The following is a 42,470-nucleotide window of genomic DNA, read 5'->3' as shown; positions in this document are numbered from 1 at the left end:
CGGGCGGGTGCCCGGCGGGCCGGCGGCGCGGGCCGGCGGGTGGTGCCTCCGACGCGTCAGCGGCCCGTGTAGTTCGGCGCCTCGACGGTCATCTGGATGTCGTGCGGGTGGGACTCCTTGAGCCCTGCGGGCGTGATGCGGATGAACTTCCCGCGCTCCTGCAGCTGCGGCACCGTGTGCGCGCCGACGTAGAACATCGACTGGTGCAGCCCGCCGACGAGCTGGTGCGCGACCGCGGACAGGGGTCCCCGGTACGGCACCTGCCCCTCGATGCCCTCGGGCACGATCTTCTCGTCCGTCGTCACGTCGGCCTGGAAGTAGCGGTCCTTGGAGTAGGAGACGCGCCCGCGGGACGCCATCGCGCCGAGCGAGCCCATGCCGCGGTAGTGCTTGTACTGCTTGCCGTTGACGAACACGAGGTCGCCGGGCGACTCGTCGCAGCCCGCGAGCAGCGAGCCGAGCATGACGGTGTCCGCGCCGGCGACGAGCGCCTTGGCGATGTCGCCCGAGTACTGCAGGCCGCCGTCGCCGATGACCGGCACGCCCGCGGGGCGGCACACCTGCGCCGCGTCGTGGATCGCCGTCACCTGCGGGACGCCCACGCCGGCGACGACGCGCGTGGTGCAGATCGAGCCGGGGCCGACGCCGACCTTGACGGCGTCCGCACCCGCGTCGACGAGCGCCTGGGCGCCCTCGCGGGTCGCCACGTTGCCGCCGATCACCTGCACGTGCGCCGTGCCGGGGTCCGCCTTCAGGCGGCGCACCATCTCGAGCATGAGCCGGGCGTGCCCGTTGGCCGTGTCGACGACCAGCACGTCGACGCCCGCCTCGACGAGCGCGGTCGCCCGCTCCCAGGCGTCGCCGAAGAACCCGATCGCGGCGCCGACGACGAGGCGGCCGTCGGCGTCCTTGGTGGCGTACGGGTACTGCTCGGACTTCACGAAGTCCTTGACCGTGATGAGGCCCGCGAGCTTGCCCGCCGGGTCCACCAGCGGGAGCTTCTCGACCTTGTGCTTGGCGAGCAGCGCCGCGGCGTCGTCGCGGGCGATGCCCACGGGCGCGGTCACCAGCGGCATCGACGTCATGACGTCGCGGACGCGCCGCGTCTCGAACTCGCCGGCCGGCACGAACCGCAGGTCGCGGTTGGTGATGATGCCGAGCAGCCGCTCCTGGTCGTCGACCACGGGCAGGCCCGACACGCGGTAGGTGCCGCACAGCCGGTCCAGCTCGGCGAGCGTCGCGTCGGGCGAGACCGTCACCGGGTCGGTGATCATGCCCGACTCGCTGCGCTTCACGCGGTCGACGTGGTGGGCCTGGTCCGCGATGGACAGGTTGCGGTGCACGATGCCGACACCGCCCTGCCGCGCCATGGCGATCGCCATGCGCGCCTCGGTCACGGTGTCCATCGCCGCGGAGACCAGCGGCACGCGGACCGAGATCTCGCGCGTGAGCCGCGAGGTCGTGTCGACCTCGCTGGGGATCACGTCCGTCTCTCCGGGGAGGAGGAGGACGTCGTCGTAGGTGAGCCCGATGCGGGCGAACGGGTCGGCCGGGGCGCCGGGTGCCAGCTCCGTCATCGGGCCAGGATACGGCCCCGCGGGGGTCGTCCGGACCCCGGACGCCGAACCCGTGACGCACACGGACCGGCACGGACGAGGTCCGTGCCGGTCCGTGGGACGGGCTGCCGCGCGCGGCGGCGTCCGTGCAGGTCAGTCGATGATGCCGCGGCGCAGGCCGATGGCGACCGCCTGGGCGCGGTCGGACGCGCCGAGCTTGCGGAACAGGCGCCGCGCGTGCGTCTTCACCGTGTCCTCGGACAGGAACAGCTCCTGGCCGATCTGCGCGTTGGAGCGCCCGTGGCTCATGCCGACGAGCACCTCGATCTCCCGCTTGGTCAGCACGGGCGCACCCTCGACCGCGCGCGGGCCGACGGGGGCCTCGACACGGGCGGCGTGCGCCTCCTGCAGCGGGGGCACCGCGTGCGGCCCGGCGCCCGCACCGGCGCCGACGGGCGCGGGGGCACCGGTCGGGGCGGGGCTGGCCTGGACGTGCGCGGCGACGGCCGCGAGCTCGGCGCGGCCGACGTCGGGCGCGAGGAAGCCGCGGGCGCCGAGGGCGAGCGCACGGTCGAGCGCCTCCCCGTCCTCCGGGCCGGCGAGCAGCACGACCGCCGCGGCGGGCGCGACGGCGCGCAGGCGACGGATCGCCTCGGCCGGCCCCGCACCCGGCAGGTGCGCGTCGAGCAGGACCACCGTGGGGGCGATCCGCCGGGCGAGCGCGACGAGCTCGTCGGCCGTGGCCGCCGCCCGCACCGGCGCGAGGGACGGCACCCCGATCGACGTCACGACGAGCCGTTCCCTGACGGTCGCCGAGCCGTGGCACACCACGACTCCTGCCATGTGGATCCTCCTCGCGCGGGCCGGTCACCCTCACGGCGTATCGGCGTCAACGGTGCGTCACGTTAGCCCTGGACGGACCCGGTGGAACGGTCGCCGCACCGTTTCCTCCCGCTTGGCGCTCCGCGCGTGAAATGCGATCACGCGTTCGGGTGCGTCGACGTTACTGGACGGTCACCCTGGTCACAGCGATGACGACTCGCCGACCGCCGCGAGCGCCTCGTGCAGCAGCCCCACGAACGTGCGCGCCCGGTGCACGGAGCGGTCGAGCGGCACCCGGTCCGCGGCGGCGTCGCCCACCATCACGTACTGCGGCAGGTCGGGACGCTCCTGCGCGAGCCGTGCCACGACGGAGAGGTCGGGCGCCGTGCGCTCGGACACCGTGACGACCGCGCGGGCACGCGTCATGACCGCCAGCTCGCCCGCGTGCCGGGTCGAGACCGGCCCGCCCACGAGCCGGGCGTCGACGCCGCCGCCGACGAGGGCCGCCGCGAGCGCGTGCACGACGAGCGGCCGCGCCTCCCCCGGCGCGGGCAGCACGAGCACGACGGGCGCGCCGGGCAGCGGCTCCTGCGCCGTGTGCGCGCGCAGCGCGCCGAGCGCAGCCGCCGCGAGGGTCGCGTACGCGTCGACACCGGGACGCTCGACGACCGTCCGCTGGGCCAGGGCGCGCAGGGCCGGCTCGACGAGGCCGGTCCACCAGCCCGCGACGCCGTCGGGCGCCGCGACCGTGAGCAGGCCGGCGCAGCGGTCGGCCCGCCCGGCGAGCGCCGCGTCGACGACGGCGACGACGGCCGCGGCCGTGCTGGGCGTGGTGCCGGTGCGCGGCTCGACGGGCGTGCGGGGCGCACCGGCGTCGGCCTCGGCGCGGTCGTCGAGGGCGTGCGCGACGGCGTCCTCGGCCGGCGACGACGTCCCGCCCGGCAGCCGGCCCGTGACGTCGGTGCTGGTGCGGGACGCCGGTGCGGCGGGCTCCGCCGCCGAGGTCAGCGCCAGGCGCGCCGCCTCGCCGGGCGCGACGCCCTCGAGCGTGAGCCGGCGCATGACGAGGAGTCGCTCGAGGTCGCGCGCGGTGTACCGGCGGTGCGCCCCGGCGGAGTGCTCGGAGGGGCCCAGCCCGTAGCGGCGGTCCCACGTGCGCAGGGTGGCGGGCGCGACCCCGAGCCGGCGCGCCACGGCGGCGACCGTGAGGGGCGCCGTGCCGGTCGCCGTCGTGTCGACGTCGACGTCGGCGTCGGGCGTGCCGACGTCCGCCGCGGCAGACGCCGCCGTGGCCCGTGCCGCCTCGGAACGCGGGGCGTCCGAGGTCGCCGACGACGGGTCGCCCGTCATCGGGTCCAGCGGCTCGGCCATGGCGCGATTCTGCCAGTCGGCGGCGCGGTCCGGGCATGGTCGGGGCGATCGCGTCACGTGGTGCGGCGTTGGCGCGGTTCGCGACCGGAACCGCGTCACACCATCGAAACGCATCGACCCTGCGTGCATACGCATGTCTACCTGGGGAAACACCGCGAGCCGATCCGTCGCACGCTGTCGGGCGCGCGTCCAGATCGTTGCAGCCGATCGATTCAGAAGAGGGTCTTGAACAACTTCTGAAGCGGTTGTACGGTTGCGGCACAACGCAGGAACGCGCCAGCGGCTCCGGGACCTCGGTCCTCCGCCGCGGCACGACACCCAGCAGCTTCCGTCCGGGTGGCACACCACCGGGACGACGTTCGTACGAGGAGGAGCACATGGCCGAGATCTCGCGTCTGCCCGGACCGGTGATGGACCTGTGGGAGTGGCAGTTCGACGGCGCGTGCCGCGACGCCGACCAGGACCTCTTCTTCCACCCGGAGGGCGAGCGCGGCTCGGCCCGCCGCCGGCGCGCGGAGGCCGCCAAGGCCATCTGCGCCACGTGCCCCGTCATCAACGAGTGCCGCGAGCAGTCGCTGGCCGTGCGCGAGCCGTACGGCGTGTGGGGCGGCCTCTCCGAGGACGAGCGCGCCGCCGTCCTCGCCGAGCGCGCCGGCCGCCGCGTCACCGCCTGACCCGCACGACCCGCCGGCACCGCCTGACGGCACCGCCCGCCCGCACCACCTGACCGCCCCGGAGCGGGCGTCGCTCGACGAGGAGCGACGTCCGCTCCGGGGCGGACGTGCGTCCGCACCCGGCACGCCGCTCGTCACGGCCGGTCCGTCGCCGCGGTCACCGCGCACCACCCTGTCACCGCGCACCACCCTCGGGGTCGGCACGCACGAGAGCCCCCTCCCGCGGACGGGAGGGGGCTCTCGTGGTCACCGGGCTGGCGCCCGGCAGGCTCGTCGCCGGGTCAGCCGACGATCGCGAGCACGTCGCGCGCCGAGAGGATGAGGAACTCCTCGCCGGCGTACTTGACCTCGGTGCCGCCGTACTTCGAGTAGATGACCTTGTCGCCGACGGCCACGTCGAGCGGCACGCGGTTGCCCTTGTCGTCGATGCGACCCGGGCCCACCGCCAGGACCTCGCCCTCCTGGGGCTTCTCCTTGGCGCTGTCCGGGATCACGAGACCCGACGCGGTCGTCGTCTCGGCCTCGAGGGTCTTGACGACGATGCGGTCCTCGAGGGGCTTGATGGAGACCGACACAGGCGGACCTCCCCTTCGCATGAGTTGTTCGTGAGCGAATGTCTGCGCCGTACCGTCGGGCCGCCGTCGTCGCGGGTGCCGGGGCCACTGGCACGGTTGGCACACTCACAGGGAGAGTGCCAGTTCCTCACTCTAGGAACGCGTTAGCACTCGGTCAACCGGAGTGCCAGCGTGGCGTGCGGCGGGAGTGCTCGCCGCGCTCCCCGGACCGCCGTCCCGCCGCCCGCGCCGCGGCGTGGCAGGCTGGGCGCGTGGACGACGCCGCGCTGGCCAAGCTCCTGCACCCGGAGGGGTGGGCGCTGCTGCAGGCGCTGCCGCCCTACGACGAGCGCCTGGCCCTGCCGCTCGCCGAGCGGCTGCAGCGGGAGGGGCTGGACGCCGGTCTCGTCGCGGCCGCGCTCACGCAGTCGCGGCTGCGCGCGAAGGCCCGCGGCAAGCTCGGCGACTTCGCCGACGGCATGCTCTTCACGCAGGCGGGCCTCGAGCAGGCGACGCGGCTCGAGGTCGCCGCGCACCACGCCCGGCGGTTCCGCGACGCGGGCTGCACGTACGTCGCGGACCTCACCTGCGGGCTCGGCGCGGACGCCCTGGCCCTCGCCGGCGTCGGCCTGCGCGTCCTGGCCACGGACGTCGACGAGACGACCGCGGCCCTCGCGACCGTGAACCTGCGCGCGTTCCCGGAGGTGCAGGTGCGCCACGGCGACGGCCTCGCGCTCGACCTGGCCGCCGAGGGCGTCGACGGGGTGTGGGCCGACCCCGCGCGGCGCACCGGCACCGGCCGGCGCGTGTTCGACCCGCGCGCGTACGCGCCCCCGCTCGACGACGTCCTCGCCGCCCGCGGCACCGTGCCGGCGCTCGGGCTCAAGCTGGGGCCCGGCATCGCGCACCGTGACCTGCCGGTCGACGCGGAGGCCCAGTGGGTCTCGGTGGACGGCGAGGTCGTCGAGGTGGGCCTGTGGTTCGGCCCGCTCGCGCCCGACGGCCCCGGGCGCACGGCCCTCGTGCTGCGCGGCGGCACGCCGCACACGCTGCGCGGCGACCCCGACGGCGTGGACGACGCACCCCCGGTCGGGCGCGTCGGCGCCTACCTGTACGAGCCCGACGGCGCCGTGATCCGCGCCGGGCTGGTCGGCACGGTCGCCCAGCGGGTGCGCGGACGCCTCGTCGACCCCACCATCGCCTACGTGACCGCCGACGCCCTCACCCCGGACCCGCTCGCCACGGCGTACCGCGTCCTCGACGACCTGCCGTTCGGCCTCAAGCGCCTGCGCACGTACCTGCGCGAGCGGGAGGTGGGCCGGCTGACCATCAAGAAGCGCGGCACGGCCGTGGTGCCGGAGACGCTGCGCAAGCAGCTCGACCTGCGCGGCGGCGCCGAGGGGACGGTCGTGCTGACGCGCGTCGCCGGGCAGCAGCGCGTGCTCGTGGTGGAGCCGGTCTGATGGCGGCGCCCGTCACGCTGCCGTTCGCGCTGTCCGAGCGGTCGACCGTCGGCATCGAGTGGGAGGTCGCGCTCGTCGACGTCGACTCGGGCGACCTGCGGCAGGCCGCGCAGGCGATCTTCGAGGCCGTGCGCCCCGCCGACGGCACGGACCACCCGCACATCACGTCCGAGCTGCTGATGAACACGGTCGAGGTCTCGTCGGGCAAGTGCCGCACGGTCGGGGAGGCCGGCGCGGACCTGCGGCGGGCCCTGGACGAGGTCGGGGCCGCGGCCGAGCCGCTGCGCATCGAGGTCATGGGCGGCGGCACGCATCCGTTCGCGAACTGGGCGACGCAGCGCGTCACCGACAAGGAGCGGTACGCGACGCTCATCGACCGGACGCAGTGGTGGGGCCGGCAGATGCTCATCTACGGCGTGCACGTGCACGTCGGCATCGAGGACCGTGCGAAGGTCCTGCCGCTGCAGCGCGCGATGCTCACCGTGCTGCCGCACATCCAGTCACTGTCGGCGTCGTCGCCGTTCTGGGCGGGCAAGGACACCGGGTACGCGTCCAACCGGGCGCTGCTCTTCCAGCAGCTGCCCACCGCGGGGCTCCCGCCCCAGCTGCGCGCCTGGGACGAGCTCGAGCAGTACGTCGGCGACATGATGCACACCGGGGTGATCGACCAGGTCGACGAGGTCCGCTGGGACGTCCGCCCGTCCCCGCGCTTCGGCACGCTGGAGATGCGCATCGCCGACGGCGCCACCAACCTGCTCGAGGTCACGGCGATCTCGGCGCTGACGCACTGCTTCGTCGAGCACTTCTCGTCGCTGCTCGACGCCGGCCAGGAGCTGCCGGCCATGCCGCCGTGGTTCGTGCAGGAGAACAAGTGGCGCTCGGCGCGCTACGGCATGGACGCGATCGTCATCACCGACGCGGCGGGCGACGAGGAGCTCGTCACCGACTCCGTCGGCGGGTGGCTGACCACGCTCGCGCCGGTCGCGGAGCGGCTGGGCTGCGCCGAGGAGCTCGAGCAGGTGCGCGTGATCCTGCGCCGCGGGGCGTCGTACCAGCGGCAGCGCGCGGTCGCGCGGCGGCACGCGGGCGAGCTGGAGCCGGTCGTGCGCTCGCTCCTCGCCGAGATGCGCGCGGGCCGCCCGGTCTGACCCGCGGACGGGTGGTCCATCCACACCGCTCCTCACCACCACTGCGGTAGATGCGTCACGAGTGCGGTGGTTGCACCACCCGCGGTCGTGACGCATCCACCGCGCTCGACGAGGTATGGGTACGGGCGCGTCCTGGAGGTCAGCCGGCCGGGTCGGAGGCCTCAGACGAGCACCTGGGTCAGCGGCATCGTCGAGTCGACCGGCAGGTCCAGCGGGGACGCCGGCATGCCGCGGCGCACGACGGCCGAGCCCAGCGCGGCGATCATCGCGCCGTTGTCGGTGCAGTACCGGATCGGCGGGATGCGCAGCGTGATGCCGGCCTCGGCGCACCGCTGCGCGGCCATGTCGCGCAGCTGGGAGTTCGCGGAGAAGCCGCCGCCGACGACGAGCGTGTCGACGCCCTCGCGGCGGCACGCGGCGATGGTCTTGGCGGTGAGGACGTCCGCGACGGCGGCCGCGAACGAGGCGGCGACGTCGGGCAGCGGGACGTCCTCGCCGGCGTCCTGCCGGGCCTCGACCCACCGCGCCACGGCTGTCTTCAGCCCGGAGAAGGAGAAGTCGGTCGCGTGCTTCGCCTGGTCCTTGGGCGCGGTCAGGCCGCGCGGGAAGCGGATCGCCTCCGGGTCGCCCTCGCGGGCGAGGCGGTCGATGTGCGGGCCGCCCGGGTACGGCAGCCCGAGCAGGCGGCCGACCTTGTCGAACGCCTCCCCCGCGGCGTCGTCGAGCGTCGAGCCGAGCTCCGCGACGTGCACGGTGTCGTCGATGCGGAGCAGCGACGAGTGCCCGCCCGAGACGACGAGGGCGAGCACGCGCTCGGGGAACGCGCCGTCGACGAGCTCGTCGACGACCGCGTGCCCGATGACGTGGTTGACGCCGTAGAGGGGCTTGTCCAGGCCGACCGCGAGCGCCTTCGCGGCGGCCGCGCCGATCGTCAGCGGGCCGACGAGCCCGGGCCCGGCGGTGACCGCGACGGCGTCCACGTCGGCGAGGGTCACGCCCGCGGTCGACAGCGCCCGCTCGATCGTCGGCACCATCGCCTCGAGGTGCGCGCGCGAGGCGATCTCGGGGATGATCCCGCCGAACCGCGCGTGCTCGTCGACCGAGCTGGCGACGGCGTCGACCAGCAGGTCGTACCCGCGCACGAGGGCGACGCCGGTCTCGTCGCAGGACGTCTCGATCCCGAGGACGAGGGGCTCGCTCACGCGCACCAGGATAGGCGCCCGCGGGCGGCGTCCCGCACGCGCGGGCGGCACGTGCGTGGGCCGGCGTGAGGAGCCTCACGCCGCACGCCGACATCGATGCGAACGCATCGATGGTTGTGCGGACCATGACCAGCACCGATCTCGTCGACGACCTCACCGCCCTCGACCCCGACCGCTCGGGGATCGACGACCACGTCGCCGACCGGCTGTTCCGCGACGCCCGCAGCGTCGGGCGCTTCCTCGACCGCGACGTCCCCGACGCGCTCGTCCGCGAGGTCCACGACGTCGTCCGCTGGGGCCCGACGGCCCTCAACACCGTGCCGCTGCGCCTGCTCCTCGTGCGCAGCCCCGAGGCGCGCACCCGCCTCGCGGCGCACATGTCCGAGGGCAACCGCGAGCGCGTCCTCGCCGCGCCGCTGACGGTCGTGGTCGCGGCCGACCCGGCGTTCCACCGCCACATGGGGCGCCTGACGCCGCACGCCGCGCACCTCGCCGACGTCTTCGCGGCCGACCCCGAGGGCAGCGAGCGCACAGCCCGCGAGAACGCCTGGCTGCAGGCCGGCTACCTCGTCGTCGGCCTGCGCGCCGCGGGCCTCGGCGTCGGGCCGATGGGTGGCTTCGACAAGGCCGGCGTCGACGACGACCTGCTCGCCGGCACCGGGTGGCGCAGCCTCATGGTGCTCAACGTCGGCTGGCCCGAGGGCGAGGGCACCCACCACGCCCGCGCCCCGCGGCTGGAGTGGGACGAGGTCGCGCGGACGGCCTGAGCCGCACGGCGGTCGTCCCCCGCCCCGTCAGCACCCGCTCAGCGCCCGACGGCCACCGGCCGGTCCGGGTCGTGCGCCCACTGCGACCACGACCCCGGGTACAGCACGGCGTCGACGCCCAGCGTCGCCAGCGCGGCGACGTCGTGCGCGGCCGTGACGCCCGACCCGCAGTACACGCCGACGCCCGGCCGGGCGCCCGCCGCGTCCCGGTCGGCACCCGCGCCGGGACCGTCCGCCACCGGCACGCCGAGCGCCGCGAACCGGGCCGCGAGCGCGTGCGTCGGCAGGAACCGCCCGTCGGGTCCGAGGTTCCCCGCGGTCGGCGCGCTCACCGCACCGGGCACGTGCCCGGCGCGCGGGTCGACGGGCTCCACCTCGCCCGCGTAGCGCTCGGCGGCGCGGGCGTCGAGCAGCACGCCGGCGTCCGCGAGCGCCGCGGCACCGTCGGCGTCGACCGTCGGCAGCCGGTCGCCCGCGAGCACGACGTCGCCCGGCTCCGGCACGACGTCCCCCGCCTCCACCGCGTGCCCGGCCGCGGCCCACGCCGCCAGCCCACCGTCGAGAATGCGGACGTCGCGCACGCCCGCCCACCGCAGCAGCCACCACGCGCGGGCCGCCGACGTGCCGCCGACAGCGTCGTACGCCACCACGGCCTGCCCCTCGCGGAGTCCCCACCGCCGCGCCGCCTGCTCGAGGTCGGCCACCGCCGGCAGCGGGTGCCGGCCGGCCGCGGGGCTCGGCGGCGCGGCGAGCTCGGTGTCGAGGTCGACGTAGACCGCGCCGGGCACGTGCGCCGCGAGGTGCTGCTCGCGCCCGTCGGTGCGGCCCAGCGCCCACCGCACGTCGAGGACCGCGGGCGGGTCGTCGTCGGCCAGCAGCGCGGCCAGCTCGTCGACGTCGACGAGGACGGCGCGGCGCAGCGCGTCCGCGTCGTCCGGCGTGCGGGCGGGGGTCGGGGCGTCGGTCATCGCGTCCTCCTCGTCGGGTGCGGCAGCGCCGCGGCTCAGGGCGCGCGCAGGTCCCGGCGCATCGTCCAGGCGTCGGCGTTCTCGGGCTGGTAGTACCCGCGGCGCCGGCCGAGCCGCGTGAAGCCCAGGCTCTCGTACAGGTGGATCGCCGGGTCGTTGTCGACCCGGACCTCGAGGAGCGCCGCCTCCGCGCCGGTCGCGCGGGCGGCGTCGAGCAGGTGGACGAGCATCGTCCGGGCGATGCCGCGGCCCTGGTGGGCGGCGTCCGTGCCGACCGTCATGACCTGGACGTCGTACCCGTCGAACCACGTGCCCGCGTACCCGACGAGCCGGCCGTCGGGCAGCACGGCGCCGACGTACGTGCGCCCGGGCCCCCGGAGCTCCTCGCGCAGCGACTCGCGGGACCATGCCCCCGCCCCGAACAGCTCGCCCTCCAGGCGGACGAGGTCGGGCAGGTCGTCGACGGTGAGAGGCCGCACCGTGACGGCGCCGCCCGCCGCCGCCTCCGGCACGGCCTCCGTCACGTCAGGACCCGCTTGCGCGCCGTCGGGGGCTGCGCGTCAGGGCGGCGCAGGTAGAGCGGCTCGGCCGGCAGGTCCTGCCCGGCCGCCGCCCGCTGCTGCGCGAGACGGACGAGGTGGAACGGGCTCGGTGCGCGTTCCCACGGCATCTCCGGCGCGGACCGCGCGTCCGGGGCGCCGAACACGTCGGGATACAGGTCCCGGCCCGCGCCGAGCACGACCTCGCCGTCCGCGCGCGGCACGTCCCCGGGCGCCGCGACGTCCGGACCGCCGACCGGCACGGCCGTCCCGCCGCGCACCTCGTAGCGCGCCCAGTAGACCTCGCGGCGGCGCGCGTCCGTGACGACGAGCACCGGGGTGCCCTCGTCGAGCCGCCGCTGCGCCGCAGCCGCCGCGAGCGCGTCCAGGCTCGGCACGCCGAGCACGGGCACCCCGAGCGCGAGCCCGAGGACGCGCGCGGTCACCAGCCCGACCCGCAGGCCCGTGAACGGCGCCGGTCCCGTGCCGACGACGACCGCCTCCAGGTCCCCCGGGCCGACACCCTGGCGCTCCAGCAGCTCGCGGACGAACGGGGCGAGCTGCTCGACGTGGCGGCGCGGTGTGTCCTCCGAGAGCGCTTCCCCGGTCCCGTCGGGCCGCACGAGCGCGACCGCGACCTCCCCCGACGTGTCGATGCCCAACCAGGTCACGCGTCCTCCTCCGTCGTCACCGGCGCGCCCGGCAGCGCGACCCCGCGCCAGCGCTCCCCCACGGCGTGCACGGTGAGCACGCGCTCGCCCGCCGCCGCGTCCTGCACGTCGTCGTCCGCACCGAGCCCGCCGTGCGGCCGCTCCAGGCGCACCTCCAGCCGGTCCTCGGCGAGCGGCTCGACCCAGCCCTCGCCCCACTCGACCACGGTGACGGCCTCGTCGAGGCTCGCGTCGAGGTCGAGCGCCTCCACCTCGTCGAACGAGCCCAACCGGTACGCGTCCACGTGCACGAGCGCGGGCCCGCGCGACCCGTCCGGGCGCGGCAGCGGCGGGTGCTCGCGCGCGATGACGAACGTCGGCGACGCGACCTGCCCGCGCACGTGCAGCCCCGCACCGAGCCCCTGGGTGAGCGTCGTCTTGCCGGCGCCGAGGTCGCCGGAGAGCACGACGAGGTCGCCGGCGCGCAGCACGCCCGCGAGCGCGCGCCCCCAGGCACGGGTCGTGGCGGCGTCGGGCAGGCGGACGACGTGGTCGGGCGCGGTGGTCACGCGACTCCTCCGGGGACGGCGGCGGGCGGGTGGGCGGCGTGCGCGACGGCGCCGAGGTCGTCCCCGGCCGGCCGGTCGCTCTCGACGTAGGTGCGCGGCACGCGACCGCCGACGCGCGTGACGATCTCGTAGGAGATCGTGCCCGCCGCGTCGGCCCAGTCCTGCGCGGTCGGCTCGCCGCCCGTGCCCGGCCCGAACAGGACGACGCGGTCCCCGGCGGCGTCGTGCGCGCCGGGGCCGAGGTCGACGACGACCTGGTCCATGCAGACGCGTCCCGCGACGCCGAGCCGCCGGCCGCCGACCTGCAGCGGGCCGCCGGGCCGGTCCTGCGTGCCCGACGCGTGGCGCGGCACGCCGTCGCCGTAGCCCACCGGCACGACGCCGAGCACGGTGTCCCGCGGGACGACGTACCGGTGCCCGTACGACACGCCCGCGCCGGCGGGGACCGGCTTGACCGTCGCGAGCTCGGCCTCGAAGGTCATCGCCGGCACCAGGCCGTACGCGTCGGGCCCGGCCACCTGCGGCACGGGCGACAGGCCGTAGACGGCGATGCCCGGGCGCACGAGGTCCCAGTGCAGCGCGGGGTCGGTGAGGGTCGCGGCGGCGTTGGCGAGGTGCCGGACCTCGAGCCGCACCCCGGCGCGCTCGACGGCACCGACGGCCTGCGCGAACGCGTCGGCCTGCGCCCGCACCGTCGGGTGGCCCGGCTCGTCCGCGAGCGCGAGGTGCGAGAACACGCCGACGACGTCGACGACGCCCTCCGCCTCGAGCGCCCGCGCCGCGGCGAGCACGTCAGGCAGCTGCCCCGGGACGAGTCCGTTGCGGCTCAGCCCCGTGTCGACCTTGAGGTGCACGCGGGCGGTGCGCCCGGCGGCGCGCGCCGCGGCCGCGACCTCGTCCAGCGCCCACGGCGCCGCGACGCCCAGGTCGACGTCCGCCTCGACGGCCTCGCGCAGCGGCGCGCCCGGTGCGTACAGCCAGGCCAGCACGCGCGCGCCGGTGACCCCGGCGCGGCGCAGGTGCAGCGCCTCGGTGACCTGCGCGGTGCCGAGCCAGGTGGCGCCGCCCTCGAGCGCGGCGAGCGCGACGGGCACGAGCCCGTGCCCGTAGGCGTCCGCCTTGACCACGGCCATGACCTGCGCGGTGGGGGCGTGCGCGGCGAGCGAGCGGACGTTGCCGCGCACCGCGCCGAGGTCGACGACCACGCGTGCCGGGAAGTCGTTCACGGGCCCCAGTCTCTCACCGCGGCGCGGGCGGGCCGGCGTACCGCGGCACCGGTGACCCTCATCCCAGCAGCTCGGGCGGCACGACGAGGTCGGCACGGGCGGCGCCGTCGGCGACCAGCCGCGCGTTCGCCTCGTCTGGCCCGGTCGACCACGCGCGCGCCGCCTCCGGCGACTTGCCGAACCGCTCGTGCCGCGCGACGAGGCGGCGCAGGCGCTCGTCGTGGTCCGGCGCGAGGAACCACGACTCGTCGAGGAGGGCGGCCACCGGCCCGAAGCCGTGCGCGTCGAGCAGCAGGTAGTTGCCCTCGACGACGACGAGCGGCACGTCCGCCGGCACCGCGACGGCACCGGTGACGCCGTGCCGCAGGTCGCGCCGGTACTCCGGCGCCCACACGGTGCGACCGGGCTCGGGTGCGCGCAGCCGCCGCAGCAGGGCGACCCAGCCGTCGGCGTCGAACGTGTCGGGCGCCCCCTTGCGGTCCGACCGGCCGAGGCGCTCGAGCGTGGTCTGCGCGAGGTGGAAGCCGTCCATCGGGACGACGACGCACCGGTCCGCGTAGACCGCGGCGACCTGCGCGGACAGCGTCGACTTCCCCGCGCCGGGCGGACCGGCGAGCCCGAGCAGCCGGCGTCCGCCGCGGGCGAGCAGCGCGTCGACCCGGGCGACGAGCGCCGGGTGCAGCGGGGTCGCGTCCGTCACGCGTCCACCAGCGCGCGCACGACCGCCGGCACGGCCCGGGCCACGTCGGACGCCGCGACGGGGCCGCCCGGGTTCGCCTCGTGGGCGGCGCGCCCGTGCACGAGCGCGGCGAGGGCCGCGAGCGCCGCCGGCAGCGTCGGGTCGGCCGGGACGTCGGCCGCGCGACCCGCGAGCGCGGCGCCCAGGACGCCGCCGAGCACGTCGCCGGCCCCCGCGGTCGCGAGCCACGCGGGCGCGTCGGCCTGCGCGTACACGGTGCCGTGCGGCCCGACGACGACGGTGACGCCGCCCTTGAGCAGGACGGTCGCGCCGGTGAGCTCGTGCGCGCGGCGGGCGTGCGCGAGCGGCGCCGCCTCGACGTCGGTGCGGTCGACGTCGTCGCCCCGTGCGCGCAGCAGCGTCGCGAGCTCCCCGGCGTGCGGCGTCAGCACGACGTGCGGGGGCACGCGCTCCGGCAGCAGGTCGAGCGCGCCCGCGTCGACGACGGCGGGCTCGCCGTGCTCCACCGCGTGCGCGAGGGCCGTGCGGACGCGGTCGCGCTGCGCGTCGTCGTCGGGCGCGACGCCGGAGCCCAGCACCCACGCCTGCACGCGTCCCTCCCCCACGACGACCTCGGGGTGCGCCGTGAGCACCTGCGGCCCCGCGTCGCCGACGTACCGCACCATGCCGACGCCCGCGCCCAGCGCGCCGGACACGGACAGCACCGCCGCACCGGGGTACGCCGCCGACCCCGCCACGACGCCGAGCACGCCGCGCGAGTACTTCTGCGCGGTCCCGCCCGGCACGGGCCACAGGTCGGCCGCGTCGGAGGTCTCCAGCCGCGCGACCGCGGGACGCGCGGGCAGGGTGAGCCCGATGTCCACGGTCTCGACCGCACCCGCGGTGGCCGCCGCGGGTGGCAGCAGCAGGCCGGGCTTGGCCGCGCCGAACGTCACGGTGAGGTCGGCGTGCACGACGGCGCCCGCGGCGGTGCCGTCCGCGACGCCGATGCCCGACGGCACGTCCACGGCCACGACGAGCGGCCGGCCCGCCGCGGACCGCACGTCCGCGAGCGCCGCCACGAGCGCGCCCCCGACCCCGCGCACGCCGCCGCCGCGCGCCCCGATGCCGAGCAGCCCGTCCAGCACCACGTCCGCCGACGCGAGCAGCGCGGTGACGTCGGGCGGGACCGGGGGCTCGCCCGACGCACGCTCGGGTACGACGTCGTCGGGCGCGGCGGCGTCGGGCGCGGCGTCAGCCGGCACGGCGTCGGCCGGGGCGGGGTCGTCGACGCGCACCACGCGCCCGTGCGCCGCCTCCAGAGCCGCGAGACCGCCCGCGTGCACCCGTGGCGCGGCCAGCAGCGCCGTGACGCGCACGCCCCGGCGCGCCAGCCGCGCGCCGGCGTGCAGGGCGTCGCCGCCGTTGTTGCCGGCGCCGACGAGCAGCACGACGTGCGCCCCGGCGACCCGCCCCCGCGCGGCCCGCAGCACGTGCGCCGTCCGCACCGCGAGCGCGAACGCGGCCCGGTCCATGAGCGGCGCTCCGGCCGCGAGCAGCGGCTCCTCGGCCGCGCGGACGTCGTCGGGGTCGTGGGCGAGCAGCACCCGACCATCCTGGCGCGCGGCCGGGGACCGTGCGAGCGGCGGCCCGCGTCCGGATCGTCGCCCCGGCCGGGCCCGCGCCCTGGCGCGGTATAGCGTGCGACGCATGCGCTTCGGACTCTTCATCCCCCAGGGCTGGCGGCAGGACCTCGCCGGCATCGAACCCCAGCAGCACTGGCCCGTCATGCGCGGGCTCGCGCAGTGGGCCGACGCCGGTGACGCCTACGAGTCGATCTGGGTCTACGACCACTTCCACGCCGTGCCCGAGCCCAACGGCGAGGCGACGCACGAGGCGTGGAGCCTCATCACGGCCTTCGGCGCCGTGACGGACCGCGTGCGCCTCGGCCAGATGTGCACGTGCATGGGCTACCGCAACCCCGCCTACCTCGCCAAGGTCGCGACGACCGCGGACCACGTGTCGGGCGGCCGCGTCGAGATGGGCATCGGCGCCGGCTGGTACGAGCACGAGTGGAAGGCGTACGGCTACGGCTTCCCCACGGCCGGCGAGCGCATCGCGATGCTCGACGAGGGCGTGCAGATCTTCCAGCAGCTGTGGACCGACGGCGTCGCGACGCTCGACGGGAAGCACTACCAGGTGGACGGCGCGCAGCTGTCGCCGCTGCCGCTGCAGGCCGGCGGCCCGCCGCTGTGGATCGCCGGCGGTGGCGAGAAGAAGACGCTGCGCATCGCCGCGCAGCACGCCGCGTACACGAACTTCGACGGCACGCCCGAGGGCTTCGCGCACAAGTCGGAGATCCTGCGCGGGCACTGCGAGGCCGTCGGCCGCCCGTTCGACGAGATCACGCGCTCCGCCAACTACAACGTCGTCATCGGCCGCACGCAGGCCGAGGTCGACGACCGCCTGGAGTGGGTCCACGAGCACCTGCGGCAGACGGTGCCGGACAGCGCCGACCGCGAGTTCGCGCAGTGGCCCCGCGGGCCGCTCGTCGGCACGCCGGAGCAGATCGTCGAGAAGCTCCGCGAGCTCGAGGGCCTCGGCATGACGTACGCGATCACGTACTTCGCCGAGGCGGCGTACGACCGCTCGGGCATCGAGCTCTTCACGAACGAGGTCGTGCCGCACCTGCGCTGACCCGACCGCCCGACGCCCCGGTGCTCGTCCCACGGACGAGCACCGGGGCGTCGTGCGTCAGGGCCGTCCCTCCCCGGCGCTCCACCTCGTCCCCCGACCGGCCCTCGCCAGGCCGAGGCCGCCGCTCCGGTGCCGACACCGCCGGTCCGGTCCCGATCGCCGCTCCGATGCCGAGGTCGCCGGTTCGGTACCGAGATCGCCGGTCCCGACCGGCGACCTCGACGTCGCACCGGCGAGCTCGGCGCAGGAGGCGTCCACCTCGTCACACGTACGCCGACCTCGTCAGGGACCCGAGACGAGGTCGGCGCACATCTGACGAGGTCGATGCGGTGCGACACCTGCACGCCGACACCGCGGGCCGACCACTCGCCGAGGTCGCCGGTGCGGTGCCGAGGTCGCCGCTTCCGGCCGACGAGGTCGGCGTCGCACCGGCGAAGTGGCCGGTCCGAGGGTCCCCGACCCGACCGCCCAGGGCGACGCTCGGGGCAGCGCGTGCGGGTCAGGCGTCGCGTTCGGCGACGACGACGGCCGAGGCGATGCCCGCGTCGTGGGAGATCGACAGGTGGAACCGGTCGACGCCGAGCTCGTCGGCGCGGGCCCGCACGGTCCCGGTGATCTCCACGACCGGCTGCGCGCCCGCGACCCGGCGCACGGTCGCGTCCTGCCAGCTCATCCCCGGCGGCGCGCCGAGGGCCTTCGCGATCGCCTCCTTCGCGGCGAACCGCGCGGCGAGGGACGCGGGCGGCAGGTCCCGCTCGTCGGGCGTGAACAGGCGTGTGCGCAGCCCGGGCACGCGCTCGATCGTCGCGAGGAACCGTGCGACGTCCACGACGTCGATGCCGACGCCGACGATCACGCGCGGCCGCCCGCGCGGCGGGCCGGACGGACGCCGGCGCGGCGGCCCGCGACGGTGACGCCCCGCCCCCGCGCGCTCACTCGACCGTGACGGACTTGGCCAGGTTGCGGGGCTGGTCCACGTCGAGGCCCTTGGCCGTCGCGAGCTCGCACGCGAAGATCTGCAGCGGGACGACCGCGAGCAGCGGCGCGAGCAGGCTGGACGTCTGCGGGACCGTGAAGACCTCGTCGGCGTACGGGCGGACCGCCTCGTCGCCCTCCTCCGCGATCACGAGCGTGCGGGCGCCGCGCGCCCGGATCTCCTGGATGTTGGAGACGATCTTCGAGTGCAGCGAGTCGCGCCCGCGCGGCGACGGCACCACCACGAACACCGGCTGCCCGGGCTCGATGAGCGCGATCGGGCCGTGCTTGAGCTCGCCCGCGGCGAAGCCCTCGGCGTGGATGTACGCGAGCTCCTTGAGCTTGAGCGCACCCTCCATCGCGACGGGGTAGCCGACGTGCCGACCCAGGAACAGCACCGACTGCGTGTCGGCCATCCAGCGCGCGATCTCGCGCACGCGGCCGGCCCGGTCGAGGACCTGCTGGATCTTGTCGGGGATCGCGCGCAGCTCGTCGAGCACCTGCGCGACCTCGTCCGCGTACTTGTTGCCGCGCAGCTGCGCCAGGTACAGGCCCAGCAGGTAGGCGGCGGTGATCTGGGACAGGAACGCCTTCGTGGAGGCGACCGCGATCTCGGGGCCGGCGTGCGTGTACAGCGCCGCGTCGGACTCGCGGGGGATCGTCGAGCCGTGCGTGTTGACGATCGCGAGGGTCGTCGCGCCCTGCTCCTTCGCGTGCCGGACCGCCATGAGCGTGTCCATCGTCTCGCCGGACTGCGAGACGGCGACGACGAGGGTGCGCTCGTCGACGACGGGGTCGCGGTAGCGGAACTCGTGCGCGAGCTCGACCTCGACGGGGATGCGGCACCAGTGCTCGATGGCGTACTTGGCGACGTGCCCGGCGTAGGCGGCCGTGCCGCACGCGACGACGACGATCTTGTCGACGGCGCGCAGCACCGACTCGTCGATGCGCATCTCGTCGAGCACGAGCCGGCCGGTCGTGTCGGTGCGGCCCAGCAGCGTGTCCGCGACCGCCTGCGGCTGGTCGTGGATCTCCTTGTCCATGAAGGAGCGGAAGCCGCCCTTCTCGGCGGCCTTGGCGTCCCAGTCGACCGTGAACCGGCGGGCCTCGACGGGCGTGCCGGCGAAGTCGGTGACAGTGACCTCGGTCGGCGTGATGGTGACGACCTGGTCCTGGCCGAGCTCGAGGGCGTCGCGCGTGGACGCGATGAACGCGCTGACGTCCGAGCCGAGGAAGTTCTCGCCGTCGCCGAGGCCGACGACCAGCGGGGAGTCGTGCCGCGCGCCGACGACCGTCGTCGGGTCGTCCTGGTGCACGGCGAGGAGGGTGAACGTGCCGTGCAGCCGCTGCGCGACGGTGCGGAGCGCGAGGGTGAGGTCGGGCGTCTGCGCGTACTGCCGCGCGACGAGGTGCGCGACGACCTCGGTGTCGGTCTCCGACGTGAACGCGACGCCCGCGGCCTCGAGCTCGGCCTTGAGCGTCGCGAAGTTCTCGACGATGCCGTTGTGGATGACGGCGACGCCGCCGGACACGTGCGGGTGCGCGTTCACGTCGTTGGGCGCGCCGTGCGTCGCCCAGCGCGTGTGGCCGATCGCCGCGGTGGCCGCGGGCATCGGGTGGGTGTCGATCTCCTCCACGAGGTTGGCGAGCTTGCCCGCCTTCTTCGCGGTGGCGAGCGACGCCCCCGGCGACACGAGCGCGACACCGGCGGAGTCGTACCCCCGGTACTCCAGCCTCCGCAGCCCTTCGAGGACGACCTCCAGGGGTCGACCGCTCGGCTGCTGACTCCCGACGTACCCGACGATCCCGCACATGGCGACGATCCTAACGACAGGGCGGTCGTCGGCGGTCCGGACGGGTGCGTGCCGCCCGTCACGCCGGGCGCGGGACGCGCCCCGGCGGGCGGCGGTCCGGCGGTGCGCCACAATCGACGGGTGCCGACGTCGCCTCCCACCGTGGTGCCCGCCACCCCGTACGTCGACCTGGACCGCGAGGCGTGGACCCGCCTGTCCGCGTCGACCCCGCTGCCCCTCACCGACGCCGACGTCGCGCGCCTGCGCGGGCTCGGCGACCCGATCGACCTGGCCGAGGTGGACGCGATCTACCGGCCGCTGTCCCGGCTGCTCGACCTGTACATCCAGGGCACCCGCGGCCTGCACCGGGCGACGAGCACGTTCCTGCGCGAGGACGTCGGCCGCACGCCGTACGTCATCGGCGTGGCGGGGTCGGTCGCGGTCGGCAAGTCGACGACGGCGCGGCTGCTGCGCGAGCTGATCGCCCGCTGGCCGGCGACGCCGCGCGTCGAGCTCGTCACCACCGACGGCTTCCTGCACCCGAACGCCGAGCTCGAGCGGCGCGGGCTGCTGCAGCGCAAGGGCTTCCCCGAGTCGTACGACCGGCGCGCGCTGCTGCGGTTCGTGTCGAAGGTGAAGGCGGGCCGGCCCGAGGTGACGGTGCCCGTGTACGACCACCTGACGTACGACATCGTCCCGGGCGCGGAGGTCGTGGTGCGCCAGCCAGACGTGCTCATCGTCGAGGGGCTGAACGTGCTGCAGCCGGCACGGCCGACCGCGGAGGGTGCGTCGAACCTCGCGCTGAGCGACTTCTTCGACTTCTCGATCTACGTCGACGCCCGCACGTCGGACGTGAAGCAGTGGTACGTCGACCGGTTCCTGTCGCTGCGGGCGACGGCGTTCGCGCGGCCGGAGTCGTACTTCCACCGGTACGCGTCGCTGACGGACGCGCAGGCCGTCGCGCGCGCCGAGGAGATCTGGGGCTCGATCAACGCGCCGAACCTCGAGCGGAACATCCTGCCGACGCGGTCGCGCGCGACGCTCGTCCTCACCAAGGGCCCCGACCACGCCGTGCAGCGGGTGCGCCTGCGCAAGCTCTGACGCCGGACGGGCCGGGGCGCCGCAGGATCCGGGAGCCGGCGAGGTCAGGGCGCCGGCGGGGTGCGGGAGCCGACGGGGTCAAGGGCGCCGGTCAGGTCAGGGAACCGGCGGGGTCACGGCGCCGCGGCGCGCGCCCCGGGTGCGCCCGGGCCGAGCGCGCCCGCGTCGGCCGGGACCGCGAGGACCACGGGCTCCTCCGTGCGCCGCACGACGTCGAGCTCCGCCAGCGCGCCGCCCACGGCGTCGCCGTCGCCGGCGCACGCGAGCCCCTCGGGCAGCAGCACGGCGTCGTCGAGCGCGTCGACGAGCCACACCTGCGGCGCGGGGCCGGACGCGCACGGCTCCGGGGTGGCGCGGCGCTCCACGAGCCGCAGCAGCTCCGTCAGGTCGCCCTCGAGCCGGGTCGACGTCACGGAGTGCCACGTGCCGGCGCTGTCGCGCAGCGGCTCGCCGCGCCCGCACACGAGCACCGTGTCGGCGACGAACCCGTCGGGGGGCGTCCCCCGGTCGACGGGCGGTGCGGGCGACGCCGTCGGCACCGGGAGCGGCTCGAGCGCGAGCGCACGGAGCACCTCGGGGACGAGGCAGCTGGCCTCCGCGCGGACCTGCGCCGTCCGCGACGCGGACGCGGCCGCCCCCGCGGGTCCGCCGCCCGGCGCGCACGCGGCGGCGGCGGGCAGCACGACGACGGCCGTGAGCAGCGCCCACGTCGTCCTCCGCCCCCTGCGCATCCGTCCACCCTGTGCCGCTCCGTCCCCGGGCGCACGACGGGGGACCCCCGTGGTCCGGGGGCCTCGCGTGGGCGGGGAGGGACGACGCCGGAGTCGTCCCGAGGGTGAGCCTAGGACGGTGCGGACGTCACCCGGTCGGCCGATACCGGATCGTTGTCACAGGGCACCCGATCGTGAGGTCATCGTGACCTCGACTGACGGTGAGGGCCGCTGACCGGCGGTCAGGCCGCCGAGGAGCCGCGGACGACGGGGGCCGCCGTGACACCCTCCTCGTCGTCGGCGGGCAGCGCGTCCCGCTGGACGCGCGTCACGGACCCCCCCGCCCGGCGCTCGGCGTGGTGCGCGGACAGCCCGGTCACCCGCCGGAGCACCCAGTCGACGACCAGGCCGATCACGAGCCCGCCGACCACCCCGACGACGACGCCCAGCACCGGGTTGTCGTGCCCGAGCACGTGGCCGGCGCCGACGCCGATCGCCGTCGAGTACAGCGCCCAGGTCACCGCGGCGATGCCGGTGAGCAGCACGAAGCGCGAGCGGCGGAACCCGAGGGCGCCCGCCGTCATGTTGACGGCCACGCGGCCGATGGGGATGTAGCGGGCGGCGATGACGAACGCGGCGCCACGGGTGGCGAGCGCCCGCTCCGCCCAGTCGAGCACGGCCTGCCCGCGCCGGCCGCGGAACCACCGCAGCTCGCGGATCCGCACGTGCCGGCCGATCTGGTAGGCGATCTGGTCACCCGTGAACGCGCCGAGCGCGGCCACGACGACCACGAGCCACAGCAGCGGGCGGCCGGTGGACACGGACAGCGACGTCAGCGCGATGACGACCGACTCGCTCGGGATCGGCGGGAAGAACCCGTCGATGGTCGCGAAGGCGTAGAGGACCGGGAAGATCCACGGCGAGCCCGCCAGCTCCAGCGTCCACTGCTCCACGTCCCGCTCCCCTCGTCCCCCACCCCTCGGTGAGGTCGGCACGACCCACGCTAGGGCCCGCGCGACGGCGAGGACATGGGGTTTCCCCCCGATTCAGCCCTGAGCCGCCCGGATCTCCGTCCGTGGGTGAACGCCCGGCGACGCGGTGTCGTTCCTCGGGTGGAGGTCGGGGCGCGCGTACCGGTCGACGAACGCGCGCAGCACCCCGGGGACCTGCACGCCGCTCGCCCGCGCCGCCGCCACGACGTCCGCGGCCTCCTCCGGCGCGAAGTACCCGTCGTACCGGTACGCCTCGACGCGCGTCGTCAGCCCGGCGACGTCCAGCTCCGGGTGGAACTGCGTCGCGTAGACGTGCCGCCCGACCCGGAACGCCTGCACCGGGGCGCCCGCCGACGACGCGAGCACGACCGCGTGCGGCGGCGGCACCGTCAGCGACTCCTTGTGGCCGACGAACGCGCCGAACGTCGGCGGCGCGGAGCCGAGCACCGGGTCGGCACGACCGGCGGCGGTCAGCTCGACGGTGACCGCGCCGACCGGCTCGGGGTGGCTCCGGTCCACGAGCCCGCCCTGGTGGCGCCCGAGGGTGCCGATGCCGTAGCAGGCGCCGAAGAACGGCGCGTCGGCGGGCACGACCGCGTCGAGCAGCCGCGCGAGGTCGGCCTCGACGCGCCGCTGCACGGGCGACTTGGCGTCCTCGGGGTCGCTGACGCAGAACGGTCCCCCGCCGAGGACGATGCCCGACCACGCGTCGAGGTCGACGTCCGGCAGCGGCGCCGCCTCGAGCCGCACGCGCCGCAGCGTCGCCTCGCTCAGGCCCGTGCACCGCAGCATCGCGGCGTACTCGTCGTCGGCGGCGGCGTCCTCGGGACGCACGCCGAGGAACAGGAACGGTCGCACGCGCACCTCCGGCGGGACGGACCGGGACGGGCGCCCGGACCTCAGCCGGCGTGCGGGGGCAGCGCGAACCCGAGGGTGCGCGCGGCCTCGTGCGGGACCGGCTCCGACGCCCAGTGTGCGCCGAGGCCGTCCGTGGCCGCCAACGATCGCGTCTCGGCGCGGTCCAGGTACAGCGTGCCGTGCAGGTGGTCCGTCTCGTGCTGCACGATGCGCGCCGGCCAGCCGGTGAGCACCTCGTCGACGGCCGCGCCGTGCTCGTCCAGGCACGTGAGCCGCACGCGGCGGGGCCGGGCGACCACCGCGACGTAGCCGACCACCGACAGGCAGCCCTCGTAGAACGCGACGCGCTCGTCGTCGACGGGCGCGTACGTCGGGTTGACCAGCACGCGCGGCGCCACGGGGGTGCGCTCGCGCGCCGCCGCCACGTCGGGGTCCGGCACGCCCGGGTCCTCGACGACGGCGAGCGCGAGCGGCAGGCCGATCTGCGGCGCGGCGAGGCCGACACCCGGCGCCGCCCGCATGGTGCGGTGCATGAGCGCGACCAGCTCACCGAGCTCGGCGTCGGAGAGCTGCCCGTCGTAGGGCAGCGCCGGCGTGCGCAGGGCCGGGTGCCCCGCCTGCACGATCGGCGCGACGGCGTCGGGCCCGGCGGCGCGGGCGCGCTCGAGCAGCTGCGTCGTCAGGGTCCGCAGCGCCGTGCGGGCGGCGGCGTCCGTCACAGCGCCAGGCGCTCGCGCACCACGCCGGCGAGCTCGTGCGCGACGCGGTCGGCCTCCTCCTGCGTGCCGGCCTCGACCATGACCCGCACGAGCGGCTCGGTGCCGGACGGGCGCAGGAGCACGCGGCCCGTGCCGTCGAGCTCCTTCTCCGCGGCCTGCACGGCGTCGCGCAGCGGGCCGTCGTCCGTGCGCGCGCGGTCGACGCCGGGCACGTTGACGAGCGTCTGCGGCAGGCGCCGGACGACGCCCGCGAGCTCCTGCAGCGTGCGGCCGGTCGACGCGACGCGCGCGGCCAGCTGCAGCGCGGTCAGCACGCCGTCGCCGGTGGTGGCGTGCTCCGCCAGGATGATGTGGCCCGACTGCTCGCCGCCCAGCCCGTAGCCGCCCTGGCGCATCGCCTCGAGCACGTACCGGTCGCCGACGGCCGTCTCGACGGTCGCGATCCCGGCGGCCTGCATCGCGAGCCGCAGGCCGAGGTTGCTCATGACGGTCGTGACGAGCGTGTCGTGAGGCAGCGCGCCCTGCTCGTGCAGCGCGATCGCGAGGACGCCCATGATCTGGTCGCCGTCGACGAGGTTGCCCTGCGCGTCGACCGCGAGGCACCGGTCCGCGTCGCCGTCGAACGCGACGCCGAGGTCCGCGTGCGCGGCGACGACCGCGGCCTGCAGCGGCTCGGGGTGCGTGGAGCCGGCCTCCTCGTTGATGTTGCGGCCGTCCGGGGACGCGTTGATGACGACGACGTCCGCGCCGGCCTCGCGCAGGGCGGCGGGGCCGACCTCGCTGGCGGCGCCGTTGGCGCAGTCCGCGACGATCCGCAGGCCGTCGAGGCGCGTGCCGATGGTGCCGACGAGGTGCTCGACGTACTGCTGGCCGGCCAGGCCCACGTCGACGCGGATCCGGCCGACGTCGGCGCCCACGGGGCGGTCCCAGTCGTCGCCGAGGCGCGCCTCGATGGCCGCCTCCACGTCGTCCTCGAGCTTGCGGCCGCCGCGCGCGAGGAACTTGATGCCGTTGTCGGGCATCGGGTTGTGCGACGCGGACAGCACGACGCCGAGGTCGACGCCGCGCGCACCGGTCAGGAACGCCACCGCGGGCGTGGGCAGCACGCCCACGAGGTCGACGTCGACGCCGGCGGACGCGAGGCCCGCGGCCACCGCCGCGGAGAGGAACTCCCCGGACGCGCGCGGGTCGCGTCCCACCACGGCGCGGGGACGGTGCCCCTCGAACGCGCCACGGCTCGCGAGCACGTGCGCCGCGGCGACCGAGACGTCGAGCGCGAGCTCCGCCGTCACGTCGCGGTTCGCGAGGCCCCGGACACCGTCCGTGCCGAACAGTCGACCCATCACACGACTCCTTCGTCCCGCCCGTCGGCCGCGTCCACGGTACGTCGGGCGTCAGTGGTCCCTCCGGGTCCCGGCGCGGCGTGGCGCGCATGCGCCGCACGTCCGGCGGGGACCCCCGAGCACACCGATGGCCCCGCAGGTCGGCAGACCCGCGGGGCCATCGGCAGCGAGCGCTGGATCAGCGCTTCGAGTACTGCGGCGCCTTGCGCGCCTTCTTCAGACCGGCCTTCTTGCGCTCCACCACGCGTGCGTCACGCGTGAGGAAGCCGGCCTTCTTGAGCGCCGGGCGGTTGTGCTCCGCGTCGATCGCGTTGAGCGCACGGGCGATGCCGAGGCGCAGGGCACCGGCCTGGCCCGAGACGCCGCCGCCGGTGATGCGGGCGACGACGTCGAAGCGACCCTCGACGTCCACGGCCTTCAGCGGGCTGTTGACCAGCTGCTGGTGCACCTTGTTGGGGAAGTACTCCTCGAGCTGGCGGCCGTTGATCGTCCACCGGCCGGTGCCGGGGATGAGACGGACGCGCGCGACGGCCTCCTTGCGGCGGCCGAGCGCCTGGCCGGGGGCGGTCAGGGACTGCCCGCGCCCGACGGGAGCGGAGCTCTCCGAGGTGTAGCTGGTGGGCGTCTCGTCGCCCTCGTAGTCGTTCTCGACGGTGGTCTGAGCCACGATGTCCTCGCGTTCTGTGTTCGTCACTGCCGCAGCAGCCCGGGGCCTACTGCGCCACCTGGGTCAGCTCGAACGGCTTCGGCTGCTGGGCTGCGTGCGGGTGCTCGGGGCCGGCGTAGACCTTGAGCTTGCTCAGCTGCTGACGACCGAGGGTCGTACGGGGCAGCATCCCGCGGACGGCCTTCTCGATGGCACGCTCGGGGTGCTTCTCGAGGAGGTCGGCGTAGCGGGTGGCACGGAGGCCGCCCGGGTAGCCGGAGTGCCGGTAGGCGAGCTTGGTCTCGCGCTTGTTGCCGGTCAGGGCGATCTTCTCGGCGTTCACGACGATGACGAAGTCGCCGCCGTCGACGTGGGGCGCGAACGTCGGCTTGTGCTTGCCGCGCAGCAGCGTGGCCACGTGGGTGGCCAGGCGGCCGAGGACGACGTCGGACGCGTCGATGACGTACCAGTTCCGCTCGACGTCGCCGGGCTTCGGGGTGTACGTGCGCACGGGTGTGGGCCTCTGTCTCGTGTTGCGTGTCATGGCCGGGCGCGCAGGGGCGACCGACCGAGATGGCTGTCGGAGCATCCCGGCCCGGCGAGTGGGATCGCACCAGGACGGCCATCGGCACGCAGTGGTGAGAAGCCACCGGTGCGCGACAGGGGACGCACAACGACCACCCAGAGTACCGGCCTGGGGGACGCAGGGCAAAAGGCGTCGTCAGCGCGCCCGTGCGACCCGTCCCACGTCCCACACCGGCTCGGGCGTCTCGACGACCTCGCCGTCCGCGCCGAAGACCAGGAACCGGTCGAACGTGCGCGTGAACCACCGGTCGTGCGTCACCGCCAGCACCGTCCCGTCGAACGCGGCCAGCCCCGCCTCGAGCGCCTCCGCGGACTGCAGGTCGAGGTTGTCCGTCGGCTCGTCGAGCAGCAGCAGCGTCGCACCCGCGAGCTCGAGCAGGAGGATCTGCAGGCGCGCCTGCTGGCCGCCGGACAGCGTCTCGTAGCGCTGCTCGGCGGCCGCCACGAGCCCGTACCGGTCGAGCGCGCGGCTCGCGGCCTCCCGCCCCATGCCCGACCGGTGCCCGTCGCCGCGGTGCAGCACGTCCAGCAGGGTGCGGCCCGCCAGCTCCGGGTGCACGTGGTTCTGCGCGAACCACCCGGGCCGCACGCGCGAGCCGAGCACGACCGTGCCCGTGTGCGCGACGGGCGCCGGGTGCAGGTCGCCCGCGGGCGCGTGCTCGGGCGCCGGGTCGGTGCCCCCGGCCGCGAGCAGCCGCAGGAAGTGGGACTTCCCCGAGCCGTTCGAGCCCAGCACGGCCACCCGCTCGCCGTACCAGACCTCGAGGTCGAACGGCCGCATGAGCCCCGTCAGCTCGAGGCCCTGCGCGACCACCGCCCGCTTGGCGGTCCGCCCGCCCGTCAGGCGCACCCGCACGCGCTCGTCCCGGGCGACGACCACCGGCGGCCCCGCCTCCTCGAACTTGCGCAGGCGCGTCTGCGCCGCCTGGTACCGGGAGGCCAGCCCGTCGTTGAAGGCGGCCTTCGTCTTCAGCGTCAGGACGAGCTCGCGCAGCTTCGCGTGCTCCTCGTCCCAGCGCCGCGCCAGCTCCTCCAGCCGCGTGCGGCGCTCCTCCCGGGCCCGGGCGTAGGTCGCGAAGCCGCCGCCGTGCACCCACGCCCGCGCACCCACCGCCGTCGGCTCGAGCGTCGCGACGTGGGTCGCCACGCGGGCGAGCGTCTCCCGGTCGTGGCTGACCAGCAGCACCGTCTTCGGCGACGCGACCAGGCGGTCCTCGAGCCAGCGCTTGGTCGGCACGTCGAGCGCGTTGTCGGGCTCGTCGAGGACGAGGACCTCGTCCGGCCCGCGCAGCAGCGCCTCGAGCACGAGCCGCTTCTGCTCGCCGCCCGACAGCGTCCGCACGTCGCGGTGCTGCGCACGCTCGAACGGCAGCGACAGCACGGCGTCGGTCACCAGGTCCCAGCCGGCCTCCGCGTCGTACCCGCCGACGTCCGCCCAGTCCGCGAGCGCCTGGGCGTACCGCAGCTGGGTCGGCTCGTCGTCGCGCTCCATCATGAGCAGCTCCGCGGCCGTCAGCTCCGCCGCCGCGTCCCGCACCGCCGGCGGCGCCAGCGACGCCAGCAGGTCGCGCACCGTCCGGTCGTCGTCGATGCGCCCCACCTCCTGGCGCATGACGCCCAGCCCGCCGCTGCGCACGACGGCGCCCGCGTGCGGCTCGACCTCACCCGTGACGACCCGCAGCAGCGTCGACTTGCCGACCCCGTTGGGGCCGACGAGCGCCGTGCGGTGCCCCTCGCCGACCCGGAACGACACGTCGTCCAGCAGCGGACGGCCGTCGGGGAGCGTCCAGCCGACGCCCGCGACCTCGAGGTGACCCATGCGGGCAGTGTCCCCGTGCGGGGCGCCGCGCCCCAACCCGATATCCCCGGCCGCTGCTGTGGCGAGGTGCCCCGGGCGGTGCTTGGGTCGTGGCATGAGCGAGGACACCCCTGCCACCAGCACCGACCCCGCCCTCGGGTCCGAGGGGGACAGCAACCAGCTGCCCGGTGAGGACTCGATGTCCGACCGCGGCACCGGCGACCTGCTCGACGAGTGGATCGTCCCCCCGGAGCGCGATCGCCCGGCGTCGACCCGGTTCGGCGAGACGCACTGGGAGGAGGCGCGCGGCGAGACGCTCGACCAGCGCGTCGCCCAGGAGGAGCCCGAGGTGTGGGAGGCCACCACGCCCCCGCCGCCGGACCGCGACGAGCTCCGCGCCGGCCGGATCGTCGAGGACACGGACGCCGTCGACGCGGGCGGCACGAGCGAGTTCGCGGTCGACGCGGGCGTCGCCGGCGGCGCCGCGACCGCGGAGGAGGCCGCCGTGCACGTCCTCGAGGAGGACGACGAGGAGGCGTACCCCGACGCCCCCGCGACGGCGGACGACGACGAGGTCACCGGCGACGACGAGACGTCGCCCGACGACCGGATCTGAGACGACCGCCGCTGACCGGTCAGCCGCAGCAGCCGCCCGGCGCGGGCGCGCCCGCGACCTCGTGGGCCCCGCGCCGGGCGCGCGTGCGTCCGGCCCGCTCCGCGAGCTCCGCGTCCGCCGGGTAGGCGACCTCCTCGAGCGTGAGGCCGTGCGGCGCGACCACCGTCGCGCCGCCCTCGCGCCGGCGCCCCATGAGCAGCGCGTGCGGCCAGTCGACGCCGCGGCGCCCCTCCCCCACGGCCAGGCTCGCGCCGACGAGCGCACGGACCATGGAGTGGCAGAACGCGTCGGCCTGCACGTGGGCGACGACGAGCCCCGCGTCCGGGCCGTCCCCGGGCCGGCGCCACGTGAACTCTTCCAGCGTGCGGATCGTCGTGGCGTCCGGGCGCGGCTTGCAGTACGCCGCGAAGTCGTGCCGCCCCACGAGGCGCCGCGCGGCCTCGTCCATCGCGGCGACGTCGAGCCGGTGCCGGTGCCACAGCACCCACGCGCGGCGCAGCGGGTCCCGCGCGGCCGCGTCGTCCACGACCCGGTAGGCGTACCGGCGGCGCAGCGCGCCGAACCGCGCGTCGAACCCGTCCGGCGCGCGGGTGACGCGGTGCACCACGAGGTCGGCGGGCAGCAGGCCGCCGAGCCGGGAGGTGAGCGCGTCGACGGCGTCACGGTTCGAGCGGCCGCGCGCCGCCGCGAGCGCGTCGGCGGTGACGTCGACGTGCGCCACCTGCCCGCGGGCGTGCACACCCGCGTCCGTCCGGCCGGCGACCGTCACGCGCGGCGCGGGCTCGCCGCGCGGGCCCGTGCGCAGCACCGTCGCGAGGCCGTCCTCGAGGGTGCCCTGCACGGTGCGGAGCCCCGGCTGGCGGGCCCACCCCGAGAAGTCCGTGCCGTCGTACGCGAGGTCGAGCCGCAGGCGCAGCACGTCGGTGCGGTCCGGCACGGCGGTCGCGGCCGTGCCCGGCGGGGCCCCGGCCGTCGCGTCATCGGTCCCGACCTCGTCCTCGCTGCGCACGGGCCCACGCTAGCCGCGGCGCTACCGTGGTCGGCGTGCCGCCCGCGTCCGACCCGTACACGCTCGCCGTCGACTGCGGAGGCGGCGGCATCAAGGCGTCGGTGCTCGACGCCGCCGGCACGCTGCACGTCCCGGCCGTCCGGGTGCCCACGCCCTACCCGCTGCCGCCCGAGCGGCTCGTCGAGACGATCGCGGCCATCGCGGCGGACCTGCCGCCCGCCGGGCGCGCGACCGTCGGGGTGCCCGGGATGATCCGGCACGGCGTCGTCGTCGCGACCCCGCACTACGTGACCCGGTCCGGGCCGCGGACCGCCGTCCTGCCCGAGCTCGTCGCCGCCTGGCAGGGCTGCGACGTGCGCGCGCTGCTCGAGGCCCGCCTCGGGGTCCCCACCCTGGTGCTGAACGACGCCGAGGTGCACGGCGCGGGCGTCGTCTCCGGCACGGGGCTGGAGCTCGTCCTCACGCTCGGCACCGGGCTGGGCTCGGCGCTGTTCGACGGGGGACGGATCGCGCCGCACCTCGAGCTGTCGCACGCGCCCGTGCGCTGGGGCACCACGTACGACGCGTACGTCGGGCAGCACGAGCGGGCACGGCTCGGCGACGGGCTGTGGTCACGGCGCGTCCGCCGCGTCGTGGAGGGGTTCCGGCCGGTCTTCCACTGGGACCGGCTCTACCTGGGCGGCGGCAACGCGCGCGCCATCACCGCGGCCACGCTCGAGCGGCTCGGTGACGACGTCGTCGTCGTGCCGAACCAGGCCGGGATCGTGGGCGGCGTACGGGCCTGGGCGCTCGCCGGCTGAGGCGGCCGCCCGCGGACAGCCCGATCACGGGCACGGCCGACGCCCGTGACGGAGCCGCGTGACCACCGCGGCACGCCTCCAGGCGTTCGGGTGACCCGCCCGGCGGCGCGGGTGAAACGCGGCCGGACGGTCCGGGACGAACCCGGCGCGGATGCGGACAACCCGCGCGAACAGCCCCGGACGCCCTGTTGCCGCCCGCGGACCACCCGCTCACGATGGCCGACGGCGCGGGTTGGGAACGCGCCCACGCCCTCGCCGGGGGACCCCCGGACGCCTCCACCAGAAGAAGGGGCCACCACCATGGCCACGCCCGACGCCGCCCTGCAGCAGGTCCTCGACCTCGACGGCGCCCTCGCCATCGCCCTCGTCGACCTCGGCAGCGGCATGGCCCTCGCCACGCGCAACGTCGTGCCGTTCGACCTCGAGCTCGCCGCCGCCGTGAACACCGAGGTCATCCGCGCCAAGCTGCGCGCGATCGACAGCCTCGGTCTCGACGAGCAGATCGAGGACATCCTCATCACGCTCTCCGGCCAGTACCACCTCGTCCGGCTGTCGTCGCGGCCGGACCTCGCCGGCGTCTTCTCGTACCTCGTCCTCGACCGCGGGCGGTCCAACCTGGCCCTCGCCCGCCGCGCGCTCAAGGCGCTCGAGGACCAGCTCGAGCTCTGAGCCCCCGGGCCGGCGCACCCATGACCGACCAGCTCCGTGACGTCCTCGACGGCCTGCAGGAGGCCGTCGGGGACGTCGCGCACGTCATCGCCCTCGACCCGGTGGACCGGGTCGTCCTGGTGGACGGCGACGCCCCGGCCGAACGGGTCGTCGCCGCGCGCGCCGTCGCCACGACCCTCGCGCTCGTCGACACGGCCGGCGCGGAACCCGTGCGGGCCGTCGTCGAGACCTCCGACGCCACCTTCTACGCCGTGCACGACCCCGCGGGGCTGGTCGTCGTCCTCGTCGGTCCGCCGCAGTGGAACACCGCGCTCGCGCGCCGCACCGCGGACCCGCTCCTGCGCACGGTCGACGCCGAGGCCGTCCTCGCGCCCCTGCGGGCCGCCCGGCGGGCGCAGGCCGGACCCGCGCCCGTCCGCACGGGACCGACGGCCGCCGTGCCGGCACGGCGCGAGACGCTCGCGCAGGCGCACCGCGCGGACGCCGTCGCGGTGCGGCAGGCCTCCCACCCGGCCTGAGGCCACCGCCCAGGGCGCCCTGCCCGGGCACGCGGCCGCAGGGCGGCAGGACGTCCGACGGCGGTCAGGTGGCGGGACGTCCCGCCGTCCGCACGCCGCCCGTCCGCACGCCGCCCGTCCGCACGCCGCCCGTCCGCACGCCGCCCGTCCGCACGCCGCCCGTCCGCACCGCGCCCGGCCGGACCGCCCCCGCACCCGCCTCGCGCGCGTCGACCTCCTCCAGCGCCTCCAGGAGCACGCGCGTGAACCGCACGGGCTGCACGAGGCTCACGAGGTGCGTGGCACCGGGCACGACGACGAGCCGCCCGTCACGGCACGCGGCGAGGAAGCGCGCCTCCTCGCCGCGGAAGTGGTCCCAGCGCCCGTTGACGAGCCACACCGGCGCCGTCACCCGCGCGAGGTCCGCCACCGGCGTCGCGCCGGCCATCTCCCGCAGCGTGTCCGTCACGACGTCGAGCGCGAACCCACCCGCGCCCACGTCCGCCGCCGCGGTGGGCGGCATGGTGCGGTCGACGAGCCACTGGTTGACCGCCGCACCGCGGTCGGGCAGCCGCGCGAAGCCCCACGCCGCGGCGCCCCACGCGCGCAGCGCGAGGCGGTGCGGACGCGTCGAGCACGCGGCGGCCACCAGCCCGGCCACCTGCTCGGGGTGCCGCGCGGCGTGCTCGACCGCCGTGTACCCGCCCAGCGAGAGGCCGACGACCACCGCGCGACCGCCGACGGCCTCGACGCCGTCCCGCACGGCCGCCACCGCGCCCGCGCGCGTGAACCGCTCCCCCAGCCGTCGCCCGTGGCCCGGCAGGTCGACGGCGAGCGTGGTCCGTCCCGCGGCCTCGAGCGCCTCGGCCTGGGCCCGCCACATCGTCCGGGACGCGCGCAGGCCGTGCACGAGCACGACGGGCGTCGGACGGGCGGCCATGGGGCGACGCTACCCAGGGACGGCGGGACGGCGCAGGCCGGGGCGCGTCGGGCAGGGCTGCGGCGGCAGCGGGCCGGACAGGCCTCCGCCGGGCGGTGGTCCGTCGGCAGCCGTTCGTCGGGCCGCGGTCGCCGGCCACGCGCGCAGGGCGCACGCACGAGGGCCCGGACACCGTGCGGTGTCCGGGCCCTCGGGTGCTGCTGCGGGAGGTCAGGCCTTGTCGGCCTGCGTCTCCTCGTCGGCCGGGGCGTCGGCGGGCGCCTCGTCCGTGGCGGCCTCGTCCGTCGTCGGCTCCTCGGCGGGGGCCTCCTCGACCGGGGCGGCCTTCTTGGCGGCCTGCGTGGCCTCCTTGACGACGGCCTGCTTGGGCGAGAGCGGCTCGAGCACGAGCTCGATCACGGCCATCGGCGCGTTGTCGCCCTTGCGGGCGCCGATCTTCGTGATGCGCGTGTAGCCACCCTGGCGGTCGGCCACGACGGGCGCGATCTCCGTGAACAGCGTGTGCACGACGCCCTTGTCACGGACGACCGTCAGCACGCGACGGCGCGCGTGCAGGTCGCCGCGCTTCGCGAACGTGATGAGCCGCTCCGCGAGCGGGCGCAGGCGCTTGGCCTTCGCCTCGGTCGTCGTGATGCGCTTGTGCTCGAACAGCGCCGTCGCGAGGTTCGCGAGGATCAGCCGCTCGTGCGCCGGGCTGCCACCGAGCCGGGCACCCTTGGTGGGCGTGGGCATGGTCTCTACTCCTTGGGATCAGAAAGGGGCGACGCGGGACCGTGGGCCCGGGCCGACGGTCGTCAGTACTGCTCGTCCTCGACGAAGTCGGTCTCGTCGTCCCCGTAGTACGCGCCCGACGCGGTCGGGTCGAAGTCCAGCGGGCTGTCCTTGAGCGTGAGGCCCAGCTCGGCCAGCTTCTCCTTGACCTCGGTGATGGACTTCGCACCGAAGTTGCGGATGTCGAGCAGGTCCGCCTCGGACCGTGCCACGAGCTCACCCACGGTGTGGATGCCCTCGCGCTTGAGGCAGTTGTACGAGCGGATCGTCAGCTGCAGGTCCTCGATCGGGAGCGCGAGGTCGGCGGCCAGGGCCGCGTCGGTCGGCGACGGGCCGATCTCGATGCCCTCGGCCTCGACGTTCAGCTCGCGGGCGAGGCCGAACAGCTCGACCAGCGTCTTGCCGGCGGACGCGAGCGCGTCGCGCGGGCTGATCGCCGGCTTGGTCTCGACGTCGACGATGAGCTTGTCGAAGTCGGTGCGCTGCTCGACACGGGTCGCCTCGACCTTGTAGGTCACCTTGAGCACCGGCGAGTAGATCGAGTCGACCGGGATCCGGCCGATCTCCGCGTCGAGCGACTTGTTCTGGTTCGCCGACACGTAGCCGCGGCCGCGCTCGACCGTCAGCTCGATCTCGAGCTTGCCCTTGTCGTTGAGCGTGGCGAGGTGCAGGTCGTGGTTGTGCACCTCGACGCCCGCCGGCGGGACGATGTCCGCGGCGGTGACGACACCCGCACCCTGCTTGCGCAGGTACATCACGACGGGCTCGTCGTTCTCCGAGGAGACGACGAGGTTCTTGATGTTGAGGATGATCTCGGTGACGTCCTCCTTGACACCCGGGATCGTCGAGAACTCGTGCAGCACGCCGTCGATCCGGATGGACGTGACGGCGGCGCCCGGGATGGACGACAGGAGGGTGCGGCGCAGGGAGTTGCCGAGGGTGTAGCCGAAGCCGGGCTCGAGCGGCTCGATGGAGAACCGCGAGCGGTGCTCCGAGATGACCTCTTCGGTCAGGGTGGGACGCTGTGCGATGAGCACGGTGGGGTTTCCTCTCCGCGGGCGTCCGCCATATGACGCTCCGCAGGTACTGCTGGCCGGGACGTGGCTCGGTCCGCACGTCCTGGGCGACGGTCGTGGTCCGGTCGTGCCGTCCGCCGCCCGCCGTCGTCACCGCGGGGCGGGACGAGGGCGGGGCGGACGTGCGAGGGCCGGGACGGCCCCGAGGGGCACCGTCCCGGCCGTCGACGGGTCAGACGCGGCGGCGCTTCGGCGGACGGCAGCCGTTGTGGGCCTGCGGCGTCACGTCCTGGATCGAGCCGACCTCGAGGCCGGTCGCCTGCAGCGAGCGGATCGCCGTCTCACGGCCCGAGCCGGGGCCCTTGACGAAGACGTCGACCTTGCGCATGCCGTGCTCCTGCGCACGACGCGCGGCGGCCTCGGCGGCGAGCTGCGCGGCGAACGGGGTCGACTTGCGCGAGCCCTTGAAGCCGACCTGGCCGGAGGAGGCCCAGGCGATCACGGCGCCGGACGGGTCCGTGATGGACACGATGGTGTTGTTGAACGTGCTCTTGATGTGCGCCTGGCCGTGGGAGACGTTCTTCTTCTCCTTGCGGCGCGGCTTGCGCACGGCGGTGCGGGACTTGGGAGGCATCTCTTCTTCTCTCGGGGTCTGCGGGTCGGTGGGCCGACGGCGGGGCGGTCAGCGGCGGGCGCGACCAGCCCGGCGCCTTACTTGCGCCCGGCCTTCTTCTTGCCGGCGACGGTGCGCTTCGGGCCCTTGCGGGTACGCGCGTTGGTCTTGGTGCGCTGACCGCGCACCGGGAGGCCGCGGCGGTGACGCAGGCCCTCGTAGCTGCCGATCTCCACCTTGCGGCGGATGTCGGCGGCGACCTCGCGGCGCAGGTCACCCTCGAGCTTGTAGTTGCCCTCGAGGTAGTCGCGCAGCGCGACCAGCTCGGCGTCGCCGAGGTCCTTGACCCGGGCGTCCGGGCTGATGCCCGTGGCGGCGAGGGTCTGCTGCGCACGCGTGCGGCCGACCCCGAAGATGTAGGTGAGCGCGATCTCGACCCGCTTCTCGCGGGGGAGGTCGACACCGATGAGACGTGCCATGCCTGGTGGCTCCTGTAGTGCCTCGGAGGTCTGCCGCACCGTCCTCCCGCGTGTGGTTCGCGGGCCCCGGCCTCCGAGCCGGGGGTTCGCCGTGCGCGGGGCCCGAGGGCCCGCTCACGGAGCGGCGGTGCGCTTGCTGGCCCTAGCGGGCCGGGTGGTTCAGGTGGCTGCTCAGCCCTGGCGCTGCTTGTGGCGCAGGTTCTCGCAGATGACCTGGACGCGACCGTGCCGGCGGATCACCTTGCACTTGTCGCAGATCTTCTTGACGCTCGGCTTGACCTTCATCGCGTGTTCCTCCGCCGCCGTGCGGTGCCCGGTGGGCTCGGCCGACGGCGTGTCGATGGGGTGGGTTACTTGTAGCGGTAGACGATGCGCCCGCGGGACAGGTCGTACGGGCTGAGCTCGACGACCACCCGGTCCTCGGGGAGGATCCGGATGTAGTGCTGACGCATCTTGCCCGAGATGTGGGCGAGCACCTTGTGGCCGTTCGCGAGCTCCACGCGGAACATCGCGTTGGGGAGCGCCTCGATCACGCTGCCCTCGATCTCGATGACGCCGTCCTTCTTGGCCATGTCCTCCGCTAACTGTCGTTCTTCTCGTGCTGTGCTGTGACCACGCGCTGCCGCGAGGCCCGGCCTGGCCGGACCTCTCGCCGAGAGTGTGGACGGCGCGCGCGGCCCGTCCGTCCGGACGGCGCACACAACCAACCGGCAACTATACGCCATCCGGCGCACGATCGTGACGCCTCCGGAGGACGGCCGGCGGTCGACCCGCCGCGCGTCCGTCGCGGGCGCCCGACCCCGTCCGGGCCCGGGGCCGCGCCGCGGCCGTCAGCCGAGCGACGCGACCTGCACGCCGAGCGCGCCGAGGCGCTCGGCTCCGCCGTCGCGGGCGGTGAGCACCACGATGCCGTCCTCGAGGACAGCCACCGTGTGCTCCCAGTGCGCGGCGCGGGACCCGTCGTCGGTGACGACCGTCCAGTCGTCCGCGAGCGTGTGGTTCGCCTCGGCACCGCGCACGAGCATCGGCTCGACGGCGACGCAGAGGCCGGGACGGACCTTCGCCCCGCGGTCGCGCGTGCGGTAGTTCGGCACGTCGGGCGGCTGGTGCATGGCGGTGCCGATGCCGTGCCCGACGTAGTCCTCGACGATCCCGAACGGCGTGCCGCCGTTGCGGCCGGCGGCCGTCGCGGCCTCGACCACCCCTTCGACGGCCTCCCCCACCGCGCCGAGCCGGTCGGCGCGCGCGAGCGCCGCGATGCCGGCCCACAGGGCGTCCTCGGTGGTGGTGACGAGCTCGTGGTCGTGCGGGTCGCCGTCGCCGACGACGATCGAGAAGGCGGAGTCGCCGTGCCACCCGTCGACGACCGCCCCGCAGTCGACGGACACGACGTCGCCGGGCCGCAGCACGCGCGCGCCGGGGATGCCGTGCACGACCTCCTCGTTGACCGACACGCACAGCGAGGCGGGGTACCCGTGGTACCCGAGGAACGACGGGGTCGCGCCCGCGCGGTGGATGACGTCCTCCGCGACGGCGTCGAGGTCGGCCGTCGTCACGCCCGGCGCGACGCGCGCACGGACGGCGTCGAGCGCGTCCGCGACGACAAGCCCGGCACGCCGCATGACGGCGACCTGCTCGGGCGTCTTGTACTCGATCCGCTCGCGGCCGAACATGCGGGTCAGGCGGACTGCGCGGCCCGCAGCGCGTCGAGCAGCCGCTGCGTGACCTCGTCGACCTCGCCGAGCCCGTCGACCTGCACCAGCAGGTCCCGCGCCGCGTACACCTGCGCGATGGGCGCGGTCTGCTCGGCGTAGACGTCGAGCCGGTGGCGGATGACGTCCTCGGTGTCGTCGGCGCGCCCCTCGATCGCGGCGCGCCTGGTCAGCCGGTCGACGACGACCTGCGGGTCGACCGTCAGCTCGACGGCCGCGTCGATGCCGACACCCGCCGCGGCGAGCATCTCGTCGAGCGCGGCGACCTGCGCGACGTTCCGCGGGTACCCGTCGAGGAGGAACCCGTCGACGGCGTCCGCCTGCGCGAGCCGGTCGCGGACCAGCTCGTTCGTCAGCTCGTCCGGCACGAGGGCGCCCGACGCGGTGATGTCCTGGACCTTGCGGCCCAGCTCCGTGCCGCCCTTGATGTTGGCGCGGAAGATGTCACCGGTCGAGATGGCCGGCACGCCGAGCTGCTCGGCGAGACGGGCGGCCTGCGTGCCCTTGCCCGCTCCGGGCGGGCCGAGCAGGACGAGACGTGCGCTCAACGGAGGAACCCTTCGTAGTGACGCTGCTGCAGCTGCGACTCGATCTGCTTCACCGTCTCGAGGCCGACGCCGACCACGATGAGGATCGACGCGCCGCCGAACGGGATGTTCGAGCCGACGTCGAGGACGATGAACGCGATCGTCGGAATCAGGGCGACGAGCGCCAGGTAGATCGAGCCCGGTGCGGTGATGCGCGTGATGACGTAGTCGAGATACTCGGCCGTCGGGCGTCCGGCGCGGATGCCCGGGATGAAGCCGCCGTACTTCTTCATGTTGTCCGCGACCTCGTCCGGGTTGAACGTGATCGCCGTGTAGAAGTAGCAGAAGAAGATGATCAGCAGGATGTAGATCGCGATGTGGAGCGGTGCCTCGGGGTCCGCGATGTACACGCTGATCCACTGCACCCAGCCGGCCGTCGCGTCGCCGAACTGCGCGATGAGCGCGGGGATGGCCAGCAACGACGACGCGAAGATCACCGGGATGATGCCGGCCATGTTGATCTTGATCGGGATGTAGGTGCTCGAGCCGCCGTACATGCGGCGGCCGACCATCCGCTTGGCGTACTGCACCGGGATGCGGCGCTGCGACTGCTCGACGAACACGACCAGGCCGATGACCAGCACGACGATCGCCATGACGACGATGAACTTGCCGACGCCGCCGGCGCCGCCCGCGATGGACCACATCGCGCCGGGGAAGGTCGCCGCGATCGAGACGAAGATGAGCAGCGACATGCCGTTGCCGACGCCGCGCTCGGTGATGAGCTCGCCGAGCCACATGACCAGGCCGGTACCGGCGGTCATGGCGATGACCATGATGAGCAGGACCAGCGGCGAGTCGTCGGGGATGACGTCGACCGAGCAGCCCGGGAACAGGTTGCCGCTGCGCGCGAAGGTGATGATCGTCGTCGACTGCAGGACGGCGAGGCCGATGGTCAGGTACCGCGTGTACTGCGTCAGCTTCGCGGTGCCGGACTGCCCCTCCTTGTGCAGCTCCTCGAACTTCGGGATCACCACGCGGAGCAGCTGGATGATGATGCTCGCGGTGATGTACGGCATGATCCCGAGCGAGAACACCGACAGCTGCAGCAGCGCACCGCCGCTGAGCAGGTTCACCAGCCCGAGCAGGTCGTTGGCGTCGGCCGTCTGGTCGATGCACGCCTGGACGTTCGGGTAGCTGACACCCGGCGTCGGCAGGAACGAACCGATGCGGAACACCACGATGATGCCGATGGTGAAGAGCAGCTTGCGCCGCAGGTCGGGCGTCCGGAACGCCCGTGCGAATGCGCTGAGCACCTGTCCTCCTGCTGGAATGAGGCCGGCGAGACCGACCCGTTGCCGCCGCGCCGCGGCGAAGACCGCGCGCCACACTACCCCGAACGTCCAGTCACCCCGGCACGTGCCCGGGACGGACGTCCGACGGCGGGACCCATGACGGCCCCGTACCCGGCCGGCCCGCGGCAGCGATGCCGCAGAGCGTCCCCGAGGATACCCGTACCGCGTCCGCCGTCACGGCGTCCGCGTCACCGCTCCTCGCGCCGCCGCCGCGCCGCGCCGAGCAGCAGCCCGCCGAGCCCGACCGCCGTCACCGCGACGAGCGCGAGGCGCAGGGCCTCCGCACCGGTCGTGGCCAGCGGGTCCGTCGCCACGGCCACGCCGCTGCCGGCCGGGCCGGACGCCGTCGCGGAGCCCCCGCGGCCGTCCGAACCGGCGGCGCCGGGCGTCGGGGCGGGGTCGCCGGTGGGTGCGGCCGTCGGCTCCCCCGGGCCGGCTCCCGGCCGGCCCGCGAGCTCGAGCAGCACCGAGAACCGTGCCTCGCGCGGCGCGGCGTCCGCCCCGTTGCCCGAGGTCGCCTCCACGGGGAAGGCCGACACGATCGTGACCTGCGTCGACGCCCCCCGCGCGAGCGGGACCTCCACGACGGGCGTGCGCCCCTGCGCGGCGAGCGCACGGAACGAGGCGGAGCCGTCGTCCGACGCCGTGCGCCAGGCGAGCGTGAGGTCGGAGTAGAAGTCGCCGAGGGACGCACCCGTCCGGGGGTCCAGGTCCGGGGCGTCGGGGTCGAGGAGCCGCACGTCGGTGACCCAGCCGCGCAGGGTCGCGTCGGTGGGCCCGTCGTTGCGCACCGTCAGGGTCCGTCCCGCGACGTCGCCGGGAACGGCGACCGGTGCGCCGAGGAAGGACGTCGTGCTCGTCGAGTACGCGCTGCCGTCGGCCCGGAGGTGGACGGTGGGCCCGTCCCACGCGGTGCTGAGCGCGTCGTCGGCGGTGGCGGCCATCGCGGGTGCGCCACCGGCCGTGGCCGCGAGCACCGCCGCCGCGGCCGCCGCCGCAGCGAGCCGCCGGCGGGTCACGGCGTCTCCCCCGGACGGAAGGTGCGGAAGGTGAAGGTGAGGGAGTGTGACGGCTCGGCGCCGGGGTCGAGCTCCTCGTACCCCGTCACGTTCCAGGACTCGGCGTCCTGGACGTCCGCAGGATCCTCCTTCTCCGGGACGACCGGCGTCCCGGTCACCTCGGCCTGCTCCTCGTTGGTCCCGGCGACCGGCGCGTACGTCGCGACGAGGCACCAGTACTCGGAGACGAGGGTGGACGTCGTCGTGTAGCCGCTCGGCACGGGTGTCGACGCGCTGGCCTCGGTCGAGCTCGTCGCGGTGGTGCACGCGGCCGCGGACGCGACGCGGTAGAGGCGCCAGGTGGACGCCCCGAAGACACCCCCCGAGATGGTTGGCACGACCGTGTAGGACAGCCCGCGGTGGCCCTGGGAGAGCGCGTCGACCTGCACGGGGATCGCCACGCTGCCGCCCGCGCCGCCGTTGTAGAGCGCCGCGGCCTGCGCCGGTCCGAAGGTGTGCGCGAGCGCCTGGCCGTCCGTCGTCGCGTACTGGCTCAGCGTGCCGGGGGCGGCAGGCGCGCCGACGCCGAAGACGGCGACGCCCACGGGGACGCGCGCCGCGCCGCGGAACTCGTCGCGCCACAGAGCCAGCGTGCCGCCCGTCCCGAGGCCCACGACGACGGCGGCCACGACGACGAGCGCGGTCAGCACGGCACCGGCCCATCGGCGCGCGGGCGCCGCCGCGGTCGGGGCCGTCACGGCGCGGTCCCGTCGCGCACCTGCGCGAGCTCGAGGACCACCGTGCCGAGACCGGTCATCGGCGCCGTGGCCACGCCCGACGGCGGCACGACGACGGCGGACGTGCCGGTGTAGCGCAGGGTCAGCGTGAGGACCCACGGGGCGGTCCCCCACGCGCGCACGTCGGCCGGCGTGATGGAGCCGCCGTCGGCCGGGACCGTCACCGCCGTGCCCAGCGCGACGGGAGCGGACGAGACGCCGTCGGGCGCCGTGACGACGTACGTCGCCGACACACCACCGGCGGGGACGAGGCTCGGCGGGGCCTGCCAGCGCACGTTCAGCCGCGCTCGGACGTTGTCGCCCTCGAGGCGGGTGCGGAACTGCTGCTGCAGGACGAACGAGTCGCCCGGCGTGGCGAGGTGGTTCACCGTCGTCATGTCCGACCGCATCGCGACCGCGTGCGTGGGTGTGACGTCCGCGCTGGTCTCGCGCACCACGAGGCCGCCCACCGGTTCGAGATCCAGGTCGCCGGTGCGGACGACGGCGACCGCGCTGGACGCGTCGGTGCCCCAGAGCGCGTAGGTGATCCCTGCGGTCGCCCCCGCGACCGTCAGTGCCACCGCGGCGAGGGACAGGGTGCGCCGCGCCTTCATCGTGCTGCCTCCGCGGACCCGCCGGCGGGCACGACGGGTGCATGGGCACCGTCCGCCGGCGCGTCGGTCGGCGCCGCGGTCCGGCGCCGCTCCGGGCGCAGGACCATCACGGCCGCGTAGCCGAGCAGGGCGAGCGCGCCCGCCATCACGACGAGCCCGCGACGCTGCCCCAGCCACAGCGACAGGTGCCCCACCCAGGGCACGTGGTAGACGGCCGTCGCCTTGATCTGCCCCGGTACCAACGGCTCGTCGTCCGCGGAGTTCGCGTCGCCGCGCGTCACGAACAGGGTGCCGTCGGAGGTGAGCAGTTTGTCCACGACGCGGTGCGTGATGAGGCTCGGGTCGTCGGAGACCGGCTGGAACGTCACGACGTCGCCGACCTGGACCTCGGCCGCGGCGTCCTGGACGCCGCGGACGACGACCACGTCGCCGGGATCGTAGGTGGGCACCATCGAGCCCGTGAGGACCGTGAGCGCGGCGCCGTCGAGGGCCTTCGGCACGACGGCGAGCGCCACGGCGAGGGTCAGCACCGCCAGCACGACCACGGAGGTCACGGCGGAGAGCACACCCGAGAGCCAGCTGTCGCCGCGGGTGTCGGCACGGGCTTCCATGTCGGCACTCCTTTCCGTCCGAGGTCGTGGTGCGAGGTGCGTGGGTGAGGGCGGGACGGACG

Annotated in this window: 47 protein-coding genes; 10 read left to right on the top strand and 37 right to left on the bottom strand. The window is 75.6% G+C overall.

What is annotated here, in order from left to right:
• Positions 1 to 56: 56 nt before the first annotated feature.
• From guaB to ACFUMH_RS07055, 3 genes are all read right to left on the bottom strand, one after another.
• On the bottom strand, positions 57 to 1,577 hold the full coding sequence (gene guaB, locus ACFUMH_RS07065; RefSeq protein ID WP_378202516.1) for an IMP dehydrogenase: 1,521 nt from the start codon (positions 1,575 to 1,577) through the stop codon (positions 57 to 59).
• Positions 1,578 to 1,709: 132 nt separating this feature from the next.
• On the bottom strand, positions 1,710 to 2,399 hold the full coding sequence (locus ACFUMH_RS07060) for a DNA-binding response regulator (RefSeq protein WP_378202514.1): 690 nt from the start codon (positions 2,397 to 2,399) through the stop codon (positions 1,710 to 1,712).
• A 180-nt stretch (positions 2,400 to 2,579) separates the two neighbouring features.
• A complete protein-coding gene (locus ACFUMH_RS07055) occupies positions 2,580 to 3,749 on the bottom strand; it encodes a MerR family transcriptional regulator (RefSeq protein ID WP_378202512.1) in 1,170 nt (389 codons plus the stop codon).
• A gap of 377 nt (positions 3,750 to 4,126) precedes the next feature.
• On the opposite strand from ACFUMH_RS07055, the gene ACFUMH_RS07050 reads away from it, so the two are divergent.
• Entirely contained in the window at positions 4,127 to 4,423 is a 297-nt protein-coding gene (locus ACFUMH_RS07050) for a WhiB family transcriptional regulator (protein WP_378202509.1), read from the top strand.
• Positions 4,424 to 4,704: 281 nt separating this feature from the next.
• Here the strand turns inward: ACFUMH_RS07050 and groES are convergent, their stop codons facing one another.
• Positions 4,705 to 4,998: a co-chaperone GroES gene (groES, locus tag ACFUMH_RS07045; RefSeq protein WP_378202507.1), complete on the bottom strand. Its 294-nt coding sequence runs from the start codon at positions 4,996 to 4,998 to the stop codon at positions 4,705 to 4,707.
• Between the two features lie 251 nt (positions 4,999 to 5,249).
• Here groES and ACFUMH_RS07040 point away from each other — a divergent pair, with 251 nt between their 5' ends.
• Together ACFUMH_RS07040 and ACFUMH_RS07035 are read left to right on the top strand one after the other, a co-directional pair.
• Positions 5,250 to 6,440 carry a methyltransferase domain-containing protein gene (locus ACFUMH_RS07040; RefSeq protein ID WP_378202504.1) on the top strand — a complete coding sequence of 397 codons (1,191 nt, stop codon included), beginning with the start codon at positions 5,250 to 5,252 and terminating at the stop codon, positions 6,438 to 6,440.
• Positions 6,440 to 7,588, top strand: a complete 1,149-nt coding sequence (locus ACFUMH_RS07035) for a glutamate--cysteine ligase (protein WP_378202501.1) — start codon at positions 6,440 to 6,442, stop codon at positions 7,586 to 7,588. The genes ACFUMH_RS07040 and ACFUMH_RS07035 overlap by 1 nt, the downstream gene beginning before the upstream one ends.
• Before the next feature lie 161 nt (positions 7,589 to 7,749).
• Here ACFUMH_RS07035 and tsaD read toward each other — a convergent pair whose 3' ends face one another.
• Positions 7,750 to 8,790 (bottom strand): tRNA (adenosine(37)-N6)-threonylcarbamoyltransferase complex transferase subunit TsaD, encoded by a 1,041-nt coding sequence (gene tsaD, locus ACFUMH_RS07030; RefSeq protein ID WP_378202498.1) that lies wholly within the window; start codon positions 8,788 to 8,790, stop codon positions 7,750 to 7,752.
• A 125-nt stretch (positions 8,791 to 8,915) separates the two neighbouring features.
• Between tsaD and ACFUMH_RS07025 the strand changes: the two genes are divergently transcribed.
• On the top strand, positions 8,916 to 9,557 hold the full coding sequence (locus tag ACFUMH_RS07025; RefSeq protein WP_378202495.1) for a malonic semialdehyde reductase: 642 nt from the start codon (positions 8,916 to 8,918) through the stop codon (positions 9,555 to 9,557).
• A gap of 38 nt (positions 9,558 to 9,595) precedes the next feature.
• On the opposite strand, the gene ACFUMH_RS07020 is transcribed toward ACFUMH_RS07025, so the two are convergent.
• From ACFUMH_RS07020 to ACFUMH_RS06990, 7 genes are read right to left on the bottom strand one after another with little or no spacing between them, the layout of a single operon-like run.
• Positions 9,596 to 10,525, bottom strand: coding sequence for a sulfurtransferase (locus ACFUMH_RS07020; protein ID WP_378202492.1), 930 nt, complete (start codon positions 10,523 to 10,525; stop codon positions 9,596 to 9,598).
• Positions 10,526 to 10,560: 35 nt separating this feature from the next.
• On the bottom strand, positions 10,561 to 11,049 hold the full coding sequence (gene rimI, locus ACFUMH_RS07015; protein WP_378202489.1) for a ribosomal protein S18-alanine N-acetyltransferase: 489 nt from the start codon (positions 11,047 to 11,049) through the stop codon (positions 10,561 to 10,563).
• The gene (gene tsaB, locus ACFUMH_RS07010; RefSeq protein WP_378202486.1) at positions 11,046 to 11,735 is read right to left on the bottom strand and encodes a tRNA (adenosine(37)-N6)-threonylcarbamoyltransferase complex dimerization subunit type 1 TsaB; all 690 of its coding nucleotides are present in this window, start codon (positions 11,733 to 11,735) and stop codon (positions 11,046 to 11,048) included. Before tsaB ends, rimI begins: the two co-directional genes overlap by 4 nt.
• Positions 11,732 to 12,283, bottom strand: a complete 552-nt coding sequence (tsaE, locus tag ACFUMH_RS07005) for a tRNA (adenosine(37)-N6)-threonylcarbamoyltransferase complex ATPase subunit type 1 TsaE (protein ID WP_378202483.1) — start codon at positions 12,281 to 12,283, stop codon at positions 11,732 to 11,734. Before tsaE ends, tsaB begins: the two co-directional genes overlap by 4 nt.
• On the bottom strand, positions 12,280 to 13,509 hold the full coding sequence (gene alr / locus ACFUMH_RS07000) for an alanine racemase (RefSeq protein ID WP_378202480.1): 1,230 nt from the start codon (positions 13,507 to 13,509) through the stop codon (positions 12,280 to 12,282). Before alr ends, tsaE begins: the two co-directional genes overlap by 4 nt.
• Positions 13,510 to 13,567: 58 nt before the next feature.
• Positions 13,568 to 14,209 (bottom strand): nucleoside/nucleotide kinase family protein, encoded by a 642-nt coding sequence (locus ACFUMH_RS06995; RefSeq protein ID WP_378202477.1) that lies wholly within the window; start codon positions 14,207 to 14,209, stop codon positions 13,568 to 13,570.
• The gene (locus ACFUMH_RS06990) at positions 14,206 to 15,795 is read right to left on the bottom strand and encodes a bifunctional ADP-dependent NAD(P)H-hydrate dehydratase/NAD(P)H-hydrate epimerase (RefSeq protein WP_378202474.1); all 1,590 of its coding nucleotides are present in this window, start codon (positions 15,793 to 15,795) and stop codon (positions 14,206 to 14,208) included. Before ACFUMH_RS06990 ends, ACFUMH_RS06995 begins: the two co-directional genes overlap by 4 nt.
• 103 nt (positions 15,796 to 15,898) lie before the next feature.
• On the opposite strand from ACFUMH_RS06990, the gene ACFUMH_RS06985 reads away from it, so the two are divergent.
• Positions 15,899 to 16,885 carry an LLM class F420-dependent oxidoreductase gene (locus tag ACFUMH_RS06985; RefSeq protein ID WP_378202471.1) on the top strand — a complete coding sequence of 329 codons (987 nt, stop codon included), beginning with the start codon at positions 15,899 to 15,901 and terminating at the stop codon, positions 16,883 to 16,885.
• A 499-nt stretch (positions 16,886 to 17,384) separates the two neighbouring features.
• Here ACFUMH_RS06985 and ACFUMH_RS06980 read toward each other — a convergent pair whose 3' ends face one another.
• Both ACFUMH_RS06980 and glmS read right to left on the bottom strand, forming a co-directional pair.
• Positions 17,385 to 17,741 (bottom strand): holo-ACP synthase, encoded by a 357-nt coding sequence (locus ACFUMH_RS06980; RefSeq protein WP_155376686.1) that lies wholly within the window; start codon positions 17,739 to 17,741, stop codon positions 17,385 to 17,387.
• Between the two features lie 76 nt (positions 17,742 to 17,817).
• Positions 17,818 to 19,674 carry a glutamine--fructose-6-phosphate transaminase (isomerizing) gene (glmS, locus tag ACFUMH_RS06975; protein WP_378202468.1) on the bottom strand — a complete coding sequence of 619 codons (1,857 nt, stop codon included), beginning with the start codon at positions 19,672 to 19,674 and terminating at the stop codon, positions 17,818 to 17,820.
• Between the two features lie 102 nt (positions 19,675 to 19,776).
• On the opposite strand from glmS, the gene coaA reads away from it, so the two are divergent.
• Positions 19,777 to 20,754 (top strand): type I pantothenate kinase, encoded by a 978-nt coding sequence (gene coaA, locus ACFUMH_RS06970; protein ID WP_378202466.1) that lies wholly within the window; start codon positions 19,777 to 19,779, stop codon positions 20,752 to 20,754.
• Positions 20,755 to 20,867: 113 nt separating this feature from the next.
• Here the strand turns inward: coaA and ACFUMH_RS06965 are convergent, their stop codons facing one another.
• The 8 genes from ACFUMH_RS06965 to ACFUMH_RS06930 form a co-directional block, all read right to left on the bottom strand.
• Positions 20,868 to 21,485 carry a hypothetical protein gene (locus ACFUMH_RS06965; protein ID WP_378202463.1) on the bottom strand — a complete coding sequence of 206 codons (618 nt, stop codon included), beginning with the start codon at positions 21,483 to 21,485 and terminating at the stop codon, positions 20,868 to 20,870.
• 221 nt (positions 21,486 to 21,706) lie between these two features.
• Complete coding sequence (locus ACFUMH_RS06960) at positions 21,707 to 22,417, bottom strand: DedA family protein (protein ID WP_378202460.1); 711 nt, start codon at positions 22,415 to 22,417, stop codon at positions 21,707 to 21,709.
• Positions 22,418 to 22,510: 93 nt separating this feature from the next.
• Positions 22,511 to 23,314: a glutamine amidotransferase gene (locus ACFUMH_RS06955; protein ID WP_378202457.1), complete on the bottom strand. Its 804-nt coding sequence runs from the start codon at positions 23,312 to 23,314 to the stop codon at positions 22,511 to 22,513.
• 41 nt (positions 23,315 to 23,355) lie between these two features.
• The gene (locus ACFUMH_RS06950; protein WP_378202452.1) at positions 23,356 to 24,033 is read right to left on the bottom strand and encodes a peptide deformylase; all 678 of its coding nucleotides are present in this window, start codon (positions 24,031 to 24,033) and stop codon (positions 23,356 to 23,358) included.
• On the bottom strand, positions 24,030 to 25,376 hold the full coding sequence (gene glmM / locus ACFUMH_RS06945; protein WP_378202449.1) for a phosphoglucosamine mutase: 1,347 nt from the start codon (positions 25,374 to 25,376) through the stop codon (positions 24,030 to 24,032). Before glmM ends, ACFUMH_RS06950 begins: the two co-directional genes overlap by 4 nt.
• 178 nt (positions 25,377 to 25,554) lie before the next feature.
• Complete coding sequence (gene rpsI, locus ACFUMH_RS06940) at positions 25,555 to 26,043, bottom strand: 30S ribosomal protein S9 (RefSeq protein ID WP_378202446.1); 489 nt, start codon at positions 26,041 to 26,043, stop codon at positions 25,555 to 25,557.
• A gap of 46 nt (positions 26,044 to 26,089) precedes the next feature.
• On the bottom strand, positions 26,090 to 26,533 hold the full coding sequence (gene rplM, locus ACFUMH_RS06935) for a 50S ribosomal protein L13 (protein ID WP_378202442.1): 444 nt from the start codon (positions 26,531 to 26,533) through the stop codon (positions 26,090 to 26,092).
• Positions 26,534 to 26,743: 210 nt separating this feature from the next.
• A complete protein-coding gene (locus ACFUMH_RS06930; protein WP_378202439.1) occupies positions 26,744 to 28,426 on the bottom strand; it encodes an ABC-F family ATP-binding cassette domain-containing protein in 1,683 nt (560 codons plus the stop codon).
• Positions 28,427 to 28,520: 94 nt separating this feature from the next.
• Between ACFUMH_RS06930 and ACFUMH_RS06925 the strand changes: the two genes are divergently transcribed.
• The gene (locus tag ACFUMH_RS06925; RefSeq protein WP_378202436.1) at positions 28,521 to 29,021 is read left to right on the top strand and encodes a DUF5709 domain-containing protein; all 501 of its coding nucleotides are present in this window, start codon (positions 28,521 to 28,523) and stop codon (positions 29,019 to 29,021) included.
• A 19-nt stretch (positions 29,022 to 29,040) separates the two neighbouring features.
• On the opposite strand, the gene truA is transcribed toward ACFUMH_RS06925, so the two are convergent.
• Positions 29,041 to 29,940 (bottom strand): tRNA pseudouridine(38-40) synthase TruA, encoded by a 900-nt coding sequence (truA, locus tag ACFUMH_RS06920; RefSeq protein ID WP_378202518.1) that lies wholly within the window; start codon positions 29,938 to 29,940, stop codon positions 29,041 to 29,043.
• A gap of 125 nt (positions 29,941 to 30,065) precedes the next feature.
• Here truA and ACFUMH_RS06915 point away from each other — a divergent pair, with 125 nt between their 5' ends.
• From ACFUMH_RS06915 to ACFUMH_RS06905, 3 genes are all read left to right on the top strand, one after another.
• Complete coding sequence (locus ACFUMH_RS06915) at positions 30,066 to 30,830, top strand: ROK family protein (RefSeq protein WP_378202433.1); 765 nt, start codon at positions 30,066 to 30,068, stop codon at positions 30,828 to 30,830.
• Positions 30,831 to 31,130: 300 nt separating this feature from the next.
• Entirely contained in the window at positions 31,131 to 31,499 is a 369-nt protein-coding gene (locus ACFUMH_RS06910; RefSeq protein ID WP_378202430.1) for a hypothetical protein, read from the top strand.
• A 20-nt stretch (positions 31,500 to 31,519) separates the two neighbouring features.
• The gene (locus ACFUMH_RS06905) at positions 31,520 to 32,017 is read left to right on the top strand and encodes a hypothetical protein (protein ID WP_378202428.1); all 498 of its coding nucleotides are present in this window, start codon (positions 31,520 to 31,522) and stop codon (positions 32,015 to 32,017) included.
• Positions 32,018 to 32,081: 64 nt separating this feature from the next.
• Here the strand turns inward: ACFUMH_RS06905 and ACFUMH_RS06900 are convergent, their stop codons facing one another.
• From ACFUMH_RS06900 to ACFUMH_RS06835, 14 genes are all read right to left on the bottom strand, one after another.
• Complete coding sequence (locus tag ACFUMH_RS06900; RefSeq protein WP_378202425.1) at positions 32,082 to 32,936, bottom strand: alpha/beta fold hydrolase; 855 nt, start codon at positions 32,934 to 32,936, stop codon at positions 32,082 to 32,084.
• Between the two features lie 210 nt (positions 32,937 to 33,146).
• Positions 33,147 to 33,668 (bottom strand): 50S ribosomal protein L17, encoded by a 522-nt coding sequence (rplQ, locus tag ACFUMH_RS06895; RefSeq protein ID WP_378202422.1) that lies wholly within the window; start codon positions 33,666 to 33,668, stop codon positions 33,147 to 33,149.
• Between the two features lie 62 nt (positions 33,669 to 33,730).
• A complete protein-coding gene (locus ACFUMH_RS06890; RefSeq protein WP_378202419.1) occupies positions 33,731 to 34,744 on the bottom strand; it encodes a DNA-directed RNA polymerase subunit alpha in 1,014 nt (337 codons plus the stop codon).
• Positions 34,745 to 34,955: 211 nt separating this feature from the next.
• Entirely contained in the window at positions 34,956 to 35,357 is a 402-nt protein-coding gene (rpsK, locus tag ACFUMH_RS06885; RefSeq protein WP_013117847.1) for a 30S ribosomal protein S11, read from the bottom strand.
• 77 nt (positions 35,358 to 35,434) lie between these two features.
• Positions 35,435 to 35,815, bottom strand: coding sequence for a 30S ribosomal protein S13 (gene rpsM / locus ACFUMH_RS06880; RefSeq protein WP_378202416.1), 381 nt, complete (start codon positions 35,813 to 35,815; stop codon positions 35,435 to 35,437).
• 171 nt (positions 35,816 to 35,986) lie between these two features.
• Entirely contained in the window at positions 35,987 to 36,100 is a 114-nt protein-coding gene (gene rpmJ, locus ACFUMH_RS06875) for a 50S ribosomal protein L36 (RefSeq protein ID WP_013117849.1), read from the bottom strand.
• A gap of 65 nt (positions 36,101 to 36,165) precedes the next feature.
• Positions 36,166 to 36,387 (bottom strand): translation initiation factor IF-1, encoded by a 222-nt coding sequence (gene infA / locus ACFUMH_RS06870; RefSeq protein WP_012877432.1) that lies wholly within the window; start codon positions 36,385 to 36,387, stop codon positions 36,166 to 36,168.
• Between the two features lie 258 nt (positions 36,388 to 36,645).
• Entirely contained in the window at positions 36,646 to 37,488 is an 843-nt protein-coding gene (map, locus tag ACFUMH_RS06865) for a type I methionyl aminopeptidase (protein WP_378202413.1), read from the bottom strand.
• 5 nt (positions 37,489 to 37,493) lie between these two features.
• Positions 37,494 to 38,075, bottom strand: coding sequence for an adenylate kinase (locus tag ACFUMH_RS06860; RefSeq protein ID WP_378202410.1), 582 nt, complete (start codon positions 38,073 to 38,075; stop codon positions 37,494 to 37,496).
• Positions 38,072 to 39,370 carry a preprotein translocase subunit SecY gene (gene secY, locus ACFUMH_RS06855; protein WP_378202407.1) on the bottom strand — a complete coding sequence of 433 codons (1,299 nt, stop codon included), beginning with the start codon at positions 39,368 to 39,370 and terminating at the stop codon, positions 38,072 to 38,074. Before secY ends, ACFUMH_RS06860 begins: the two co-directional genes overlap by 4 nt.
• Before the next feature lie 227 nt (positions 39,371 to 39,597).
• Entirely contained in the window at positions 39,598 to 40,428 is an 831-nt protein-coding gene (locus ACFUMH_RS06850; protein WP_378202405.1) for a hypothetical protein, read from the bottom strand.
• Positions 40,425 to 41,165, bottom strand: coding sequence for a hypothetical protein (locus tag ACFUMH_RS06845; RefSeq protein ID WP_378202402.1), 741 nt, complete (start codon positions 41,163 to 41,165; stop codon positions 40,425 to 40,427). Before ACFUMH_RS06845 ends, ACFUMH_RS06850 begins: the two co-directional genes overlap by 4 nt.
• Positions 41,162 to 41,797, bottom strand: coding sequence for a hypothetical protein (locus ACFUMH_RS06840; protein ID WP_378202399.1), 636 nt, complete (start codon positions 41,795 to 41,797; stop codon positions 41,162 to 41,164). The genes ACFUMH_RS06845 and ACFUMH_RS06840 overlap by 4 nt, the downstream gene beginning before the upstream one ends.
• On the bottom strand, positions 41,794 to 42,408 hold the full coding sequence (locus tag ACFUMH_RS06835; RefSeq protein WP_378202396.1) for a signal peptidase I: 615 nt from the start codon (positions 42,406 to 42,408) through the stop codon (positions 41,794 to 41,796). Before ACFUMH_RS06835 ends, ACFUMH_RS06840 begins: the two co-directional genes overlap by 4 nt.
• Between the last annotated feature and the right edge of the window lie 62 nt (positions 42,409 to 42,470).

Source organism: Cellulomonas sp. NPDC057328, assembly GCF_042667215.1.
Taxonomy (GTDB): Bacteria; Actinomycetota; Actinomycetes; order Actinomycetales; family Cellulomonadaceae; genus Cellulomonas.
Note: the sequence above shows the minus strand (reverse complement) of the source record. Positions and strands in the feature narration are given on the sequence as shown.

Excerpts from the sequence above, each read along its gene's own strand:
- ACFUMH_RS07020 (WP_378202492.1), bottom strand. The coding sequence starts at position 10,525 with ATGACCGACGCCCCGACCCCCGCCCGCACGCCGGACGACGCGGACGCG.
- ACFUMH_RS07050 (WP_378202509.1), top strand. The coding sequence starts at position 4,127 with ATGGCCGAGATCTCGCGTCTGCCCGGACCGGTGATGGACCTGTGGGAG.
- ACFUMH_RS07060 (WP_378202514.1), bottom strand. The coding sequence starts at position 2,399 with ATGGCAGGAGTCGTGGTGTGCCACGGCTCGGCGACCGTCAGGGAACGG.
- rplQ (WP_378202422.1), bottom strand. The coding sequence starts at position 33,668 with ATGCCCACGCCCACCAAGGGTGCCCGGCTCGGTGGCAGCCCGGCGCAC.
- ACFUMH_RS06965 (WP_378202463.1), bottom strand. The coding sequence starts at position 21,485 with ATGCGCAGGGGGCGGAGGACGACGTGGGCGCTGCTCACGGCCGTCGTC.
- ACFUMH_RS06910 (WP_378202430.1), top strand. The coding sequence starts at position 31,131 with ATGGCCACGCCCGACGCCGCCCTGCAGCAGGTCCTCGACCTCGACGGC.
- ACFUMH_RS06930 (WP_378202439.1), bottom strand. The coding sequence starts at position 28,426 with ATGGGTCACCTCGAGGTCGCGGGCGTCGGCTGGACGCTCCCCGACGGC.
- ACFUMH_RS06835 (WP_378202396.1), bottom strand. The coding sequence starts at position 42,408 with ATGGAAGCCCGTGCCGACACCCGCGGCGACAGCTGGCTCTCGGGTGTG.
- map (WP_378202413.1), bottom strand. The coding sequence starts at position 37,488 with ATGTTCGGCCGCGAGCGGATCGAGTACAAGACGCCCGAGCAGGTCGCC.
- ACFUMH_RS06905 (WP_378202428.1), top strand. The coding sequence starts at position 31,520 with ATGACCGACCAGCTCCGTGACGTCCTCGACGGCCTGCAGGAGGCCGTC.
- glmS (WP_378202468.1), bottom strand. The coding sequence starts at position 19,674 with ATGTGCGGGATCGTCGGGTACGTCGGGAGTCAGCAGCCGAGCGGTCGA.
- ACFUMH_RS07035 (WP_378202501.1), top strand. The coding sequence starts at position 6,440 with ATGGCGGCGCCCGTCACGCTGCCGTTCGCGCTGTCCGAGCGGTCGACC.
- guaB (WP_378202516.1), bottom strand. The coding sequence starts at position 1,577 with ATGACGGAGCTGGCACCCGGCGCCCCGGCCGACCCGTTCGCCCGCATC.
- infA (WP_012877432.1), bottom strand. The coding sequence starts at position 36,387 with ATGGCCAAGAAGGACGGCGTCATCGAGATCGAGGGCAGCGTGATCGAG.
- ACFUMH_RS07055 (WP_378202512.1), bottom strand. The coding sequence starts at position 3,749 with ATGGCCGAGCCGCTGGACCCGATGACGGGCGACCCGTCGTCGGCGACC.
- rpmJ (WP_013117849.1), bottom strand. The coding sequence starts at position 36,100 with ATGAAGGTCAAGCCGAGCGTCAAGAAGATCTGCGACAAGTGCAAGGTG.
- ACFUMH_RS06900 (WP_378202425.1), bottom strand. The coding sequence starts at position 32,936 with ATGGCCGCCCGTCCGACGCCCGTCGTGCTCGTGCACGGCCTGCGCGCG.
- ACFUMH_RS06840 (WP_378202399.1), bottom strand. The coding sequence starts at position 41,797 with ATGAAGGCGCGGCGCACCCTGTCCCTCGCCGCGGTGGCACTGACGGTC.
- rpsM (WP_378202416.1), bottom strand. The coding sequence starts at position 35,815 with ATGGCACGTCTCATCGGTGTCGACCTCCCCCGCGAGAAGCGGGTCGAG.
- ACFUMH_RS06985 (WP_378202471.1), top strand. The coding sequence starts at position 15,899 with ATGCGCTTCGGACTCTTCATCCCCCAGGGCTGGCGGCAGGACCTCGCC.
- ACFUMH_RS06925 (WP_378202436.1), top strand. The coding sequence starts at position 28,521 with ATGAGCGAGGACACCCCTGCCACCAGCACCGACCCCGCCCTCGGGTCC.
- glmM (WP_378202449.1), bottom strand. The coding sequence starts at position 25,376 with ATGGGTCGACTGTTCGGCACGGACGGTGTCCGGGGCCTCGCGAACCGC.
- ACFUMH_RS07025 (WP_378202495.1), top strand. The coding sequence starts at position 8,916 with ATGACCAGCACCGATCTCGTCGACGACCTCACCGCCCTCGACCCCGAC.
- rpsK (WP_013117847.1), bottom strand. The coding sequence starts at position 35,357 with ATGCCTCCCAAGTCCCGCACCGCCGTGCGCAAGCCGCGCCGCAAGGAG.